At 54.5% G+C, this 57,516-nt stretch carries 52 protein-coding genes and 1 tRNA gene (2 of these 53 cut by a window edge); 41 read left to right on the forward strand and 12 right to left on the reverse strand.

Going from position 1 to position 57,516, the window contains the following annotated elements; genetic code table 11:
• Positions 1-1,776 carry the 3' portion of a Lon protease family protein gene (locus ACWWD9_RS05650; RefSeq protein WP_455867985.1) on the forward strand. 408 nt of this gene lie to the left of the window's left edge, so 1,776 of the gene's 2,184 nt are visible here — the last part of the coding sequence; the start codon falls outside the window, past its left edge; its stop codon occupies positions 1,774-1,776.
• Positions 1,773-2,171 carry an RNA-binding S4 domain-containing protein gene (locus tag ACWWD9_RS05655; RefSeq protein ID WP_015830377.1) on the forward strand — a complete coding sequence of 133 codons (399 nt, stop codon included), beginning with the start codon at positions 1,773-1,775 and terminating at the stop codon, positions 2,169-2,171. The genes ACWWD9_RS05650 and ACWWD9_RS05655 overlap by 4 nt, the downstream gene beginning before the upstream one ends.
• A gap of 61 nt (positions 2,172-2,232) precedes the next feature.
• On the opposite strand, the gene ACWWD9_RS05660 is transcribed toward ACWWD9_RS05655, so the two are convergent.
• Both ACWWD9_RS05660 and ACWWD9_RS05665 read right to left on the reverse strand, forming a co-directional pair.
• Positions 2,233-3,369: a PA0069 family radical SAM protein gene (locus ACWWD9_RS05660; protein WP_455867986.1), complete on the reverse strand. Its 1,137-nt coding sequence runs from the start codon at positions 3,367-3,369 to the stop codon at positions 2,233-2,235.
• Positions 3,344-4,042 (reverse strand): SDR family oxidoreductase, encoded by a 699-nt coding sequence (locus ACWWD9_RS05665; RefSeq protein ID WP_455867987.1) that lies wholly within the window; start codon positions 4,040-4,042, stop codon positions 3,344-3,346. Before ACWWD9_RS05665 ends, ACWWD9_RS05660 begins: the two co-directional genes overlap by 26 nt.
• Before the next feature lie 401 nt (positions 4,043-4,443).
• Between ACWWD9_RS05665 and ACWWD9_RS05670 the strand changes: the two genes are divergently transcribed.
• The 3 genes from ACWWD9_RS05670 (at position 4,444) to ACWWD9_RS05680 (ending at position 8,397) form a co-directional block, all read left to right on the forward strand.
• Positions 4,444-5,610: a nucleotide sugar dehydrogenase gene (locus tag ACWWD9_RS05670; protein WP_455867988.1), complete on the forward strand. Its 1,167-nt coding sequence runs from the start codon at positions 4,444-4,446 to the stop codon at positions 5,608-5,610.
• Between the two features lie 231 nt (positions 5,611-5,841).
• A complete protein-coding gene (locus tag ACWWD9_RS05675; protein ID WP_455867989.1) occupies positions 5,842-7,776 on the forward strand; it encodes a polysaccharide biosynthesis protein in 1,935 nt (644 codons plus the stop codon).
• A gap of 69 nt (positions 7,777-7,845) precedes the next feature.
• Positions 7,846-8,397: a hypoxanthine-guanine phosphoribosyltransferase gene (locus ACWWD9_RS05680; RefSeq protein ID WP_013442498.1), complete on the forward strand. Its 552-nt coding sequence runs from the start codon at positions 7,846-7,848 to the stop codon at positions 8,395-8,397.
• Positions 8,398-8,671: 274 nt separating this feature from the next.
• On the opposite strand, the gene ACWWD9_RS05685 is transcribed toward ACWWD9_RS05680, so the two are convergent.
• Positions 8,672-8,756, reverse strand: a tRNA-Leu gene (locus ACWWD9_RS05685).
• A 77-nt stretch (positions 8,757-8,833) separates the two neighbouring features.
• On the opposite strand from ACWWD9_RS05685, the gene rnr reads away from it, so the two are divergent.
• From rnr to der, 13 genes are all read left to right on the forward strand, one after another.
• Positions 8,834-11,278 (forward strand): ribonuclease R, encoded by a 2,445-nt coding sequence (gene rnr, locus ACWWD9_RS05690; protein WP_455867990.1) that lies wholly within the window; start codon positions 8,834-8,836, stop codon positions 11,276-11,278.
• 6 nt (positions 11,279-11,284) lie between these two features.
• Positions 11,285-12,034, forward strand: a complete 750-nt coding sequence (rlmB, locus tag ACWWD9_RS05695) for a 23S rRNA (guanosine(2251)-2'-O)-methyltransferase RlmB (protein ID WP_013442496.1) — start codon at positions 11,285-11,287, stop codon at positions 12,032-12,034.
• A 126-nt stretch (positions 12,035-12,160) separates the two neighbouring features.
• Entirely contained in the window at positions 12,161-12,586 is a 426-nt protein-coding gene (gene ndk / locus ACWWD9_RS05700; protein ID WP_013442495.1) for a nucleoside-diphosphate kinase, read from the forward strand.
• Between the two features lie 6 nt (positions 12,587-12,592).
• Positions 12,593-13,696, forward strand: a complete 1,104-nt coding sequence (gene rlmN, locus ACWWD9_RS05705) for a 23S rRNA (adenine(2503)-C(2))-methyltransferase RlmN (protein WP_455867991.1) — start codon at positions 12,593-12,595, stop codon at positions 13,694-13,696.
• Positions 13,693-14,448: a type IV pilus biogenesis/stability protein PilW gene (gene pilW / locus ACWWD9_RS05710; RefSeq protein ID WP_015830368.1), complete on the forward strand. Its 756-nt coding sequence runs from the start codon at positions 13,693-13,695 to the stop codon at positions 14,446-14,448. Before rlmN ends, pilW begins: the two co-directional genes overlap by 4 nt.
• Entirely contained in the window at positions 14,445-15,455 is a 1,011-nt protein-coding gene (locus ACWWD9_RS05715; protein ID WP_455867992.1) for a helix-turn-helix domain-containing protein, read from the forward strand. Before pilW ends, ACWWD9_RS05715 begins: the two co-directional genes overlap by 4 nt.
• A gap of 2 nt (positions 15,456-15,457) precedes the next feature.
• Complete coding sequence (ispG, locus tag ACWWD9_RS05720; RefSeq protein ID WP_013442491.1) at positions 15,458-16,744, forward strand: flavodoxin-dependent (E)-4-hydroxy-3-methylbut-2-enyl-diphosphate synthase; 1,287 nt, start codon at positions 15,458-15,460, stop codon at positions 16,742-16,744.
• Positions 16,745-16,759: 15 nt separating this feature from the next.
• A complete protein-coding gene (gene hisS / locus ACWWD9_RS05725) occupies positions 16,760-18,016 on the forward strand; it encodes a histidine--tRNA ligase (RefSeq protein ID WP_455867993.1) in 1,257 nt (418 codons plus the stop codon).
• 4 nt (positions 18,017-18,020) lie between these two features.
• Positions 18,021-18,857, forward strand: coding sequence for an ATP-binding cassette domain-containing protein (locus tag ACWWD9_RS05730; RefSeq protein ID WP_013442489.1), 837 nt, complete (start codon positions 18,021-18,023; stop codon positions 18,855-18,857).
• The gene (locus ACWWD9_RS05735) at positions 18,854-19,672 is read left to right on the forward strand and encodes an ATP-binding cassette domain-containing protein (protein WP_455867994.1); all 819 of its coding nucleotides are present in this window, start codon (positions 18,854-18,856) and stop codon (positions 19,670-19,672) included. The genes ACWWD9_RS05730 and ACWWD9_RS05735 overlap by 4 nt, the downstream gene beginning before the upstream one ends.
• A gap of 44 nt (positions 19,673-19,716) precedes the next feature.
• Positions 19,717-20,343 (forward strand): tetratricopeptide repeat protein, encoded by a 627-nt coding sequence (locus ACWWD9_RS05740; protein ID WP_013442487.1) that lies wholly within the window; start codon positions 19,717-19,719, stop codon positions 20,341-20,343.
• A gap of 3 nt (positions 20,344-20,346) precedes the next feature.
• Positions 20,347-21,513: an outer membrane protein assembly factor BamB gene (bamB, locus tag ACWWD9_RS05745; protein ID WP_455867995.1), complete on the forward strand. Its 1,167-nt coding sequence runs from the start codon at positions 20,347-20,349 to the stop codon at positions 21,511-21,513.
• Between the two features lie 3 nt (positions 21,514-21,516).
• On the forward strand, positions 21,517-23,088 hold the full coding sequence (gene der, locus ACWWD9_RS05750) for a ribosome biogenesis GTPase Der (protein WP_013442485.1): 1,572 nt from the start codon (positions 21,517-21,519) through the stop codon (positions 23,086-23,088).
• A 24-nt stretch (positions 23,089-23,112) separates the two neighbouring features.
• Here the strand turns inward: der and ACWWD9_RS05755 are convergent, their stop codons facing one another.
• Positions 23,113-23,919: an outer membrane protein assembly factor BamD gene (locus tag ACWWD9_RS05755; protein ID WP_015830362.1), complete on the reverse strand. Its 807-nt coding sequence runs from the start codon at positions 23,917-23,919 to the stop codon at positions 23,113-23,115.
• A 40-nt stretch (positions 23,920-23,959) separates the two neighbouring features.
• On the opposite strand from ACWWD9_RS05755, the gene rluD reads away from it, so the two are divergent.
• Both rluD and pgeF read left to right on the forward strand, forming a co-directional pair.
• Entirely contained in the window at positions 23,960-25,024 is a 1,065-nt protein-coding gene (gene rluD / locus ACWWD9_RS05760) for a 23S rRNA pseudouridine(1911/1915/1917) synthase RluD (RefSeq protein WP_455867996.1), read from the forward strand.
• On the forward strand, positions 25,011-25,751 hold the full coding sequence (pgeF, locus tag ACWWD9_RS05765; protein ID WP_455868141.1) for a peptidoglycan editing factor PgeF: 741 nt from the start codon (positions 25,011-25,013) through the stop codon (positions 25,749-25,751). The genes rluD and pgeF overlap by 14 nt, the downstream gene beginning before the upstream one ends.
• Positions 25,752-25,770: 19 nt before the next feature.
• Here pgeF and ACWWD9_RS05770 read toward each other — a convergent pair whose 3' ends face one another.
• The 3 genes from ACWWD9_RS05770 to ACWWD9_RS05780 form a co-directional block, all read right to left on the reverse strand.
• The gene (locus tag ACWWD9_RS05770) at positions 25,771-27,885 is read right to left on the reverse strand and encodes a TonB-dependent receptor domain-containing protein (protein WP_455867997.1); all 2,115 of its coding nucleotides are present in this window, start codon (positions 27,883-27,885) and stop codon (positions 25,771-25,773) included.
• 194 nt (positions 27,886-28,079) lie between these two features.
• On the reverse strand, positions 28,080-28,760 hold the full coding sequence (locus ACWWD9_RS05775; RefSeq protein WP_455867998.1) for a PEP-CTERM sorting domain-containing protein: 681 nt from the start codon (positions 28,758-28,760) through the stop codon (positions 28,080-28,082).
• A 127-nt stretch (positions 28,761-28,887) separates the two neighbouring features.
• On the reverse strand, positions 28,888-29,115 hold the full coding sequence (locus ACWWD9_RS05780) for a hypothetical protein (protein ID WP_455867999.1): 228 nt from the start codon (positions 29,113-29,115) through the stop codon (positions 28,888-28,890).
• 131 nt (positions 29,116-29,246) lie between these two features.
• On the opposite strand from ACWWD9_RS05780, the gene ACWWD9_RS05785 reads away from it, so the two are divergent.
• Positions 29,247-30,041 (forward strand): ZIP family metal transporter, encoded by a 795-nt coding sequence (locus ACWWD9_RS05785; protein ID WP_013442478.1) that lies wholly within the window; start codon positions 29,247-29,249, stop codon positions 30,039-30,041.
• Here ACWWD9_RS05785 and ACWWD9_RS05790 read toward each other — a convergent pair.
• A complete protein-coding gene (locus ACWWD9_RS05790) occupies positions 29,985-30,221 on the reverse strand; it encodes a hypothetical protein (protein ID WP_455868000.1) in 237 nt (78 codons plus the stop codon). The genes ACWWD9_RS05785 and ACWWD9_RS05790 overlap by 57 nt on opposite strands.
• A 60-nt stretch (positions 30,222-30,281) precedes the next feature.
• Between ACWWD9_RS05790 and rimO the strand changes: the two genes are divergently transcribed.
• Positions 30,282-31,607 (forward strand): 30S ribosomal protein S12 methylthiotransferase RimO, encoded by a 1,326-nt coding sequence (gene rimO / locus ACWWD9_RS05795; protein ID WP_013442477.1) that lies wholly within the window; start codon positions 30,282-30,284, stop codon positions 31,605-31,607.
• A gap of 34 nt (positions 31,608-31,641) precedes the next feature.
• Here the strand turns inward: rimO and ACWWD9_RS05800 are convergent, their stop codons facing one another.
• The 3 genes from ACWWD9_RS05800 to ACWWD9_RS05810 all read right to left on the reverse strand — a co-directional run bounded on the left by ACWWD9_RS05800 (position 31,642) and on the right by ACWWD9_RS05810 (position 35,020).
• The gene (locus ACWWD9_RS05800; RefSeq protein WP_015830353.1) at positions 31,642-31,983 is read right to left on the reverse strand and encodes a hypothetical protein; all 342 of its coding nucleotides are present in this window, start codon (positions 31,981-31,983) and stop codon (positions 31,642-31,644) included.
• Positions 31,984-32,031: 48 nt separating this feature from the next.
• Positions 32,032-34,071: a putative bifunctional diguanylate cyclase/phosphodiesterase gene (locus tag ACWWD9_RS05805; RefSeq protein ID WP_455868142.1), complete on the reverse strand. Its 2,040-nt coding sequence runs from the start codon at positions 34,069-34,071 to the stop codon at positions 32,032-32,034.
• A gap of 313 nt (positions 34,072-34,384) precedes the next feature.
• Positions 34,385-35,020, reverse strand: a complete 636-nt coding sequence (locus ACWWD9_RS05810) for a TetR family transcriptional regulator (RefSeq protein ID WP_159355456.1) — start codon at positions 35,018-35,020, stop codon at positions 34,385-34,387.
• A 120-nt stretch (positions 35,021-35,140) separates the two neighbouring features.
• Here ACWWD9_RS05810 and ACWWD9_RS05815 point away from each other — a divergent pair, with 120 nt between their 5' ends.
• The 3 genes from ACWWD9_RS05815 to ACWWD9_RS05825 are packed head-to-tail and all read left to right on the forward strand — an operon-like array spanning position 35,141 to position 40,893.
• Positions 35,141-36,355 (forward strand): efflux RND transporter periplasmic adaptor subunit, encoded by a 1,215-nt coding sequence (locus ACWWD9_RS05815; RefSeq protein WP_455868001.1) that lies wholly within the window; start codon positions 35,141-35,143, stop codon positions 36,353-36,355.
• A gap of 12 nt (positions 36,356-36,367) precedes the next feature.
• Entirely contained in the window at positions 36,368-39,481 is a 3,114-nt protein-coding gene (locus tag ACWWD9_RS05820) for an efflux RND transporter permease subunit (protein WP_455868002.1), read from the forward strand.
• Positions 39,478-40,893, forward strand: a complete 1,416-nt coding sequence (locus ACWWD9_RS05825) for an efflux transporter outer membrane subunit (RefSeq protein WP_013442471.1) — start codon at positions 39,478-39,480, stop codon at positions 40,891-40,893. Before ACWWD9_RS05820 ends, ACWWD9_RS05825 begins: the two co-directional genes overlap by 4 nt.
• A 12-nt stretch (positions 40,894-40,905) precedes the next feature.
• Here the strand turns inward: ACWWD9_RS05825 and ACWWD9_RS05830 are convergent, their stop codons facing one another.
• Entirely contained in the window at positions 40,906-42,564 is a 1,659-nt protein-coding gene (locus ACWWD9_RS05830) for a hypothetical protein (RefSeq protein ID WP_455868003.1), read from the reverse strand.
• Positions 42,565-42,838: 274 nt separating this feature from the next.
• Here ACWWD9_RS05830 and gltX point away from each other — a divergent pair, with 274 nt between their 5' ends.
• The 16 genes from gltX to ACWWD9_RS05910 form a co-directional block, all read left to right on the forward strand.
• Positions 42,839-44,248 (forward strand): glutamate--tRNA ligase, encoded by a 1,410-nt coding sequence (gene gltX / locus ACWWD9_RS05835; protein ID WP_455868004.1) that lies wholly within the window; start codon positions 42,839-42,841, stop codon positions 44,246-44,248.
• 237 nt (positions 44,249-44,485) lie between these two features.
• Positions 44,486-44,728: an RNA chaperone Hfq gene (gene hfq / locus ACWWD9_RS05840; protein WP_013442468.1), complete on the forward strand. Its 243-nt coding sequence runs from the start codon at positions 44,486-44,488 to the stop codon at positions 44,726-44,728.
• A 24-nt stretch (positions 44,729-44,752) separates the two neighbouring features.
• Positions 44,753-45,892, forward strand: coding sequence for a GTPase HflX (hflX, locus tag ACWWD9_RS05845; RefSeq protein WP_013442467.1), 1,140 nt, complete (start codon positions 44,753-44,755; stop codon positions 45,890-45,892).
• 27 nt (positions 45,893-45,919) lie between these two features.
• The gene (gene hflK / locus ACWWD9_RS05850) at positions 45,920-47,104 is read left to right on the forward strand and encodes an FtsH protease activity modulator HflK (protein WP_455868005.1); all 1,185 of its coding nucleotides are present in this window, start codon (positions 45,920-45,922) and stop codon (positions 47,102-47,104) included.
• Between the two features lie 15 nt (positions 47,105-47,119).
• On the forward strand, positions 47,120-47,992 hold the full coding sequence (gene hflC / locus ACWWD9_RS05855) for a protease modulator HflC (RefSeq protein WP_013442465.1): 873 nt from the start codon (positions 47,120-47,122) through the stop codon (positions 47,990-47,992).
• Positions 47,993-47,995: 3 nt separating this feature from the next.
• Entirely contained in the window at positions 47,996-48,184 is a 189-nt protein-coding gene (locus tag ACWWD9_RS05860; protein WP_455868006.1) for a DUF2065 domain-containing protein, read from the forward strand.
• A 186-nt stretch (positions 48,185-48,370) separates the two neighbouring features.
• Positions 48,371-49,531, forward strand: coding sequence for an ATP phosphoribosyltransferase regulatory subunit (locus tag ACWWD9_RS05865; RefSeq protein WP_455868007.1), 1,161 nt, complete (start codon positions 48,371-48,373; stop codon positions 49,529-49,531).
• A 71-nt stretch (positions 49,532-49,602) separates the two neighbouring features.
• On the forward strand, positions 49,603-50,919 hold the full coding sequence (locus ACWWD9_RS05870; RefSeq protein ID WP_190274900.1) for an adenylosuccinate synthase: 1,317 nt from the start codon (positions 49,603-49,605) through the stop codon (positions 50,917-50,919).
• Positions 50,920-50,921: 2 nt separating this feature from the next.
• A complete protein-coding gene (locus ACWWD9_RS05875) occupies positions 50,922-51,470 on the forward strand; it encodes a flavoprotein (protein WP_013442461.1) in 549 nt (182 codons plus the stop codon).
• Entirely contained in the window at positions 51,446-52,846 is a 1,401-nt protein-coding gene (locus tag ACWWD9_RS05880) for a DUF6513 domain-containing protein (protein ID WP_013442460.1), read from the forward strand. The genes ACWWD9_RS05875 and ACWWD9_RS05880 overlap by 25 nt, the downstream gene beginning before the upstream one ends.
• A gap of 44 nt (positions 52,847-52,890) precedes the next feature.
• Positions 52,891-53,466: a DUF447 domain-containing protein gene (locus ACWWD9_RS05885; protein WP_041362735.1), complete on the forward strand. Its 576-nt coding sequence runs from the start codon at positions 52,891-52,893 to the stop codon at positions 53,464-53,466.
• Positions 53,463-54,167, forward strand: coding sequence for a (5-formylfuran-3-yl)methyl phosphate synthase (locus ACWWD9_RS05890; protein ID WP_455868008.1), 705 nt, complete (start codon positions 53,463-53,465; stop codon positions 54,165-54,167). The genes ACWWD9_RS05885 and ACWWD9_RS05890 overlap by 4 nt, the downstream gene beginning before the upstream one ends.
• Before the next feature lie 83 nt (positions 54,168-54,250).
• On the forward strand, positions 54,251-55,321 hold the full coding sequence (locus tag ACWWD9_RS05895) for an OmpA family protein (protein WP_013442457.1): 1,071 nt from the start codon (positions 54,251-54,253) through the stop codon (positions 55,319-55,321).
• Between the two features lie 56 nt (positions 55,322-55,377).
• Positions 55,378-56,709 carry a TRZ/ATZ family hydrolase gene (locus ACWWD9_RS05900; protein ID WP_455868009.1) on the forward strand — a complete coding sequence of 444 codons (1,332 nt, stop codon included), beginning with the start codon at positions 55,378-55,380 and terminating at the stop codon, positions 56,707-56,709.
• Complete coding sequence (gene ubiG, locus ACWWD9_RS05905; RefSeq protein WP_455868010.1) at positions 56,676-57,395, forward strand: bifunctional 2-polyprenyl-6-hydroxyphenol methylase/3-demethylubiquinol 3-O-methyltransferase UbiG; 720 nt, start codon at positions 56,676-56,678, stop codon at positions 57,393-57,395. The genes ACWWD9_RS05900 and ubiG overlap by 34 nt, the downstream gene beginning before the upstream one ends.
• Before the next feature lie 2 nt (positions 57,396-57,397).
• Positions 57,398-57,516 carry the beginning of an HAD family hydrolase gene (locus ACWWD9_RS05910; protein WP_455868011.1) on the forward strand. Its footprint extends 532 nt past the window's final position, so the window shows 119 of its 651 coding nt (coding positions 1-119); the start codon lies at positions 57,398-57,400; its stop codon lies off the right edge, out of view.

The raw sequence follows: 57,516 nt of genomic DNA on the forward strand, positions 1-57,516 counted from the left end.
GATGCCGCGGCCAATACAGGCGATAAATCGCTGCAGGATAGAGCGGAGCAAGATAAAACGCAGCAGGATAAAGCCCGTCAGGATGCCGCTGCCTGGATAGACCAGCAGCAGGCGGCGCTGCGCGAGGTGCTGGCAGATGTGGAGCACGACACAGCGCTGATTGAACAATACCTGCAAAGCCTCAAGCACGACACCCTGGAAAATCTTGATGTGTTCGTGCCTGCACAAAGCACGGAAAACGAAGGCCTGCTGGAAAGCTTTTTGCATCGCTACCGCGTCAACCTGCTGGTGGATAACCGCCAGCTGCAAATGGCACCGGTGATTTATGACAGCGACCCGACTTTCCACTCCCTGTTTGGCGGCTTTGATGCGGGCATGGATAGCACGACTACGCCTGACTTCCTGCGTCTGCGCGCTGGCAACCTGTTACGTGCCCATGGTGGCATGCTGATGCTGCACCTGCGTGACCTGGCTTCTGACCAGCAGAGTGGCAGCCAGATCGTGGAAAAGCTGTTCCGCTTTTTACGGAATGGTCAGGTGCTGATCGAGGAATCCAATGGCAGCAGTGGGCAAGGCGGCTCGGGGCATTTCTGTCCGCAACCACTGGCGGCTGATGTCAAACTGGTCCTGATTGCCACGCCGGAAGAGTATTACGAATTGCATGACGAAATGCCTGGCCTGGCACGTTATTTCCCGGTCAAGGTGGATTTTGTCGATAGCTTTGCGGCAACGCCGGACGCTTACGCTGCCATGGCCCGATTCATTGCCTATCAGGCACGCGAGCTGCGTTTGCCGCCATTCAGTGCAAACGCTGTGGCGGCGCTGATACGCGCCATGCACCGCCGTGTGGAGGATCAGGCGCGCATCAGTACCCAATATGCCGCTCTTAGTACCTTGATGCAGGAAAGCGCGTCTTTCATGCGCAAGGCGCCATCCGCCGCTAGCGCCCATGGCATTGTCCAGCCTGAGCATGTACGCGCCGCGCAACAAGCCCGCCTGGCTCGGCACCAGATACCAGAGCAGCAGCTACGCGATTCGATTGCCGAAGGCGAACTCATGTTGCGCTTGCACGGTGGTGCGGTAGGGCAGATCAACGGCCTTAGCCATATTGATCTGGGCGATGCCAGCTTCGGCTCGCCGATTCGTATCTCGGCACGCTGCTTTGCTGGCGCGCAAGGCCTGATCAACATTGACCGCGAGGTCAAGATGAGCGGCCCTAACCATGACAAGGGCGTATTCATTCTGCAAAGCTGGCTGTCTGCCAGTTTTCCGATGCTGACGCCTCTCTCGCTGGCAGCATCCATGGTGTTTGAGCAGGAATACCATGGGGTGGAAGGGGATTCGGCATCTTGCGCCGAGTTATTCGTGTTGCTGTCGGCCCTGTCCGGCTTGCCGATTTCGCAAGGCATTGCGGTTACCGGGGCGCTGAACCAGCATGGTGAAGTCACGGCGATTGGTGGCGTCAACGAGAAGATTGAAGGCTACTTCCGGGTATGTCAGCGGGTAGGTCTTGATGGTAGCCAGGGGGTGATTATTCCCAAGGCCAACATGCGTCATCTGATCCTGGATGAAGAGGTGATTGCCGCGGTGGAGCAGGGAAATTTTCATTTGTACGCCATTGAGCATGTGCTGGAAGGCATGGCCTTGCTGACGGGCATGGAGGCGGGCGCCGAGCTTCACGAGGGTGAATATCCAGCGGGCAGCATCATGGGGCGCGTTCAGCAGAGTCTGGAGGCCTTCCGTCAATATTATTTCAATAACACGCCCGCCAGATGAGCATGCAGGAAGACAACAAGTGCCGTCTCGACAAGTGGCTGTGGGCAGCGCGCTTTTTCAAGACACGCAGCCTGGCGACTGATGCCATTGATGGCGGCAAGGTGCATGTGGATGGGGATCGCGCCAAGCCAGCCAAAGAGGTGCGGGTAGGGCAGCGCATTTACATCCGCCGCAAAGAGCTGGAAATGGAAGTGGAGGTCATGGCCTTGTCCAATCAACGCCGTGGCGCCCCCGAGGCCGCCTTGCTGTATCAGGAAACCCCGGAAAGTGCGCGTAAGCGTGAAGATGCGGCGGTCACGCGCGAAGCCGACCACGGCAAGCGCGAGCGCGGTGCCGGGCGGCCCACCAAACGCCAGTTGCGCGATATCAAGCGATTTACTGGCGGAAGCTGGTAAGCCTGCGATCTACCTGGTGAGCGTCTTTTGCGCTAGCTCACCAAGTTCTTCTCTTACTCCCTTACTCAAACAGATCGCGTTGCGGTGTCAGCTTTTTGGCTGTGCGAGCAGTCGTCGCGGCGGGCGGCCGGAAAATGCTGGTATTCAAAGGGCTGCGCTCCTGCATGAATCCCAGTTTGCTCGCGGCCAGGCGGAAGCGCTGCGCTAGCAGATCGGCAAATATGCCTTGTCCGCGCATGCGCTGATGAAACTGGGCATCGTAGGCTTTGCCCCCACGAGATTGCCGGATGATGCTCATGACATGCGCCGCCTTCAGCGGAAAGTGGTGTTGCAACCATTCTTCAAAAAGCGGCGCCACTTCCAATGGCAGCCGCAGCAATACATAACCGGCATAGCGCGCACCTGCTGCATGGGCATGTTCCAGAATATGTTCCATCTCCGCATCATTCAGCGCGGGAATCATGGGCGCTGTCATGACGCCGCAGGGAATACCGGCTTCGGACAGTCTTTCCAGTGTTTGCAGCCGACGTTCTGGCGCGGCGGCGCGCGGCTCCATGACCCGGCTGAGATGGCGATCCAGGGTGGTAATTGACATGAAGACGCGCGCCAGATTCTGTGCTGCCATCGGCGCCAGCAGATCAATGTCTCGCTCCACCATGGCGGATTTGGTGACGATGGTGAGGGGATGCTGGTGTTCGGCCAACACTTCAATGATCTGGCGTGTGATGCGCTGCTGCCGTTCCAGCGGTTGGTAGGGGTCGGTATTGGTCCCCATGGCGATCGGCTGACACACATAGCCTGGCTTCGCCAGCGCCTGGCGTAACAGGGCAGCGGCATCAGGCTTCACCAATATGCGGCTCTCAAAATCCAGCCCGGCTGAAAACCCGAGGTAGGTATGGCTGGGGCGCGCATAGCAATAGATGCAGCCATGCTCACAGCCACGGTAGGGGTTGATGGAACGGTCAAACGGGATATCGGGCGAGTCGTTGTAATGCAGGATACTGCGGCTGCTGTCGTGGATGATCTCGGTGATCAGACGCGGCGTGTCGGCGTCTTCCAGTGCCCAGCCGTCATCAAAGGCTTCGCGCTGCAATTGCTCGAAACGCCCGTTATGGTTGCTGGTGCTGCCGCGGCCCTTGAAGATCAAGGGCCGGGCAGGTAGCTGATCTTCTTCACCAGGGGATGGCTTGTCCGTCATACGCAATGAATTGCCCGCTCTGCTTGGGGGTCAGTTTGGCGATGACCTGGCGCATGCCGCTGACACTCTGCTCGGCATTGATCAGGCCGTTGGGGCCTCCCATGTCGGTTTGCACCCACCCTGGATGCAGCACGAGCACACTGATACCCTGATTGCCCAGATCAATCGCCAGGCTCTTGCTTACGCTATTCAGCGCCGTTTTGCTAGAGCGGTAAATATAGTGGCCGCCACTGCCATTGTCGGCAATGCTGCCCATTTTGCTGGTGATGTTGATGATTTTTTTCTCGCTGCTTTTTGCCACGTGTGAAGCAAATGCCTGCGCCATTTTCAGGGGTGACATGCTGTTGACGCGGAATGCCGTCAGCCAGGCTTCATAATCGGCATTGCTCAGGCGGCTGCCTGCATGGTCGGGATAGATCCCGGCGTTGTTGATGAGTACATCAATTGGCGTGTCGGCGAGTGTCTCGGCCAGCTTGTCTATCTGATTGAAATCCGCGACATCCAGCTTGTGCAGGGTGATGCGGTCCAGGTGCGCGGTATGCAAGGCTTTGAGTGCATGGCTGTCTTCAGGGCTGCGGCAGCATGCGTGCACCTGCCAGCCGGCTTCGGCATATTGGCGGGTAAATTCCAGGCCCAGGCCACGATTGGCACCTGTAACAAGTAAAGTTGGCATTGGGTATGGTCTCCATGGACTATTGCGGTGAGTTACTTGGAATTATATAACTTGAGGCATCATAAATAATCTCGATTTACGGGTAAGACTGTCGGCAATCATGAACAGTTGCAGAGGGGGGTATTCCAGGCGAGAGCGTAACCTGCTCACCCAAGGCGAGGTGCCGGCCGGGAGCCAACTAAAATTGTGACGAGGCAGCACAGCAGATTACAATGAGGCATGCGCCAGGCATCTCATGAGAAACACTAAACACGTCAATCAGAATAAACAAACAATGGCGAAAATCTCTGACCAGTCACTCGCATGTCATGCGGCTTTCAGCCTCGGCTGTCACGATTTTTGCTTGGCAGAATATGTCATTGATGACCTTAAATAAATTCCACAGACTCAGGAGTCACTAGATGAAGATAGCAATTGCCGGTACCGGCTACGTAGGACTTTCCATGGCGGTGTTGCTGGCCCAGAAAAACGAAGTGGTCGCGCTCGACATCGTGCAGGAGAAGGTGGAGATGCTGAACCGCAAGCAATCGCCGATTGCCGATGCCGAGATTGAAGAGTATCTCGCCACCAAGACCCTGAACTTCAAGGCCACCATGGACAAGCAGGCGGCTTATGAAGGTGCTGACTATGTCATCATCGCCACGCCGACCGATTACGACCCCGAGACCAACTACTTCAATACCGGCTCGGTAGAGGCCGTGATTCGCGACGTCAAGACCTACGCCCCGAACGCCGTGATGATCATCAAGTCCACCATTCCGGTCGGCTTTACTGTTGGTGCCCGTGAAAAATACCAGACCAACAACCTGATCTTCTCGCCGGAATTCCTGCGGGAAGGCAAAGCGCTTTACGACAATCTCTATCCTTCCCGTATTGTGGTGGGCGAGAAGTCCGCCCGTGCCGAAACCTTTGCCCGGCTGCTGCAAGAAGGCGCGCTGAAAGAGAATATCCCGCTGCTGTTTACCGATAGCTCGGAGGCCGAAGCCATCAAGCTGTTTGCCAACACCTATCTCGCCATGCGCGTGGCTTATTTCAACGAGCTGGACAGCTATGCCCTGACCCATGGCCTGGACACCAAGCAGATTATCGAAGGCGTGGGCCTGGATCCGCGTATTGGCAGCCACTACAACAATCCTTCGTTTGGCTATGGTGGCTACTGCCTGCCCAAGGACACCAAGCAATTGCTGGCGAACTTCAACAATGTGCCGCAAACACTGATCAACGCTATTGTGCAGTCCAACACCACCCGCAAAGACTTTGTGGCGGACAGCATCATCAAGCGCAAACCGAATGTTGTTGGTATCTATCGCCTCATCATGAAGAGCGGTTCAGATAACTTCCGCGCCTCCAGCATCCAGGGCATCATGAAGCGAATCAAGGCCAAGGGCATTGAGGTGATTGTGTATGAGCCTGTGCTCACTGAACCCGAGTTCTTCCGCTCCAAGGTGGTGAATGATCTGGAAGCCTTCAAGCAAAAGGCCGATGTGATCGTGTCCAACCGCATGGCCAAGGAACTGGCGGATGTGGCAGACAAGGTGTTTACGCGCGATTTGTTTGGTAGCGATTGAGCATCTGTGGCATGACGGATCACCGACTATAAGCTGTCAGCCTGGCCTTGCCTAACGTCCGCTGTGATGCAGGATATGGCCAGTCTGCTTGCTTTGTCGCAAGCGCAAACAATCCTCACCTTGCCAAGATGCGGTCTATCAAACCGCCTGATAATGTAAAACGCCTAAAATTATCTCTATTAATCGCTTAAGGTTAAGTAGAATTGCAATACCTTTTTAGTGCGGTACGGTATGCCAGGTTTTAAAAATAAATTGCGCGACCATTGGTCGCAATATCGGCGCATGGCGAATCCACGTACGGCGGCTGCGGTTTTGCATGATCTGACGGTGGCTGTTGCTGCATGGTATTTCGCTTTTGCATTGCGTTTTAACTTTCAGATTCCCTCCGCATTCCAGGAATCCATGCTGCAGGCCATGCTGTGGATAGTGCCTTTGCAGTTCGTGTTTTTTATCAATTTTGGGCTGTATCGCGGTGTCTGGCGCTTTGCCAGCCTGCCTGATCTCAAGCGTATTCTATTCGCTGTCGCGACGGCCGCTGCGACGGTGGTGGCGGTCATTTTCATGACCAAGCCACATGGCGTGATTCCTCGTTCAGTGCTGATCCTCGACCCTATGTTGCTGGTATTGGGCATGGGAGGGAGCCGCTTTCTGTATCGCTACTGGAAAGAGCATCGCCTGTATGGGGCCTTTCATTCTCAGGGGCAGCCCGTTCTGCTGCTGGGGGCGGGTACGTCGGCCATCAATCTGCTCAAGGATCTGACGCGCAGCCAGGAGTGGCGCGTGGTCGGCATGCTGGATGACGATGAGGCCATGCATGGGCGCCAGCTGCTGGGCGTGAAGGTGCTGGGGAATATTGATGACATAGGCTATTTTTCACGTCGCTACCAGGTGGAGCATGTGATTGTGGCCATGCCTTCCGCCTCGCATCAGCAGAGAAGGGCCGCCGTGGAAAAAGCCAATGCGCATGCATTGACCATCCTGACGGTGCCTTCGGTGGAAGACTTGATGAATGGCAAGGTCAGCATTTCGCAAATACGACGGGTTGAAGTGGAAGATCTGCTGGGGCGGGAGCCTGTGCAACTCGACACCGAAGGCATGCATGCTCTCCTGCAGGCTCAGGTGGTCATGGTGAGCGGTGCTGGCGGCTCGATAGGTTCGGAGCTGTGCCGTCAGATACTGGCATTCAAGCCAGCCAAGCTGATCTGTCTTGATATCTCGGAGTTCGCTTTATATAAGCTTGAGCAGGAGTTCTCAGCGATGAGCAACCGGTCTGCCGATATTGAGTATGTGGTGGGCGATGTAAAGAACGCGGAACGTCTTCGTCATCTGTTACAGCAGACCAAGCCTGCTGTCATCTTTCACGCAGCCGCCTACAAGCATGTGCCCATGATGGAAACCGGCAATGTGTCGGAAGCCCTGCATAACAATGTGCTCGGGACTTACACCCTTGCCAGCCTTGCGAAAGAGGCCGGTGTTGCCAAGTTTGTGCTGATTTCGACCGATAAAGCCGTGAATCCGACTAACGTGATGGGCGCCAGCAAACGGCTGGCGGAAATGGTGTGCCAGGGTTTGCAGGAAAATCATGGCACCCGTTTTGTTATTGTCCGCTTTGGTAATGTATTGGGCAGCAGCGGCAGTGTTATTCCCAAATTCCGGGAACAGATTGCCAAGGGTGGCCCTGTCACCGTGACTCATCCGGATATCACCCGTTATTTCATGTCTATTCCCGAGGCTACCCAGCTCGTCATGCAGGCGGGCTTGATGGGTAAGGGCAGCGAGATTTTTGTGCTGGATATGGGTGAGTCGGTGAAGATTGCTGATCTGGCGCGCGATATGATCAAACTGTCTGGCCTGCAGGACGATGAAATCGAAATCGTCTTCACCGGCCTGCGTCCTGGGGAGAAGTTATATGAAGAGCTGCTCGCCGATGATGAACATACCTTGCCGACGCCTCACGAAAAACTGCGCATTGCCATTGCCCGCTCGGCTGACTTGACTTGGGTACACGCCTTGCTCAAATGGATAGCCACTACCTTGAATGCGGATGAGGCGACGATCAAGCAGGAGCTGAAGCTGTGGGTGCAGGAATATCAGCATCAAGACACCACTAAGGTTGCCACTGAAACCAAACGCACCCTCGCACCGCAGTCGTCTACCCTTCATTAAGGGGGCATGGCTAAGCATTTATGCGGATATGTGGTATTTTGTCGAAAAGTAATCAACAAAGGGGCATGTGTGGCAAATCGATCCGTTAATCCAGAGCAAATTCTTCAACAGTCAGAGATTATCTACACTGAAGAAGATGTCAGGAATGCGATTGCGGTGCTTGCCAAGAAGATATCGGCACGCATCGCCGGTACCGAGCCGCTGGTCATGTGCGTGATGGGTGGGGCCGTTGTATTTTCCGGTCAGCTCCTGCCCCAGCTTGGTTTCCCGCTTGAGTTCGATTATGTGCAAGCCAGCCGATATCACGAAAAAACCGAAGGCGAGCAACTGGTGTGGACTGTTGAGCCACGCGATAATGTACGTGGCAAAACCGTATTGCTGCTGGATGATATTCTTGATGAGGGGCAAACCCTGGCGGCCATACGTGAGAAATGCCTGGCCCACGGCGCTGCCGAAGTGGTGATTGCTGTGCTGGTCGAAAAAGATCTCGAGCGCGTCAAACCCATTCAGGCCGATTATGTTGGCTTATCCGTACCCAATCGCTATGTTTTCGGCTGTGGGATGGATGTATATGGCTGGTGGCGTAACCTGCCTGCCATTTATGCACTGAACGTTAACTAAAACGTTCTCAAGCTTGATGTGTTTGTCGACCGCTGGAACTCTCTGGCGGGTTTATCTTCTGCAGGCGGGTTGATGTTACGCCGTGGTTTTCAACATGCAGCAGACTCAGCAAATCCCCAGGATGTCATGATTCGGCAATATCAAGCCGGGCGGTCTTCTGTATAATCAATTCGAGATTGAAACTAGAGCATTGATAAAGCACTTATGCCCATCGTTGAGGCCAAAAACAAAAACGCACCGACATCTAAAATGTACAGTGCGTTTTGTTTGTATCTGGTGCCCAGAAGAGGACTCGAACCTCCACACCCGAAGGCACATGGACCTGAACCATGCGCGTCTACCAATTCCGCCATCTGGGCTTTCTTAGATGCTTGTGCATCGAAAGAGCCGAGATTTTATATCAACAAAAAAGTTTGTCAAATGGAATATTTAAAGAATGAAAAAGAAATCGCGTAACGCCAGTATAAGCCAAGTGCGTAAAGCCGATCCTTATGCCAAGCGCGAAGCCGAGAATTATGCCAACCCCTTGCCCAGTCGGGAATTCATCCTCGATGTGATGACCGAGCAGGGGGTGCCCGTGAGTGTTGAGCAGTTATATGGACTGGTCGGCATTTCGGAAGAAGAGCGGGAGATTTTTAATCGCCGCCTGAATGCGATGGAGCGCGATGGTCAAATCATGCGCAATCGCAAGGGTGCGCTGTGTATTGCCGAGAAGCTGAATCTGATTGCTGGCCGTGTGGTCGGGCATGCTGATGGGTTTGGCTTTCTGGTGCCTGACCATGGCGGGGATGATCTGTTTTTGAGTCCGCGTGAAATGTCGCAAGTCATGCACGGTGACCGTGTCATGGTGCGTCCCGCCGGATTTGACCGCCGCGGACGCCCCGAGGGCAAGATTGTGGAAGTGCTGGAGCGTTCGACCAAAAAGCTGGTGGGGCGTTTGATTCGCGAGCAGGGTGTGACTTTTGTCGCCGCCGAAGACAAGCGGGTGAATCAGGATATTCTGGTGCCGCCCGGACAGGACATGAATGCCGGTGCAGGCCAAGTGGTGATGGTGGAGCTGATTGAGCAGCCGTCCGCTTATGCCAAGCCTATCGGCAAGGTGGTAGAAGTATTGGGCAACTATGCGGACTCCGGCATGGAGATCGAAATCGCCTTGCGCAAGCATCAATTGCCATATGAGTTTTCGGCGGAAGCGGAAAAACAGGCGGCCAAGTATCCCAAACAGGTACGCCCAGCGGATTACAAGGGCCGTATCGATTTACGTGACATGCCATTGATCACCATTGATGGCGAAACCGCGCGGGATTTTGATGATGCCGTCTACTGCGAGCCGCAAGGCAAAGGCTGGCGTCTGGTAGTGGCGATTGCCGATGTCAGTTTTTACGTGAAGCCTGGCGATGCACTGGACAAGGATGCGTACGACAGGGGCAATTCGGTCTACTTCCCGCGCCGCGTGATCCCTATGTTGCCGGAAGCACTTTCCAATGGCCTGTGTTCGCTTAACCCGGATGTGGAGCGCTTGTGCATGGTCTGCGATATGCAGATTGATGCCCTGGGCAAGATCAAGCGCTATGAGTTCTACCCATCCGTGATGCGCTCCAAGGCTCGCATGACCTACACCAAGGTGTTTGACATCATCAGCCACCCGGATGGCGAGCTGGCAAAAGAGTATGCATGGCTGGTTCCGCACATTGACCATCTGTACAGTCTTTACAAGATATTGCTCAAAGCCAGAGAAAAGCGCGGTGCGATTGAGTTTGAAAGCACCGAAACCCTCATGATTTTCAACGATAACGGCAAGATAGACCGCATTGAAGCTGTGACGCGCAATGAGGCGCATCGGTTGATTGAAGAGTGCATGCTGGCGGCCAATGTCTGCTCCGCTGACTTTTTGATACAGCACGAGCAGCCTGGCCTCTATCGTATTCACGAAGGGCCTACCCCGGAAAAACTGGAAGCCCTGCGTACGTTCCTGGGCGAATTCGGCTTTGGTGTAGGCGGTGGAGATACCCCGCATGCCAAGGATTACGGCAAGGTCATCTCCCGCATCAAGGGGCGCCCGGATGAGCAGCTCTTGCAAACCGTTCTCCTGCGTTCCATGCAACAGGCGGTTTACAGCCCGGATAATGTCGGCCACTTTGGCTTGGCATATGAGGCTTACACCCACTTTACCTCGCCCATTCGCCGTTACCCTGACTTGCTGGTGCATCGCGCCATCAAGGCCGTGCTGAATGGCGAGCGCTACAAGGCGGGAGACTGGCAGGCCCTGGGCCAGCATTGTTCCATGACCGAGCGGCGCGCGGATGATGCCACCCGTGATGTGCAGGCCTGGCTCAAGTGCTATTACATGCAGGATAAAATCGGCGAGGAGTTTGCCGGTACCGTGGCTGGCGTCACCAGTTTTGGGTTGTTCGTCGCGCTGGACGGTATTTTTGTCGAAGGCCTGTTGCATGTGACCGAGCTCGGCAACGATTACTTCATCTACGACAAGACCCGCCACGAAATGGCAGGGGAGCGTACGGGCGTGAAATACCGCCTTGGTGATCGCCTGCGCGTCAAGATAAGCCGGGTGGACCTGGAAGTCAGTCGCATCGACTTTGTGCTGGCCTCATCGGACAAGGCAAAAAATACCGTGGCGGATGAAGCCTTTGCGCAGGAGGGTGGGGCAGATGGTGATACAATTCGGCTCGCCAAGCCGCGCCGCTCTGCCGATAGAAAGCCTGCAGCCAGCGCTGGTGCCCGGCCTCGCACGGCAGCCAAGCCGTCGCGCAGCAAGTCAGCAGCCAAACCTGCTGCCAAGCCCAGAAAGAGCAGCGCATCCAAGCCTGGCGCAAAATCAGGCGCCAAGGTGTCCTCCCGTAAAACCAGTAAAAGGTCATAAGTTGTAATGAGTGATAGCCGTATATTGTTTGGATTTCACGCCGTATTGAGCCGCCTGCGTCAGCATGGGGCCAGCGTGCAGGAAATCCTGATCGACAAAGATCGTGTGGACGCCCGCATGAAGGACCTGATCAACCTGGCGGAAGGTGCTTCTGTGCGTCTGATGCAGGTAGAGCGCTCCCGTCTGGATGGGATGGCGGGCGCTAACGGTCGGCATCAGGGCGTGATTGCGCGCGTGGTGGATACGCCGATTCCGTACAAGGATATTCACGATATTCTGGAGTCGGATCTGACCGAACCCCCGTTTTTCCTGGTGCTGGATGGCGTGGAAGACCCTCATAACCTGGGTGCCTGCCTGCGCGTGGCGGATGCCATGGGTGTGCATGCGGTGATTGCCCCCAAGGATAGGGCGGCAGGTTTGAATGCGACCGTGCGTAAGGTTGCGTGCGGTGCCGCCGAGACGATTCCTTTCATCGCAGTGACCAATTTGGCGCGTACCCTGCGCGAGTTGCAGGAGGCAGGCGTATTTGTTGTTGGCGCTGCGGCCGATGCACCGGGCAATCTGTTCACCACCAAGCTGGACGGTCCATTGGCGCTGGTGCTGGGGGCTGAAGGTGCCGGTTTGCGCCGTCTCACCGCTGAAACCTGCGATACGCTGGTGAGCATTCCCATGTTCGGCTCGGTAGAAAGCTTGAATGTATCGGTGGCAAGTGGCATTTGCCTTTACGAGGCGAGACGCCAGCGTAACGCAGTTTAAGCTTGCTTATCCTGTAAACAAGAGTCTCCTGCCCGGCAAGGCTGGATTTTGCCGCGTGGGTTTATTTTAAACTGCTAAAATGCTATTTTAGTCGGTTTTTCGTAGTGTTAATTTTTTGGAGCTATCATGGCTGTTGAACGTACCCTTTCCATTATCAAACCCGATGCTGTTGCCAAGAATGTCATCGGCAAGATCTACACCCGCTTTGAAGATGCTGGCCTGAAGATTGTTGCTTCGCGCCTGGCACAACTGTCACAAGCTGAAGCTGAAGGCTTCTACGCTGTGCACAAAGAGCGTCCTTTCTTTGCTGACCTGGTCAAGTTCATGATCTCCGGTCCTGTGGTTATTCAAGTGCTGGAAGGCGAAAACGCTGTTCTGGCACACCGCGACCTGATGGGCGCAACTGATCCGAAGAAGGCCGCACCTGGCACCATCCGCGCTGACTTCGCTGAAAGCATCGATGCCAATGCCGTGCACGGCAGTGATTCCGTTGAGAATGCAGCGATTGAAATCGCTTACTTCTTCCCGGCTTCGCAAGTTCACAGCCGCTAAGTTGCAATGACCGTTAATCTGCTCAATTACAGCCAGCCTCAACTCGCCGAGTATTTTCACGGCCTGGGCGAAAAGCCTTTTCGCGCCAAACAGTTGATGCGCTGGATGCATCACTTCGGGGTGCATGATTTTGATCAGATGACGGATATTGCCAAATCGCTGCGCGACAAGCTGAAAGACCAGGCGGAAATCACCCCGCCTGGAATCAAGCTTGAGCAGATTTCTGAAGATGGCACCCGTAAATGGCTGATTGATGCCGGGACCGGGAACGGGGTGGAAACGGTATTCATCCCCGAAGCCGAGCGCGGTACGCTATGTGTCTCTTCACAAGTCGGTTGTGCGCTGGAATGTACGTTTTGCTCTACGGGGCGCCAGGGTTTCAATCGGAATTTGAGCGTGTCTGAAATCATCGGCCAGCTGTGGGTCGCCAACAAGGCGCTGGGGCGTGACCCCAAGGGCGATCGCATTATCAGTAATGTGGTGATGATGGGCATGGGCGAGCCGCTGGCCAATTTTGATAATGTGGTCACGGCCCTCAATATCATGCTGGATGACTCGGCTTATGGCCTGAGTCGTCGACGCGTCACCGTTTCCACCTCGGGCATGGTGCCTGCCATGGATCGTCTGCGTGAGGCATGCCCGGTGGCACTCGCCGTGTCACTGCATGCACCAAACGATGCCCTGCGTGATGAGATTGTGCCTATCAACAAGAAATACCCGATCAAGGAGCTGATGGCCGCTTGCCAGCGCTATCTTGAAAAAGCCCCGCGCGACTTTGTGACATTTGAATATGTGATGCTGGATGGGGTGAACGACAGCGTGGAGCACGCCCGTCAGTTGCTGGATATCGTGCGCGATGTGCCATGCAAATTCAACCTGATCCCATTCAACCCATTCCCCAATAGTGGCTACGATACTTCCAAGCCCGAGGCGATTCGTCGTTTCCGCGATGTCCTGATGCAGGCAGATTACGTCGTCACAACGCGCAAGACGCGGGGCGATGATATCGATGCCGCCTGTGGTCAGTTGGCTGGCAAGGTGCAGGACAAAACGCGGCGTACTGAACGCAACAAGGTCATGCAGGTTATATCGGTGGAGAAAACAGTTTGAAACGTTGGCTGATGGTGGTCTTGATCGGCCTGGCTGGATGCGCTGAGCAGCAAGCCCAGCCTTACAGTGCTGGCGAAACGAGTGCACGCGAGCGTGCCCGTGTCCATACGGAACTGGGTGCGGGGTATTTTGCGCAGAACCAGATGGCGATTGCGCTTGAAGAGTTTACCGAGGCTATTCGTATTGATGGCAGCTATGCCATGGCCTATAACGGTCTGGGGCTGGTCTATGGCGCATTGCGGGAAGATGCCAAGGCCGACAGCAACTTCAAGCGCGCCTTGCAGATTGAGCCTAATAATTCGGAGTCGCGCAACAATTACGGCTCCTTCCTGTGCTCGCGTAACCGCATTGATGAGTCCATCGTGCAATTTACCGAGGCGGTTAAAAACCCGCTGTATGCCACGCCAGGGGTGGCCTATATGAATGCCGGGATTTGCGCGCTGAAGAAAAAGGACGAAAAGTCTGCAGAGGGCTATCTTGAGAAAGCCTTGCAGGCGCAGCCTCTGTTACAAACCGCCGCCTATCAGTTGGCGACTATCCAGTTTAATCGTGGCCAGGTGGGTATTGCGCGCAATACCCTGAAAAATGCCCTGGTCAACAATCCTGGGCCAGATACTTTATGGCTGGGTATTCGCATCGAACGCATCCTGGGTGATCGCGATGCAGAAGCAAGCTATGCCTTGTTGCTGCGTAAAAAATACCCGAATTCCGAACAAACCAAGGCACTTCTTTCAGGGCAACAAGCGCAATGACGGAAACCACACCAGTAACACCTGATACGCAGGAAGCCGCAAGTACTGCGTCTTCTCATGCATCCTCCATCGGCGCCATCTTGCGTGCAGCGCGTGAGCAAAAGGGCTTGTCTGTCATCGACATTCATGCGCGCCTGCGCATCAGTGAGCGCCAGATACATGCGCTGGAGACCGATGACTTTTCCTTGCTGCCCGAGCCTACCATTGCACGTGGCTTCATACGCAATTACGCCAAGTTTCTAGAGATTGATGCCGAGCCTCTGCTGGCAGCTTACCGTGCGCAAATGCCTTCGGAAGAGCAAAAGAATATCAGTATCCCATCGGCCAACATCCCCATTACCCAGTCGCGCACCACGGACTGGAAAAAGTACATCTATGCCAGCGTGCTGGTGCTGCTGGGGGCAGGTGTCTGGCTGTTGTATGACGAGAATTTGATACCGAGTATTCCTGATCTGCATCTGGGTAGCAGCAGTAGCGAAGTGAGCCCTGCTCAGGGGGAAAGCCTGCCACAAGCAGCGCTGCCAGCGGCCGAACGTGAGTCCGCCGCTACACAGGCGCCTGCGCAAGGCGAGGCCTTTGCGCTTCCTCCCGAGCAAACAAGTGATCAGGCAAGTGCTGTCCCCGCGGTAGAGCCACAGGCCGCTCCTGCGGCTGCCGTTCCTTCTACACCATCTGCTACAGCGCCTGCTGCGCAACCATTGCCAGCTACGCCCGCTGCAACAGCCGCTCCCGCGAGCACGAATGCTGACAGCACGGCTTCTTCCGTAGCCTTGCACAAGGTCCGCCTGGTGTTTACCGAAGATAGCTGGGTCAGCATTGTGGATCGCCATGGCAAAGAAATTTTCAATAAAACCAAGCGTGCCGGGAGCGAAGACGCCGTGGAGGGTGAACCTCCCTTGAAGGTGACCATCGGTAACGCTGCCGGTAGCCAATTGATTTATGACGATAAACCGGTGGATACCGCGCCATACAACCGGCTTAACGTCGTCCGCATCACACTGGAGTAATCGTGAGTCAGCAACAAGCCTTGAAACGCCGCCCCTGCAATCTGGTGATGGTGGGACATGTTCCCTTGGGCGGCGGCGCCCCGGTAGTCGTGCAATCCATGACCAATACCGATACCGCTGATGCGGCTGCGACTGTCCAGCAAGTATTTGAGCTGTGGCAGGCAGGTTCCGAGCTGGTACGTATTACCGTCAATTCCCCTGAAGCTGCCGCACAAGTAAGCACCATTCGCCGCGAACTGGATGCCATGGGCTGCAATGTCCCGCTCGTAGGCGACTTTCACTACAACGGACACAAACTGCTGGCGCAATATCCTGATTGTGCTGAAGCGTTGGCCAAATACCGTATCAATCCAGGCAATGTGGGCAAAGGCAGCAAGCGCGATGAGCAGTTTGCCGCCATGATAGAAGCGGCCATCCATTACCAGAAGCCCGTGCGCATCGGGGTGAACTGGGGCAGTCTGGATCAGGAAAAAATGGCACGAATGATGGACGAAAACGCACAGCGTGCGGAGCCCTTGTCGGCCGATGCCCTTATGCGCGAAGCCCTTATTCAATCAGCCCTGGAAAGCGCTGCCCAGGCCGAGGCGCTGGGTCTGCCATCCAATTTCATTACCATTTCCTGCAAGGTCAGTGATGTACAGGATCTGGTCACCGTATACCGTGATCTTGCTTCCCGTTGCACTTATCCCTTGCACCTTGGATTGACCGAAGCCGGCATGGGATCCAAAGGCATCGTGGCCTCTACAGCGGCGCTGGCATTATTGCTGCAGGAGGGCATAGGCGACACTATCCGTGTATCCCTCACGCCTGAGCCGGGAGAGGCCCGCACCAAGGAAGTGGTCGTGGCGCAAGAAATTTTGCAGGTGATGGGAATCCGTTCTTTTACGCCGCTGGTAACAGCTTGCCCTGGCTGTGGTCGCACTACCTCTACGTTCTTCCAGGAACTCGCCCAAAAAATCCAGCGCTATCTGCGTGAACAAATGCCGATATGGCGCAGTCAGTACCCGGGTGTGGAAACCATGAGCGTGGCAGTGATGGGGTGTGTCGTTAACGGCCCTGGAGAATCCAAGCTGGCGAATATTGGTATCAGCCTGCCGGGGACGGGGGAAGTGCCTGTGGCGCCTGTCTTTGTGGATGGCCAGAAAACCGTCACCCTCAAGGGCGATGCGATAGCGGAAGAGTTTCAGACGATAGTGGAAGACTACGTCCAAAAGAATTACGCCGAAGGCGGCAAGCTGCGTCAGTCGCTGCCATTGCAGCAAAAGACCATTCCGCTCAAGGCAATATAAAAAGCAATTAATAACATGGCTGATAAATTTCAAAGCATCAAAGGTTTTTACGACATCCTGCCTGAGCAAACTGCGCTCTGGCAAAAGCTGGAAGACACCGCCCGGCAAGTGCTTGGGCAATATGGCTATCGCAATATACGCATGCCGATTGTCGAGCCTACCGATCTGTTCATTCGCAGCGTGGGCGAGCATACCGATATCGTGGAAAAAGAGATGTATTCCTGGGTTGATGCGCTGAATGGTGACAAGCTGACCCTGCGGCCAGAAGGTACGGCAGGCTGCGTGCGGGCCGTGGTAGAGCACAGCCTGACCTACAATGGTCCGCAGCGCTTGTGGTATATGGGCCCGATGTTCCGTCATGAAAATGTACAAAAAGGCCGCCAGCGCCAGTTTCATCAGATAGGCGTGGAAGCATTCGGTTATGCCCAGCCCGAAGTTGATGCCGAGCAGATCATGCTGCTGGCCCGCTTGTGGCGAGCACTTGGCTTGACTGACGTTGAGCTGCAACTGAACACCATAGGCGATGCTGCCGAGCGGGCGGAATACCGTCAGGTACTCATCGCTTATTTTGAGCAGCACGCCGACCTGCTGGATGAGGATGCCAAGCGTCGCCTGCATACCAATCCCTTGCGTATTCTGGATAGCAAGAATCCCCGCATTCAAGCCATGATAGAAGGCGCTCCGCGCTTGCTGGATACCCTGGGTGGTGAAAGCCGGGCTCACTTTGATGCGGTATGTGCCCTGTTAAAGGCAGCGAATATTCCTTTTGTGCTGAATACGCGTCTGGTGCGTGGTCTGGATTATTACAACCGTACCGTGTTTGAGTGGGTGACAACCCGTCTCGGCAGCCAGGGCACTATTGCCGGTGGCGGCCGCTACGACACCCTGGTCGAGCGCCTGGGTGGCGATGCTACGCCGGCGTGCGGCTTTGGCATTGGCCTGGAGCGTGTGTTCTTGCTGATGCAGGAATATGGTATCGAGGCCACTCAGGGCTTGGACGGGTATCTGGTTAACCTGGGTGAGCAAGCCGAGCGGCTGGCACCTCAGGTAGCTGAACAATTGCGTGACGCTGGTATTTCCGTGGCCTTGCACACTGGCGGCGGCAGCTTCAAGTCGCAAATGAAAAAAGCCGACCGCAGCGGTGCGCGTTTCGCATTGATCCTTGGCGATGATGAAGCCCAGGCTGGCCAGATCACCCTCAAGCCCATGCTGGGTGGGGGCGAGCAACAACGACTCGATTTGCTACAGGCGATACAACATTTGAAGGAGTGAGCCCATGACTGCCTTGCTGCGCATGGAAGAACTGACGGTTGTCCCGGTTAAATCGCCCCAGCGCAAGCTGGTTAATCAGGTATCTTTTGTGCTGGAGTCAGGCAAAACCACTTGCGTGGTAGGCGAGTCGGGCAGCGGCAAAAGCCTCACAGCGCTGTCGGTGATGGGCCTCCTCTCCGAGCAACTACAGCGCATCCATGGTCGTGTCATTTTTCAGGGGCGTGATCTCGCCTCCCTGAGTTCCGAAGAAATGCGCGGCATACGCGGCAAGCAAATTGGCATGATTTTTCAGGAGCCGATGACCTCGCTGAATCCTGTGCTGAAGGTGGGCTATCAGATAGGCGAGAGCCTGACCGAACATCTTGGCCTGCGTGGAAAAGCCTTGCGGGCAAAGGTTGGTAGCCTGCTTGAGCAGGTCGGCATACCGGCAGAGCGTGCAGACAGTTATCCCGATGAGCTTTCTGGCGGACAACGCCAGCGTGTGATGATTGCCATGAGTATTGCCTGCGAGCCAGCGATGCTGATTGCCGATGAACCGACGACCGCGCTGGATGTGACCGTGCAGGCACAGATTCTCAAATTGCTGGACGAACTCAAGACCCGCATGAACATGGGCATGCTGTTCATTACCCATGATTTTGGCGTGGTGGCGGATATTGCTGACGATGTGGTGGTCATGTTCCGTGGCGAGATCGTCGAGTCCGGCCCGGTGGCAGAGGTGCTCGGCAATCCGCAGCATCCTTATACCAAGGCCTTGCTGGATTGCGTGCCCGATGCCGATGGCAAAAAGCCGTTGAAGCCGATTGATTATGCCTGGCTAACAAATGGAGCCCACCCATGAGTGAACCGATTCTGGTTGCCCATCATCTGGTCAAGACATATCCCCAGCGTGGCGGATTGTTTGGCCTGGGTCAGCAAAAGGTAAAGGCACTGGATGATGTCAGCATACAGCTGAATGCCGGTGAAACGCTGGCAGTCGTTGGCGAGTCGGGTAGTGGCAAGTCCACCCTGGCCCGTTGTCTGTTACAATTGCTGCCCCTGGATAGTGGCGAAGTGCAATTTCAAGGCCATGACCTGGCCAAATTGTCCGGCAAGGACTTGCGCGCGATACGCCGCGATCTGCAAATGGTGTTTCAGGATCCGTTTGCCTCGTTGAATCCGCGCATGCGCGTCGGGGAAATTATTGCTGAAGGCTTGCTGATTCATGATCTTGGCACCGCATCCGAGCGGCAACGCAAGGTCGTACAGATGGTGAAGCGGGTGGGCCTTAGCGAGGCCGATTTGCAGAAATACCCGCATGAGTTTTCCGGTGGACAGCGTCAGCGTATAGGTATCGCCCGTGCTTTGGTGCTTGAGCCCAAGGTGGTGGTCTGCGATGAACCGGTTTCGGCGCTGGATGTTTCCATTCAAGCGCAGATATTGCTGCTGTTGCGCGAACTGCAGCAGGAAATGCAGCTGAGCTACCTTTTCATCACACATGATTTGCGTGTGGTGCGTCATATTGCGGATCAGGTAGCGGTCATGTACAAGGGGAGGGTGGTGGAGCAGGGGGATGTTGACTCCCTGTATCATTCGCCCCAGCAGGAATATACCCGGAATCTGCTAAATGCGATTCCAGGGCGTCGGCCGTTGGCGGGTTTGGCCGCGGCAGGCTAATCAGGTGCAAGTTGATAATTAACCTTGAATTTTAGGATGGCGTAATGGCATACGATTTGGAAGAACAAGAACAGTTGGACGCGCTGAAAAGCTGGTGGAAAACCAACGGTAAATATGTTCAGGCACTGCTGATTGCAGTCGTGATCGGTCTGGCAGGCTATAAGGGCTGGAATTATTACCTTAATCAGCAGGCGATCAAGGCTTCTGCCAAGTATCAGGCCATGACCCAACTGGATATCAAGGATACCCAGGCGATTCAGGCCGCGGCCGGTGAACTCATGGATAACTTTTCCACGACGCCTTATGCCGCACGTGCTGCAATTGCGGCGGCCAAGGTGAGCTACACCAGTAAAGACCTGGCAAGTGCCAAGCGTCAACTGGCTTGGGCAGCCGAGCATGCCAAGGAAGACCAGGTGGCTGCTGTTGCCATGCTGCAATTGGCAGGTATCCAGTTTGAAGAAAAAGACCATGAAGCTGCGTTGAAGACGCTGGCACAAAAACACGACGCCGCGTTCGACGGTTTGTTTGCCGATCTGAAGGGTGACATTCTGCTGGCACAAGGCAAAAAGGCCGAAGCCAAGCAGGCCTATGAAGAAGCATTGCTCAAACTGGACGAGCAAGGCCGCTATCGCCGCTTTACTGAGCATAAACTGGAATCCTTGGGGAGCTAAACCTTGCGTCAGATTTCATTAGCCGTGCTGATTGCACTGGCGATCAGCGGTTGCTCCACCATCACTGACATGAAGACCGATATTTCGGAGCGCATGTTTGGCCGTGAGTTGAGTGACCCACCTGCTGAACTGGTCGATTTCAAAGCCAGCATGACGCCGAAAGTCATGTGGCGTGCCAGTCTTGGCGCTGCCGATGATTACGACTTCACCCCGGCCTCGATCAACGGTCAGGTGTTTGCCGCCAATGCCGCTGGCGATATCTTCAAGTTTGATGCCATCAAGGGTACCCAGGTGTGGAAGGTTAACGCTGGTCAGCGCTTATCCGGTGGTGTTGGCGTAGGCGCTGATCTGGTACTGGTTGGTACGGCCTCTGGCTATGTTGTCGCCTATGATCAGGCAGGCAAGATGCTATGGAAATCCAAGGTGAGCAGCGAAGTACTGAGCGCCCCGCAAGTGAATAATGGGGTGGTCGTCGTCCGTTGCGGCGATAGCCGTATTTTCGGTCTTAACGCGGTAGATGGTGCTCGCAAGTGGGTATATGAGCGCGCTACCCCGGCATTGAGCCTGCGCAGCAGCGCGGGCGTTGCCGTGGATGGTGGCGCGGCTTATGCTGGCTTTGCCGGTGGCAAGCTGATTGCCCTGCGCGTGGAAGATGGCAAGGTCATCTGGGAGGCCTCTGTTGCCCAACCCAAGGGTACAACAGAAATCGAGCGTATCGCAGACATTACCAGCCTGCCGGTGGTGGATGGTCCTTTGGTCTATGCAGTGGCATACCAGGGCAAGATCGCCGCAGTTGACCGTGCGACTGGCCGTGTGAGCTGGGGTCGCGATATTTCCAGCTATACCGGTCTAAATTCTGAAGATGCGCGCGTGTATGTTTCCCATGCGACCGGCTCGGTCTACGCGCTGGAATATTCCAGCGGCAAGACGTTCTGGCGTCAGGGCGACCTCAAAAATCGTCAGCTCAGCGCACCGTTGCCCATGGGCGGCGTGGTGGCGGTGGGCGATGTTCAAGGCTATGTGCATTTCCTCGGGCGGGAAGATGGCGCTTTTGAAGGCCGTATCCGCACCGAAGATAGCCCCGTCATGCCACAAATGCTGGCGCTGGGCACTAACGGTATTCTGGTCCAAACCCGCAAGGGCGGGCTTTACGCAATCTCACTGAAATAATCCATGCTACCCACCATCGTACTGGTCGGCCGTCCCAATGTCGGCAAATCCACGCTTTTTAACCGGCTGACCAAGAGCCGGGATGCGCTGGTGGCCGACCTGCCCGGCCTGACCCGCGATCGCCACTATGGACGTGGCATCGGTGGCGACAAGCCATTTCTGGTGGTGGATACCGGCGGTTTTGAGCCGCTGGTGGATAGCGGTATTCTGAAAGAAATGGCCAAGCAAACCTTGCTGGCGATTGATGAAGCCGATGTCGTGATCTTCATGGTGGATGGCCGTAATGGTCTGGCACCCCAAGATAAGGTGATCGCAGACCGTCTGCGCAAAAGCCAGCGCCCGGTACTGCTTGCGGTTAACAAGACCGAAGGCATGCAACGCGCCATTGTCAGTGCAGAATTCCACGAGCTGGGCCTGGGCGATCCACTGTCCATCTCTTCTGCTCATGGCGAAGGGGTGCGTGACCTGGTGGAGCTGGCGCTGGCGGATTTCCCCGAGCCAGAACCTGAAGAAGAGAACGATGGCAGCCGCACGCCCAAGGTGGCGATTGTCGGTCGGCCGAATGTGGGAAAATCCACGCTGGTCAATGCCTTGCTGGGGCAGGAGCGCGTGATCGCGTTTGACCAGCCGGGTACTACGCGCGATTCCATCCATATTGATCTCGAGCGCAACGGCAAGCATTACACGATTATCGATACCGCTGGTGTGCGCAAGCGCGGCAAGGTATTTGAGGCAATCGAAAAATTCTCGGTCATCAAAACCATACAGGCGATTGAAGAAGCCAATGTGGCAATTCTGGTGGTGGATGCCCAGGAAGGCATTACCGAGCAGGATGCCCATGTGGCGGCGTATATTCTTGAAGCCGGCCGGGCTCTGGTGGTTGCCATTAACAAATGGGACGGCCTGAAAGAGGATGAGCGCGACTGGATCAAACGCGAAATCGACCGCAAGCTGCAGTTTCTGGATTTTGCCAAATTCCACTACATCTCCGCTTTGCGCAAGAAGGGGCTGCCGGAGTTATTTACTTCGGTCGATGGCGCCTACAAGGCGGCCATGGCCAAGCTTTCCACACCGCAACTGACCCGCGTGCTGGAAGATGCCATCATTCAGCATCAGCCACCTATCAGCAAAGGCATACGCCCCAAGCTGCGTTATGCCCACCAGGGTGGCAGCAATCCGCCGATTGTGGTGATTCACGGTAACCACGTGGATGGCGTGAAGGATAGCTACAAGCGATATCTTGAAGGTGTGTTCCGCAAGGCGTTCCAACTGACCGGTACGCCATTGCGCGTGCAATTCAATCAGGGTGCCAATCCGTTTGCCGAGCCAGAGGACAAGCGCAAGGCGGGCGAGGGTATCGTCAGCATGCGCCGTCGCAAAACGGCTCAGCGCGCTGAGCTTAATGCCAAAAGCCGTGCTGAAAAGGAAGCCTTGGCGCAGCCCGCAGGTACCAAGCTCAATGCAGGTGTGAAACCTAAAGCCCCGATCAAGCCCAAGGCGCCAGCCAAACCCAGAAATGCAACAGGCGCCAAAAAGGCGCCTGCAGCGAGTAAAGGGCGCGCCAGCAAGAAGTAATGCCGGCGCTGCCTTAACGTTGAATCAAGAAGCGTAGAGCCCTTCCCAGAATTTCCACCATACACGTTCTTCTGGAACACCCTTTTTCAGCATTTTGCTGTCCGGATAGTTGGTTTGCAGCACGCGCAGGGTGTCCTGCTTCAGATCAGTCATGCCCATCAGATCGTATGCGCTGATCATGATGACCAGTGCTTCTTCAACGGAGGGTGAGTCAGGGTAGGTTTCCAGTACGAACTTGCAGCGATTGACCGAAGCCAGATAGGCCTGACGTTTCATGTAGTAGCGCGCCACATGCAGTTCACTGTTGGCCAGCATGTCCACCAGATAGGTCATGCGCAGGGTGGCATCCTTGACGTAGCGGCTGTTGGGGTAGCGGGTGACCAGTTCCTTGAGTGCAAGGAAGGATTCGCGCAATGACTTGGGGTCGCGGTCACTGATCTGTTGCTTGGTGAGCTTTTCAATCACGCCACGCTCGTTAAAGGTGGCTAGACCCTTCATGTAGTAGGCATAGTCGATGTTGGGGTGATCTGGATGCAGCTTGATGAAGCGATCAGCGGCAGCAATGGTGGAAATCGGATCGTTGCGCTTGTAGTAGGCGTAGATCTTGTCCATTTGAGCCTGAGTAGCAAAGCGGCCATGCGGGTAGCGAGATTCCAGCGTTTCAAAATATTTGATGGCTTTTTCGTAATCGCGTGAGCGCATCTTTTCGTCGGCTTCGGTGTAAATGCGTTGCGCCGACCAGCCTTTGGTCTCGTCTAACTCAGTTGGTGCGCCGAAGATCGCGCAACCAGACAGCCAGAGTACCGCAATAAACGCTAAACTATGCTTCATTTAAAAATATCCAGATTAAAAGTCTTGTAGATTATAACCGATGACCCAAACCACTCCTATCACTCTCATTATTCCACAAGACCTTGGCGGCTTGCGACTGGATCAGGCACTGCAAAAGCTGTTGCCCGAGCATTCGCGTTCGCGTTTGCAGCAATGGATCAAGGACGGCCTGGTCACGCTGGAGCCTGCGCAGGCCGTGACAGCCAAGACCAAAGTCTGGGGCGGTGAGCGCCTGCAGGTGCAAGTGCAGCCCTCGCCTGACGAACATGCGTTTGAGGCCGAGGATATTCCGCTGGATGTGCAGTATGAAGATGATCATATTCTGGTCATCAACAAACCTGCGGGCCTGGTGGTGCACCCGGCGGCGGGTAACTGGAGTGGCACGTTGCTGAACGCCTTGCTGCATCATGCACCGGTGGTAAAAGACCTGCCCAGGGCGGGGATTGTGCACCGGCTCGATAAAGATACCAGCGGCTTGCTGGTCGTGGCCAAGACACTTACTGCGCAGACCAGCCTGGTACGGCAGTTGCAGGCACGTACCGTCAAGCGCGAATACCGCGCCATTGTCTGGGGGCAGGTGTGGCAAAACGGACGCATCGACCAGCCGATAGGCCGCCATCCCCATGCGCGAACCAAAATGGCGATCAACCGCAATGGCAAGCCTGCGGTAACCCGCTATGAAGTGCTGGAGCGTTTTGCGGTTCACACCTATCTGCGCTGTAACCTGGAAACCGGCCGTACCCACCAGATTCGCGTTCACATGCAGCATTTGAAGGCGCCATTGGTGGGCGACCCCGTCTATGGTTTGGGAGGCATCGTGCCTCTACGCATGATGCCGCAGCATTTGCGCGATACCGTCCTCAACTTTGGCCGTCAGGCTTTGCATGCGGTTAAGCTGGGGCTGATCCATCCAGCCAGTGGCGAATTCATGGAGTGGCAGGTGGAATTGCCTGCCGATATGAAGTCTCTGCTGGAAGCCATGCGTCTGGTGCCAGTGGACGAAGTCGATCTTCCATTCGAATTTGAGGGTGATATGGATGACGATGATCTGGACGACGCGTATCCCGAGGATGAATTGCTGGACGACGATGATGAAATTGACTGATGCGTGCCTGATTGTGCCGGATTGGCCAGCACCGCCCAATGTGCATGTGGTGCAAACCACGCGTCTGGGCGGCGTGAGTCAGGCGCCGTATGACAGTCTCAACCTGGGAACGCATGTCGGGGATAATCCCCTGCATGTGGCGGCTAACCGGCAGCGACTGAGTGATATGCTGCCATCCGAGCCGATATGGATGGAGCAGGTGCATGGCACCATCGTGCAGGATGCAGCCTTGGCTTCTTGCGTGCCACAGGCTGATGCTGCGGTGGCGCGGCATGTGGATACCGTATGCACCGTCATGACCGCTGATTGCCTGCCCGTGCTGTTGTGCGATCAAGCCGGTACGGTGGTGGCTGCCGCGCATGCGGGCTGGCGTGGACTCAGTCAGGGTGTCATTGAGCGCACGGTCGAAGCCATGCACACACCATCGGAAAATCTGCTGGCATGGCTGGGCCCCGCGATTGGCCGTGATGCTTTTGAAGTGGGGGATGATGTCTATCAGATATTTGTAAACCACGATGCCCAGGCGGCGGAAGCATTTGCAGCCACGGAGAATGGCAAATGGTTGGCGGATATTTATCTGCTGGCCCGGCAACGCCTTGCCGCACTGGGTGTGACGCGAGTCTATGGTGGCGAATATTGCACATTCCATGATGCCAGCCGTTTTTTCTCCTATCGCCGTGATGGCGCATGCGGCCGCATGGCTAGCATGATCTGGCTGGGCCGATAATCGCCAGTGTCGGGAAAGTCTAGTAGGTAAACTCCGCGACAATCCGGATATTTCGCCCCGGTGCGACATTGCCGATGGTTCCACCAAAGGCGCCATCCAGCCTGTACTCTTTGTTAGCCAGATTCTCGCCGATCAGGCGAAACCCCATGTGGGATGTCGGGGCCCAATGTATACCGGCATTAAACACTTCGTAACCATCTTGCGTGCCAAACTCCAGAGGAATGGAGCCCCCGCCTGCTGTGACCACGGTGCGCTGCGCAACCCGACGATAGCTGATATTGGCGTCCACCCTGGCATGCAGGTTTGCCCCTAACGTTATATTTAACGCATTCCCCGGTACGGTATACAGGGGGACATATTCTTTACCATCAAACAGTGCGCCGCTGATTCGGGAATACGATACGCGGCCATACAGTTTTCCCGCTGACATCGTGCTTTCGAATTCAACGCCATTGCGACGTTCCCAGCCATCCTGAACAATCTCCCCGGCATCGTTCTGGCGCAAAGACGTCAGCAGGTGGCTGGTGCGTATATGGAAAAAATTGAGCTTGGACGTGAGCTGGATATTGCTACCGAATAATCTTGGTGTCTGGTAACTGATGCCTGCTTCAGTGGATTCCGAGGTCTGAGGGCGATAAAGATCGCCACAAATCTGCGAGGCCGGGCCATTGGATGTGAATGCCCTCAGGCAACGGCTGAATACGCCTTGCGTGAAATATTCATCCACCAATGGCGGACGAAACCCTTGTCCATAATTGCTGTACAGGGTGAGTTGCTGGTTCGATGCCTGAGGTAACAAGGCATAGGCCAGACCCAGACTGTAGCTTTCCTGGCGAAATTTGATAGTGGATGCCTGATCGTACTGTTCAAGCAAAGCCAAGGTGCCGCCCGCGGCCTCGACTTGGTAAAAGTCTTTGCGGAATCCGGGCATGATGCTCAAGCGTCCCAGGCTCAGTTTCGGTTGCAAATAATAGGCAACGTAGGATTTGGTACCCGGTGGTGCCGAGGCATTGAAGCCATTGGGGTAAAAGCTTTGGCTGTAAGCCGTATTGTCATAATAGCGGCTCACTTCACGCTCGTTTTTGTTGTACTGCAGGCCCAGCAACAGTTCCAGACTCCAATCCTTGTTTTCAATCATGCGTGAACGGTTGCTGATATCGAGATTGGTTGTCTCGTAACGATAGTAGTCATTCAGGTTGCCGCGGCAAAGAATGGGAGTGCAGAGCGGGTTGATACTCGACATGCCGGGCCGGATCAAATCATGCAGGTCCGTATAACCTTTGCCCAATATCGCCTTGAAATCTACCCAGCGGTTATCAGGTCGATATTGCAGGGTTTCTGACCAGGTCAGATCTTCAATGCTGCGGATGACATTGCCGAAAGTGCCTGGCTGACCGCCAGTGGCATCATAGGGCTGCAGGCCGCTGTCTTCAAAGCTGACCACGGAGGTGGTCAATTGCACGCTTTCGCTAGGGAATACACTGACTTTCAGCAGTTTGGAGATCGAGCTGATCGCAGAGCTTTCCAGCCTGACGCCCCCTGGCTGCATGATGTCGTTGGACTGGCGATTGGAGTAGTTGAAGAGAATATCAATCCGGTCATCTGGCCGTCCATACACCATGTAGGAGCGTGAATATTCGTCGTTATTGTTGGCATAGCCGAATTTGGCGCGTGCACCATAGCGTTGGCCGGGTTGCAGCAGGTCGGCGGCATCTTTGGTGGTGGCAATGATGGTCCCGCCCAGTGAACCTGAGCCACTGGTAATTTGCGGCCCGCGCTGTACTTCTACGCTTTTTAGCAGTTCAGGTTCCAGAAAAGTACCGCCCATGCGGTATTTCTCAAATCCCTTGGGAATGCCATCCACCTTTACGGCCACATCCTCATTGTCGGCATAGCCGCGGATGTTGAATGACATCCCGCTAGGGCGTGGCCCGCCATTGATCGCCACACTGGGTACATCGCGTATGGCATCGAACAGGGTGGCTGGTTGCAGGCGTTCGAGATCTTCGGTGGTGATGGTGGTAATGGCGCGTGTTGTGTCGATGCGCTCATCTTCAAGCTTACGGGCACTTACGCTGACTTCGGGCAAGGTTTGCTCAGGTACAGGGGCGGCCTTTGTCTTGCTATTAACCATAGTATCTGCTGTCGTGTTTTCGGTATTCAAAAGTTCAGCGTGAGCAGGGGCAGATAGCGCGTTAAGTGCGACAAGGAAAATAATCATTAGCCGTCGCGCGTCAGGCAGACGGATTCCGGCGGGCGGAATTAGCATGAGAGGAGCTCGAATCAGGACTGAAAAGCCCCGACCAGGAGTTTGGCCGGGGCGCAGGCTTATGCCAGGTTGTAGCGGTTTTTACTGCGACGTCGACCCATGAAGCCGATCAAGCCCAAGCCGGCGGCCATCATGCCGTAGGTTTCAGGCTCAGGAACGGGCGAGGTGGCAATCGGCGCAGATGGACGAGCAACGGTGGCCAGTGCCAGTTGATCCAGGCTCATGCTGGAAGTGGTTGAGTTGAAGGCAAAGGTATACAGCGAAGAAGCTGCTACGTTGCTCCATAGCCAGTATTGCTCTTGTTCTGCCGTAGCGCCGCCCATGACGGTGCCTTGGTCTTCATGAAATGCCAGGGTGGAGGTGGCGGCAACGCCATTCAGTGTCGCTGTGGTATTGGCCAGTGTACCCAGGGTGCCTATACGCAGATACACATCAAAAAAGCCGGATGTTGCGCTGCTGACCAAGGTGGAAACGAAGCTGGTAGCGCTTGCAAAGCTGTAGATATTACCGCCACTGGTGACGAAGGAAGTGCCGCTGGTTTCTTTGACCGTGCCGCCAGAACCATAGTCAGCGGAGTTGTCGGTTGTACCGCCAAAGTTGTCCCATGCTGCAAAATCGGTCAGGGTTGCGCTGCCCCAGGGTGCGGCAGAATCCCAGACATTGGTAGTAGCGAAGGCGGAGCCGCTGAACGCAGCCCCGAGCAACAGGGTAAGTGCGGATAGTTTTGTAGATAACGTCATGATAGTCCTCGTGAATATGCCGTTGACCCTTCCTCTCGAAGGCGCTGTTAGGCGATTGGCTCAACATTACAAATCCACGGTCCCACACCGTCGGATGAATACAACAACCGGCCCAGGCCGGGGTAAATCAGGATTCCAGCAGCGTTGCACTTTCAGATGGTTGGGCCGCTGCCATGCCTGTGGGTTGAAAGTCCACCACAAAGCGATATTGCTTGCCGCAGTCGATGATGACTTCTTTCTGGCCCCGACGCAGGATGCGCATTTCCACTTTAAGATTGCCAAAGCCATCGTGCCCGACCAGCTCATCGAAGAGCGACAGCAGACATTTTTTTGCGGAGGATGGAGTAGTGGACATCGTGCAGTGCTTCCCGGTTATCGTAATTTTTCATAATGATAATGATTATCATTTGAAAGATCAAGCCTCAGATGTGCTTTGTCCGATTTCCGCATCGTGAGCATCGGGGTTATCCCGTATAATGCGCAGCTATGTCGACATTATCAGCCATCATTTTTACCAACCTGGCCGGTGGCGTACTCAGTATTCTGTGTGCAGCACTTTTTGTTTTAAAAGCCCGTCCAGCCTGGATTCCCATGCTGGTCAGCTATGCTATTGGTGCATTGCTGGGCGCCGCCTTTCTTGAAATATTGCCACACGCGCTGAATGAAGCTTCCAGTGTGGAAGCGATGGCAATGACAGTGCTGTTTGGCATCCTGTTGTTTTTCATACTGGAAAAGCTGGTGTTGTGGCGGCATTGCCATGGCAATGAATGCGAGGCTCACAGCGGTCATGAGGCGGTGTCATCCTCGCATGGCCACGACCACGGGCATGATCATGGCCGTAGCGGCATGATGATCATGGTCGGTGATACCTTCCATAATTTTGTGGATGGCATTTTGATTGCCGCGGCGTTTATGGTGGACATGAAGCTCGGCATGGTGACGGCCCTGGCGATTATCGCCCATGAGATTCCGCAGGAAGTAGGGGATTTCCTGATTCTGTTGCATTCGGGATATACCAAGCGTCAGGCCATTCTGCTGAATCTGCTTTCCAGCCTGGCAACATTGGGTGGCGGTTTGCTCGCCTATTTTGCCTTGCAAACAGTACAAAGCTGGATTCCCTATATTCTGGGCTTGGCGGCTGCCAGCATGATTTATGTTGCGGTGGCCGACTTGATCCCTGGTCTGCACAAGCGCACAGAACTCAAGGCGACGGTTCAGCAGGTGCTATTGATCATGCTTGGCATTGCCTCTATCTGGCTGACCAAGTTTTTCCTGGAGTAGGGCGGCTTTTTCCTGTGCCTGTTTGCGGCGCCTGCGTTGCGGCGTACCAAATAGCCACAGCAGTAGCGCGCATGGCAGCAAGCCATAAAACATAAAGGTCAGGATGCCAGCCACCAGGCTGGGTTCGGTGGCTGCCATCAGTACAGTAACGTACAGCCAGGCGATGGCAACAATATACATAAGGGCTTTTTCAAAAACTCAGGTGATATGAGTGCCCAGATTTTAATTGAGAATATACGTATGAACCAATCCATTCCAAAAGTAGGCTTTGTTTCCCTGGGCTGCCCCAAGGCATCTTCGGATTCTGAGCGCATTCTCACGCAACTGCGCGCTGAGGGCTACAGCATTTCTGGCTCCTATCAGGATTCAGACCTGGTGGTCGTCAATACCTGTGGCTTTATTGATAGCGCAGTGCAAGAGTCACTCGATGCGATTGGTGAGGCGCTGGCAGAAAATGGCAAAGTCATTGTGACTGGCTGCCTGGGGGCGAAGGCGGATGTGGTGCAAAACGCGCATCCCAGCGTGCTTGCCGTCACCGGGCCACATGCGCTGGAAGAAGTGATGACTGCTGTGCATGCCAATCTACCCAAGCCGCATGATCCCTATACCGATCTGGTGCCGCCACAAGGCGTGCGCTTGACGCCCAAGCATTACGCTTACCTGAAGATATCGGAAGGCTGCAACCATCGCTGCAGCTTCTGCATCATTCCTTCCATGCGTGGCGATCTGGTGAGCCGCCCGATAGGGGAAGTGATGCAGGAAGCGGAAAATCTGGTCAATGCTGGTGTTTCAGAACTGCTGGTGATTTCGCAAGACACCAGCGCGTATGGTGTGGATGTCAAATACCGTACCGGCTTCTGGAATGGTCGCCCGATCAAGACACGCATGACCGAGTTGGCACGTGGTCTGGGTGATCTTGGCGTATGGGTGCGCATGCATTATGTCTACCCTTATCCGCATGTCGATGAAATTATCCCGCTGATGGCCGATGGCTTGATCCTGCCTTATCTGGATGTGCCGTTCCAGCATGCCAGTCCACGCATCCTCAAGGCAATGAAACGTCCGGCAAGCAGCGAAAACAACCTCGCGCGTATCAAGGCATGGCGCGACATCTGCCCGGATATCACTATTCGCAGCACCTTTATTACCGGCTTTCCTGGCGAGACTGAAGAAGACTTCCAGATGCTGCTGGATTTCCTGCAGGAAGCAGAGCTGGACCGCGTTGGCTGTTTTGCCTATTCCGCTGTGGATGGCGCTGCCGCAAATGCTTTGCCAGATGCGGTGCCTGAAGAGCTGAAGCAGGAACGTCTGGCGCGTTTCATGGAAGTGCAGGAAGCGATCAGCGCAGAGAAATTACAACGTCGGGTAGGGCGCCTGGAAACCGTGCTGGTGGATGAAGTCAATGGCGATGAGGCGATTGCCCGTACCATGTCCGATGCGCCCGAAATCGATGGTGTGGTGTATCTGGCCGATGCGGAAGGCTTGAATCCTGGCGATCTGGTGGAGGTGCAAATCACCGATGCTGATGGACACGATCTCTGGGGTGGCCCACCGGGGTCAATTTGAGGACCAGGTAATTCTTGATCAGTGAAGACTATGGTCAGGGATTACCGAATAAATCCGGCATGATGGGCTGCGGGCGCTCGGAGTCTGCCCGCTCTTCCAGAAAGTCCAGTGTGTAGGGGCAGCGCGCTGGTTGCTTGATTGCCTTGCGTTTTTTGCCGGTTTTTTCGGTATTGACGTAGGGGGTTTGACTCACCCGAATGTAGCCTGCAGCGAGCAGTTTTTGCGTGGTGGTTTCGAACAGGCTGAGAGGATTGTCGATATTTTGCAAGGTGATGTTGTTTTTGCTCACCTTGAGCACGTTATACATCACGAATTTGCTGGATGTCTGCTTGCCGTAGATTTCACCCTTGCAAATCTGGCCAGTCTGAAAATCCATAATCGTTCCTGAAGTGCTGTTGAACGCATGATAACGGCATTACAGGGCCTACACAAGCTTGTCTTGCGCCAGTAACAGCTTCCCCGCCTGGTCAAAAGGCAATGGCTGACTGAACAGAAAGCCCTGCATTTCATCACAACCGATACTGAGCAGGAAATCGCGTTGCCGTTCGGTTTCAACGCCCTCTGCTACCAGGTTAATACCCAGGTTATGGCCCAGTGCCACAATCGCTTTCAGAATGGCCTGGTTTGCCGTGTCACTTTCCAGCCCCATGACAAAGCTGCGATCTATCTTGAGATTATCAATCGGGAAGTGCTTGAGGTAACCCAGACTGGAATAACCCGTCCCAAAGTCATCGATGGCAAGCTTTATCCCCAGACCTTTCAAGTCGTTCAACACCTTGATGAACTGGGGTGAAGTGTCTGCCAGCGTGCCCTCGGTGATTTCCAGTTCGAGCAGCGAGGGCTTAAGCCCCGTCTCTTGCAGCACGCGCGAAATATTCCCGACAAGGTTACTCTGCTGAAACTGCCGGGGAGAGACGTTCACCGAGACTGGTACGTCATATCCGGAAAGCTGTGACAAGGCGATGCTTTCCATGCAGGCTTTTTCTAATACCCATGAGCCGATCTGCTCGATCAGGCTGCTTTCTTCCGCAATCGGAATAAAGCGATTTGGCGAGATGAGCCCTTGCCGAGGATTGTGCCAGCGTATGAGCGCTTCAACGCCGGTAATGCGCTGCGTACGCAAATTGAGCTTGGGCTGGTAATGCAGGTGAAATTCGTTGTGCCCCAGCGCGTTGCGCATCTGATACTCCATCTCCAGTCGCTCGACCAGAATGGAGTTCAACTCGCGCGTATAGAACTGGAAATTATTCTTGCCTTCCTGCTTGGCCTTGTACATCGCCGTATCTGCATTTTTGAGCAGTGTTTCGCTGGTCTTGCCGTCGTCCGGGTACAGGCTGATGCCGATGCTGCTGGTGACGGTAAAGTCCTTGCCTTCAATGCTGCAGGGCTCGGAGGTCAGGGCCAGCACGCGTTGCAGTGTCTGGCTGAGGGCATCCATGCCGTGAATATTGGAGAGCAGCAGGACAAACTCATCCCCACCTGGCCGGGCAACCGTATCACTGTCTCGTATGCAGCTTTCGAGGCGGCGGGCCATGGCGATCAAGAGCTGATCTCCGATAAAGTGTCCCATGCTGTCGTTGATGTCTTTGAATTTGTCCAGATCCACAAAGACAACGGCAAGCTTGGATGCCGTGCGGTCAGCATAGCTGATGGCCTGTAAAAGCCTGTCCTGCATCAGGGTGCGGTTGGGCAGGCCGGTCAGGTCATCATGCGTGGCCTGATATTCGATCAGGGCGTTATAGCTTTTGCGCTCGGTAATGTCTTCTACCGTGCCTTCAAAATAGAGCAGCTTGCCTTCGTCGTTACGAACGGCGCGGGCATTTTCCGAAATCCAGATGGTGCTGCCGTCGCGGCGATAGATTTGCGACTCGAAATTGACTACCCGGTCTTCAAGTTGCATCAGCGTGAGAAATGCCTGGCGACTTTCGGGTTGCACATAGAGCTGCTGGGCAATATTGTTCAGGCTTTGAATGAGTTCTTCCGGACTCTCGTAGCCATAAATTCGCGCGAGAGCGGGGTTGGCATTGATGTACTGCCCGTCTTGACTGGTCTGGAAAATACCTTCGATTGAATTCTCGAAGATGTTGCGATAACGGCGTTCCGCTTCCTGCAGGGCTTGTTCGTTCAGCTTGCGTTGTGTGATGTCCTGGATAAAGCCTTCCAGTGCCTCGACTTGCCCTTGTGGATTGAAAATTCCGGTTCCGCGCTCATTCACCCAGCGGATTTGACCGTCTATGGTCATGATCCGGTATTCAATTTCAAAACGCTCACGCCGGGATAATGCATCATCGACAGTGCTTCTGATGCGAGCGCGATCCTCAGGCAGAGTTAGTTCTTCAAAGCTGGTGCGACCGTTATGCAGCAGTTCGTCGGGGCGATAGCCTGTCAGATCAAGGCAGCCATCGCTGATGAAAAGCATCGTCCAATGCGCATCGACCAGACAGCAATACGCCATGCCCTCCATGTTTTTCAACAGGGAGTCCAGTATGTGCTCCCGGTGCTGGAGCCAGTTGCGTATAAATGCACTCACGCTGGTAGTATAGTCTTCGACTTTACTATGATGAGCTAAGCTGAGTCGCATGGTCTTGGTTAGTCATGAGCTTGATGTTTGCAGAAATGCCAATAAGTCTTAATAACAGCATAGCTTTTAGCAAGGATCAGGCCAGAAAGCAGGGCACTGATATGAGGCGTTCTTGTTCTTTAGAGCTGGCCTGTCGTCCCTGATATGCCATATTTCGGTGCGAACAAATACATGTTTGCACCCTAAAGATGCTTGTTTATGCGTTTTTGTTCTTTCGACGCAACTTGACGTGCGTGCGTATGAAATCGGTTGTTTGTTGGCGTCGCTCGCTACCTTCAGGATCTTTAATCCACATATGGAGCAGACCACTGAAAAAGAGGTAAGTGTCCATCGCGTATTCTTCAGGCGTGCAACTCGTATCCAGCAAGTCGAGTTCCTGGGCTCGCTGATAAGCACGCTCGATGTTACGTGAGATATTGGAACAATTATTGGCTATCTGTTGTAAAACTTCTGCGAATTCATCAACATACTCACATTTGATCATCATGATCTCGTAAGTCTGTCGTGTCTCGCTACTGTCATTTAGCACTTGTATGGTTTCGGTCAGGAAACGTTCTATATTAAGCAAAGGGTCTTCTGCACCCTCAGCGGCTTTAAGCAAAGTGTCATCCATGCGGTCTATCAGGGGGAGGAACACACGCTCACGCAATGCCAGAAGGATTTCGGTTTTACTGTCAAAGTGCCAGTAAATCGCCCCGCGCGTCAGGCCTGCCTGAGCAGCAATTTGCTCCATGCTGGTTCTGCTGACACCTCGAACTAGAAACACCTCGCGTGCCGCATCAATAATGCGTTGGCGGGTGATAGCAGCATCTTCTTTGGTTTTGCGTACCATATGACTTAAGCTTATAACCTTATATAAAATGGGGTTTACATACAATCATGTTTGTATATAATATACATACATTCACGTATGTAAGTCAAGAATCTTTGTATATTAGACATGGAGTTACAGATGGCAGCCATCAATTTTGATCGGGGAAATAAAGGTATCGGCAGTAAGTTCCAGGCATCCTTACTGCTGGCACTTATGGCTGGAGTAGCAGTCAGCGCATGTAGCAAGGGCGACCAGAATGCTGCTCAACATCAAGGTGGCGCCATGCCAGTCACGGTAATGGAAATGCAGCCGACCACCGTTCCCATTACGGCAGAAGCTGTAGCTCAGACCGAGGGGGCCAAAGAGGTTGAAGTGCGTCCTCGTGTGGGCGGTATCCTGCTCAAGCGTTTGTATCAGGAGGGCGAGTCTGTAAAAGCAGGTCAGCCTATGTTCCTGATTGATCCTGTGCCTTATCAGATAGCTCTGCAGCAAGCGCGTGCAGAACTGGCGCAACAGAAAGCCAAGATTGAACAGACACGCCGCGAAGAGGCGCGCTTGCAGAACTTGTTGTCTACCCAGTCGGTAAGTCAGCGCGAGTACGACAATGCCGTATCTGATAACGCAGTGGCCAATGCCAACCTCCTGGCGGCTGAAGCTGCTGTTCGCCAGGCTGAATTGAATCTTTCCTACACCACGGTAACCGCACCGGTAAGTGGTGTTTCTGGCCGTTTCCAGTTTTCTGAGGGCGCGCTGGTTGAGGCCAACTCAAGTCTGCTGACTACGCTGGTTCAATTATCCCCTATCTGGGTGCGCTTCAGTTTTTCTGATAACGAATTGGCTCAGCTCGGCGGTCGCTTGACTGAGAAAAACGTGAAGCAGGTGAGCGTCGTATTGCCGGATGGCAGTGAGTATCAACAGAAGGGCAAGCTTAACTTTGCTGCCAGCCAGATTGATCCTACCTTGGGTACCCAGCAATTGCGTGCCACCTTTGATAATGAAGATCAGCGCCTGCTGCCTGGTCAGTTCGTTCGTGCACGTGTAACCACCGGTCAGCGCGACGGCGTATTTATCGTGCCTCAGGTTGCTGTTGTGAATGTGCAGCAAGGCAAGATCGTCTTTGTGATCAATGAAAAGAACGAAGCTACACCACGTCCCATCGTGACGGGTGGCTGGCAAGGGCAGGGCTGGATTGTGCTCAAAGGACTTAATGCGGGGGACAAGGTCGCTATTGATAACATTATCAAGCTGCGTCCAGGCGCCCCAGTAAGCCCTCATCCACAAGAGGCAGCACCGGCAGGTGCGCCAGGCGATACTCCTGCGCCTGAGGCTCAACAAAAACCCAAGCAATCCTAAGCGGGAGACGTCATGACCAGATTTTTCATCACGCGCCCGATCTTTGCGTCGGTGCTCTCCATCATTATTGTGCTGGCTGGTTTTGCGGCAGCGATGAAGCTGCCGATTGCCCAGTATCCGCAAATTGCGCCGCCTACCGTTATCGTGACGGCGACGTATCCTGGCGCCAGTGCCGAGACCTTGTCCAAGACAGTTGCTGCGCCTATCGAGGAACAATTGAGTGGCGTGGAGGGCCTGCTGTACTTTCAGTCCAGCGCCGACTCCAGCGGCACGCTGACCATTACTGCGACGTTTGAAACCGGTACGGAAGTGGATCAGGCGACTTTCAACGTCAGTAATCGTGTAAATATCGCTTTGCCGCGTTTGCCGGAAGACGTTCGTAGAACCGGCGTTGTCGTGCAGAAGCGTTCCAATGATATTTTGATGGCGTTGATGCTGATTTCGCCCAGCAAAAAATACGACCCACTGTTCCTCAGCAACTATGCCACCCTCAATGTGGTGGATGAGCTGAAGCGCATCAAGGGTGTTGGTGACGTTACCATTTTCGGTTCCCAGGATTACTCCATGCGCATCTGGCTCAAGCCTGATCGCATGGCCCAGCTCGGCGTGACTACGACCGATATTTCAACCGCGATACAGGCCCAAAATGCCCAGTACGCCGCTGGCAAGATCGGTCAGGAGCCGGTCGTTGGCCAGCAACAGCTTGTGTATACCGTGACCGCCAAAGGTCGTCTCGTTGAGCCGGAACAGTTTGCTGACATTATTGTGCGATCCAATGGCCCGCGCGGCACTTTGCGCCTGAAAGATGTGGCGACTATTGAGTTGGGCGCCCAGATGTACAACGTACGCACCTCGCTGGATGGCCAGCCCGGTGTCGGTATTCCGGTGTTCCTGCAGACCGGTGCCAATGCGCTGGATACAGCCAATGCCATCAAGGCGAGAATGGAAGAGCTGAAGCAGCGCTTCCCTGAAGGCGTGGACTATGCCATTCCTTATGACACCAGCGATTTCGTGAAAGCATCTATTGAAGAAGTCGTGAAGACGCTCGGTGAAGCCATGGTATTGGTGGTGCTGGTGGTGTTCCTGTTCCTGCAAAACTGGCGCGCGACGCTGATTCCTATCATTGCCGTGCCGATTTCGCTGGTAGGTACCTTTGCCGGTTTGTGGATATTCGGCTTCTCGATCAATACCTTGACCCTGTTTGCCATGGTGCTTTCCATTGGTATCGTGGTGGATGATGCGATTGTGGTGCTGGAGAATATTGAGCGCTTGATGAGCGAAGAAAAACTCTCGCCAGTCAATGCTGCCATCAAATCCATGCAGCAGGTATCGGGCGCGGTGGTTGCTATCGTGCTGGTGCTGTGTGCGGTATTCGTGCCTGTTGCGTTCATGGGGGGTATTGCCGGTGAGCTTTATCGCCAGTTTGCGGTAACTGTGGCAGTTGCCGTCGTGATCTCGGGCATTGTGGCGCTGACGCTGACGCCAGCCTTGTGCTCACTGATATTGAAGTCTGTGCATGAAGAGTCACGCTTCTTCCGTCCGTTCAATCGCGGTTTTGAAAAGCTGACCCACTTCTACACAGGTACGGTGAATCTGACCCTGCGCCATACCATCATCGGTGCCATTGTATTTGCAGGTATCGTGGCTGGTGCAGCTTTCCTCCTGTACAAAGTGCCTGGCAGCTTTGTGCCGCCGGAAGACCAGGGCTATGTGATTGCAGCAACTATTTTGCCTGATGGCGCGACCCTGACGCGTACCAGCAACACCACGGAAGCGGTGCGTGCTGCGATTGCCAAGGATCCTGCCGTGCGCAGTGAGTTCGCCATCAATGGTTTTGACCTGATCGGTGGCGGTAACAAGACCAGCTCCGGCACCATGTTTGTCCGTCTCAAGGATTGGGATGCCCGTACCACGACTGCAGATGAGATCGTAGGTAAACTGATTGGTATCGGCATGATGCAGCCTGATGGTCTGGCGATTGCTTTCAATCCGCCTGCTATTCGTGGTTTGGGTAACTCGGGCAGCATGGAGCTTTACATTCAGAGCCGTGGCGATTCAGACCCATTGCATCTGTCTGCCGTGGTGAACAATCTGATTGATGACCTGAAAAAAGAACCAAGGCTTGCCGGCATCAATACTTTCTTCCGCCCTACGGTTCCTCAGTTGTTTGTTGAGGTGGATGAAGCCAAGGCAATCAGCCAGGGTGTGCCGATTTCGGATGTTTACGCCACATTGCAAAGCACCATGGGTTCGCTTTACGTGAACGACTTTAACCGCAGTGGACGTACTTATCGCGTGCAATTGCAGGCAGAGGCCGCTTACCGCATGAAGCCTGAAGACCTTGGTCGCGTATATGTACGCTCCAATGATGGCAAGATGGTGCCTTTGTCAGCCTTGAGCACTACCCGAGAAATCGTGGGCGCAGAACAGCTGGAACGTTATAACGGCTTGCTGGCGGCGAAAGTGCTGGCGGGTGGTGCACCGGGCGTGAGTTCGGGCGATGCCATCAAGCTGGTGGAAAAAATTGCGGCACAAAGCCTGCCTGATGGCTACCAGATGACATGGACCGGTCAGGCGTATCAGGAAAAACGGACTGGCTCGGCTGCTATCTATGCATTCAGTTTCGCCATCATCATGGTGTTCCTGATTCTGGCCGCGCAGTTTGAAACCTGGGCCTTGCCTCTGGCTGTGATCATGGCCGTGCCATTTGCTCTGGCAGGTGCCTTGCTGGCCGTGCTGGTACGCGGCATGCCTAATGACATCTACTTCCAGATCGGTCTGGTGACGCTGGTAGGTCTGGCCGCGAAAAATGCGATTCTGATCGTGGAATTCGCCAGCCAGAAACTGGAAGAGGGCTTGCCTGTGGCACAGGCCGCTGTTGAAGCTGCCCGCTTGCGGTTCCGTCCTATCGTGATGACATCCATGGCCTTTGTGCTGGGGATTGTGCCTCTGGTATTTGCCAGCGGTGCCGGTGCGGCTGCGCGGCGCTCCATGGGGACGGGCGTATTTGGCGGCATGCTGCTGGCCACCTTTGTTGCTACGGTATTTATCCCCTTGTTTTTTACATGGTTGACAGGAACGCAGAAGAGAAACACGTCTGCACAAGAACAGAAGGAAATTGCATGATGCCACGCTTGAAACTGACCTATATCGCTGTATTGGCCGCCATACTGCTGCCAGGCTGCGCCATGATGGGCCCTGACTATCAGCGGCCCGAGATGCCCGTGCCAGCCAAGTTTGCCGAGCAGGCCGATGCGACCAATCAAGCTGAAATCTCCCGCACCTGGTGGCAGCTGTATAACGATCCGGTATTGAATGACCTGGTGGCCAAGGCTCTGGCCAACAATACCGACATCAAGCTGGCGGTAGCCCGGGTGGAAGAGGCGGATGCCTACCTGCGTGAAGTAGGCGCGGCGCTTTTCCCGCAGATTGACCTGAATTCCAGCGCTACGCGGTCGCGCATTACCCAGCTGGGTGCAACCCCACTGCCTTCAGGCGTGGATCCCATACGCGAAAACTACAATATTCGCCTTGGTACATCCTTTGAGCTGGACTTCTGGGGCAAGCTGCGTCGTGCCAAGGAATCTGCACGTGCGCAAGCGATGGCAACCCACTACGCTCGCGATACGGTAGATTTGTCCTTGCAGGGCCTGGTGGCCAGCAATTATTTATTGTTGCGCAGCCTGGAGTCGCAGATTGCCTTGTCACAAGACAGTCTGCACAGTCGCCAGGAAAGCCTGGCATTGACGCAACGTCGTCTGGAGGGGGGCGTGTCCTCTGCGCTGGATGTGCATCAGGCGCAAGTATCGACCTCCAATCTGACCGCGCAGCTGGCTGACCTGGTGCGGCAACGTGCCATCGTGGAGCATCAACTCGCCGTGCTGACTGGCGATCTGGCCTTGACTATTCCTGCCGCGGATTTCAATCAATTGCCTACACCGCCTGTTCCACCGGTCGGACTGCCGTCCAGCCTGCTGGAATCACGGCCGGATGTCCGTCAGGCCGAGCAGAACATGATCGCGGCAAATGCCAACATTGGCGTAGCCAAGGCGGCCCTGTTTCCTACTATTTCGTTAACAGCGAATTATGGTGGCGAAAGTGCCGAGCTGGGCGATATCCTGAAATCCGCCGCCCGTATCTGGACTGGTGGTCTCAGTCTGAATCTGCCTATCTTTGATGCAGGCCGGTTGAATTCGCGTGTCGATCAGGCCACGGCGCAGCAAAAGCAAACTCTGGCATCTTACGAGAGTGCCATTCAAACGGCGTTCAAGGAAGTGAACGATGCTTTGGTCAACCTGCGTCAGCAGTCTGAACGCGAGGCCGCGCTGGAAGCGAGCAAGGAGTCTTCCAAGAAGGCATTGGATATCGCAGAAAACCGCTACAAGGCAGGGTACTCTGGCTACCTCGATGTGCTGGATTCGCAACGGGTTTATAACGATGCAGCGTTGGCCTATGTGCAGAGCCGCCAAGCGAGACTGACTGCCAGTGTCGATTTGTTCAAGGCGCTGGGTGGTGGCTGGAAAGCCGGTGACAAGTAAACCTGCTTTTACTTAAGCCTGAGTCAGGCTACTGCAGCCTACACGTAACCAGTCGTGACGTCCTTCCAGTACGGTTTCCAGCCGCTGGAAGGATTTTTCATTCAGGCTGCGGATACGGTAGCTGACATCTGGCAGAAAGCGACTGCGTGGTACCAGCAGCGTAGGTTCCCCTGCCAGGCCTTCCTCAGGTGGCAGGTAGAGGCTGGAAAACTCTGGCAGGCTCTCGGACAAGGCACCGTTAGTGAGGACTGGGTTAGTCTCCTGCATATTGCTGAGTGCCACCCAGCGAGCATTGCGCGAGATAATCTCGACGCCAATATGTTTCTTGCCAGAAGCCAGCACGCTGACATTTTTGATAATGCCAATGATGCCGGCGTCTTTTTGATCCTCCATCAACAGGATCACAATCATCCCGGGGGACAGCGAGCTCTCGCTGTCTTTCTCCAATGTTGCCCCATAGCCTCTGGGGCTCATGTCGGTCACCGTCCAGCGCAGGTTTTTCAGGCTGGGCTCAGGCGCCGAAAATGTGGTGCTTCGTCTCACGCTGTGCTTGGCCAGCCGTTCTTCCAGTGGAGCGGCATTCTCGGTCAGGTAGGCGTTCTGCAATGCCAGCTTGTCGGCCTTGGTGCGCAGATGCATGCAGATGGCATCCAGCCCCAATATGACCCGGGTGCCCAGCAGGGTCGACTGACGCTCTTCCTTGCGGCGCTGGCGGCGATAGCCATTTTTTGACCAGTCAAACTGAAGCTGCTGCAACAGAGAGCTCAAATGCGGATTGTTGGCAAACTCTGAAAGCCCGAGCTTGGCCATGGCTTGCGGCAGATTCTGGCTATGGCTGAGCAATTCAATCCTCATCGACAGATCATCTGTGGACCAGTAGCGATACTCAGGAGAGGGTTCTAGCGTGCGCATGCGGCGTGCACCGCGGTCTTTGCGCAAATCGATGAAATAAAAATGATGCTGTTCTTCGTAATGATCTACCACTTGTACATTACGCAGCAGCTTGGTCAGTAGTTGCCACGTCAGTTCAATTTGTATCCGGTTCATGCCAGATTGGTTGATGGAATCCAGCATGCATATCTGGGCAAACATGGTTGCCAGCGATTTTTCCGGGCAATCTGCATAAATGGACAAGGGCGTGGATGTCAGCCCAAGACGCTCTGCAAGCCGGTATACCTGAAACATTTGATGCCAGGCAGCGGCAGGAACGGCCTGTTGCTGAAAGTAGCGCAGTTTGATCATGCAGAGGCCGGCATGCAATGCGCGGCCACACATCAGGCTGATCTGGTAGGGTGAGGATTCGGGTGGAGGCGTGTTATTCGGTGGTAATTTGAGTTGCTGGAGTTCGATCAGCTGAACATAACTCAGGAAAATCTGGCGCTGATAATAATAGCCGCCTTCGGCAATCCGGCTTTCCAGTTCAGGGCGCAGCTTGTCGAATCGCGCATACTGATCCAGCAGTTTTTCCAGCCGCGGATGGTTGGCTTCATCAATATGCAGCAATGCCAGCTGTGCTGCCCGGTCTGTTTCGTTATATCCGGAAAGAAAACGCGTGCTGGCTTCCAGGGCGGCAATATCATCCAGCGCGTGCAGTTCGCTCAGAAACTGACGATGCCCTGCGTCTGTAGTGGCTTCTTTTTTTGTGATCAGTCTTCTAATGATGGACTTCATTCACTGTGCCTACCCTGAGTTATAGCCGCCCAATATGGATTTTTTATGCCATTCGGGTTTTATTGTAGCCACAATTGCACTCAAATAATACCAAGGCGAGATTTATTTGCGGCGCTTATGCCGAGGGAATGGAAATGTCGCTATTCAAGGATCTAAGTCCCTGCCTTATCTTGCTAATCAAGGCGGAATATTAGCCTCTACCAAGTACATATAAGGGGAATTGAAAAGGGCAGGCATGATAAAATCGCTCTTTTCATTTGATTGATCGTTTTCCATGACAGTACGTACCCGTTTCGCTCCCAGTCCTACCGGTTTCCTGCATATCGGCGGTGCCCGTACCGCCTTGTTTTCGTGGGCATATGCCCGAAAGCATGGCGGCAGTTTTATCCTCCGGATTGAAGACACCGATGTGGCTCGTTCAACCCCGGAAGCCGTGCAAGCCATTCTGGATGGCATGACCTGGCTGGGACTGAGCTGGGATGAAGGTCCGTTCTACCAGATGCAGCGTATGGACCGCTACAAGGAAGTGATTCAGCAGTTGCTGGGCAGCGGTGACGCGTATTACTGCTATTGCAGCAAGGAAGAGCTGGATGCATTGCGTGAGCAACAGATGCAGCAGGGTATCAAGCCGCGCTACGATGGCCGCTGGCGCCCTGAAGCGGGCAAGGTATTGCCTGAGCCTCCTGCAGGCGTGCCGCCTGTCGTGCGTTTCAAAAATCCGCAAACAGGCGCTGTGGTCTGGAATGATCTGGTCAAGGGAGAAATCCGTATTTCCAATGAAGAGTTGGATGACTTGATCATTGCCCGCGCTGACGGTACCCCGACCTATAACTTCTGTGTGGTGGTGGACGACTGGGAGATGGGTATTACCCAGGTGATTCGTGGCGATGACCATGTCAACAATACGCCGCGGCAGATCAATATGCTGCAGGCCCTGGGCGCGCAGATTCCCCAATATGCCCACTTGTCGATGATTCTGGGCGACGATGGACAAAAATTGTCCAAACGCCATGGGGCAGTCAGTGTCATGCAGTACCATGAAGATGGGTATTTGCCTGAGGCGGTCTTGAACTATCTGGCCCGTTTGGGCTGGTCGCACGGCGATGATGAAGTATTCAGCATGGCGCAGTTTTGTGCATGGTTTGACCTTGACCACATCACGCCATCTGCCGCCCAGTTCAATACGGAAAAGCTTAACTGGCTGAATGCGCATTACATCAAGCAGGCGGATATCAGCTTGCTCGCAGCCGATATTCAACAGCGCCTGATAGCGCTGGGCGTTGATACGGCAAATGGACCTGACTTGGCGGGCGTCATTGCCTTGTACCGTGAGCGCAGCAATACGCTGAATGACCTCGCAAGCAGCATTGCCTATTTTTACCGCAAGCCTGAGACGGATGCGGCAGCGGCTGAAAAGCATTTAACAGTTGATGTGTTGCCTGTGCTCGCCGGCATGGCAGCAAAGCTTGAGAATATTGCGTGGACCACGGAAAGTATTCATGACGTGATTCAGGCGACGGTATCGGACAACGGCCTCAAGTTTCCCAAGATTGCCATGCCTTTGCGGGTGATGGTAACCGGAGGGGCACAGTCGCCAAGTATCGATGCTGTCATGGCGCTGCTGGGTAAGGATGAAACACTGTCCCGTATCCGGGAAAGTCTCACCACAAGCGGCAAATTTTAAATTTTTGAGAACAATTTGACTGCCTCGCAGTCGTAAGGCCATGGTCGGCAAAGTAGATAAAGTTTAGCGAATTTTCTACAGCCTACTTGTAGGTGTGAAAAACATCCCCAACTAGACATACGGGAATCTGGAATTCATCCCAGCTTTCACTAGATTAGCTAATTTTTTTCACGTAGAGTTTGCTTGAATAATTAAACTCCCGCCGACTACAAAATTAAAAGGAAAAGGAGCAAAAAAATGAACGCTAAAGGGCAAATGCTACAAGATCCATTCTTGAATACCTTGCGCAAGGAACATGTGCCTGTCTCGATTTATCTGGTTAACGGCATCAAGCTGCAAGGCCAGGTAGACTCATTTGATCAGTATGTCATCCTGCTCAAAAACACAGTAACCCAGATGGTATACAAACACGCCATCTCGACTATTGTTCCCGCCCGCGCAGTCAGCATTCCATCAGCCCACGCTACTCCCGCCGAGTAACAGGAAGCGCAGTGACCTTTAGCAATGTTTGATCGCCCCAGCGGCGGAGATGCCGCAGTTCTCGTCAGTGTTGATTTTGGCGATTCAGGATATGAAGAAAGTTTGCAGGAACTAAGGCAGCTTGCCATCAGTGCTGGCATGGATATCCGGGCCACCATTGAAGGCAAGCGTCCCAAGCCGGATGCCAAGTATTTCGTTGGGTCTGGCAAGGCAGACGAGCTGGCTGAATCCCTGAAATCACATGAGGCACAGGTAGCCGTCTTCAACCACGACTTGAGTCCATCCCAGCAACGCAATCTTGAACGCTTGCTCGAAAGCCGGGTAGTGGATCGCACTGGCTTGATTCTGGATATTTTTGCCCAGCGCGCCCAAAGCCACGAAGGTAAGCTGCAAGTCGAGCTTGCCCAGCTAGAGCATTTATCCACCCGACTTGTGCGTGGCTGGACACACTTGGAGCGCCAAAAAGGCGGTATCGGTGTGCGCGGAGGTCCAGGGGAAACGCAACTTGAACTGGACAGGCGCATGTTGCGCATACGCGTGAAGCAATTGCGCGAAAAGCTTGCCAAGCTGAAGCAGCAGCGCGGTATGCAACGCCGCTCGCGCAAGCGCTCGCTGGTCATGTCAGTTTCCCTGGTTGGGTATACCAATGCGGGCAAATCCACCTTGTTCAATCGGCTCACGCAATCTGGTGTGTATGCAGCAGATCAATTGTTTGCCACGCTGGATACCACCTCGCGCAAGCTATATATTCCTGATGGTGGTCCGGTGGTGCTTTCGGATACCGTAGGGTTTATCAAACACTTGCCGCATGCCCTGGTGGAAGCGTTTGGTGCCACCCTGGAAGAAGCAGTGCAGGCGGATTTGCTGCTGCATGTGGTTGATGCTGCAAGTCCGGTGCGAGATGACCAGATTGCGCAAGTGAATAAGGTGCTGGAAGAAATTGGTGCCGAGCATGTACACCAGGTGCTGGTGCTGAATCAGATTGACCGGGCAGGGCTGGAGCCGGGATTGGAGCGGGATGAGTATGGTAGAATTTGCCGCATTCGTATTTCTGCCAAGACCGGTGAAGGACTGGAACTGGTACGCCAGTGTTTGCGCGAACATCAGCAAATGCTGTTTGCGCATCAGCTGGAAACCAGCTCGCCGGATGTAGTCCCCACATAAACGATTTTTTGATTTTCGGAGTAACTCATGGCTAACGATCCCGGTTGGGGCAACCGCAATAATGACGGCCCGCCCGATTTGGACGAGGTATTGCGCCAGTTCAGCCGCAAGCTGAATGGCCTGTTTGGCAGATCCCCCAAGGGCGGTCAGTCGCCACAATCCGAAGGCAGTGGTATTCCTGTGCTACCTATCGTGTGCTTGATTGCCGTGATCTGGTTTGCCACCGGCTTTTATATCGTCGACCAAGGCTCGCGCGGCGTGGTATTGCGCTTCGGCAAGCATGTGGAAACCACCTTGCCCGGCCCGCGCTGGCACATGCCTTACCCGGTTGAAAGTGTGGACGTCATCAACATGGAGCAGGTGCGCACCATTGAGGTGGGTTACCGTTCCGCTGAAGGTGGTTCAGGCCGTAGCAAGGAATTGCGCGAATCTCTGATGCTGACCGATGACGAGAACATTATTGATCTGCAGTTTGCCGTGCAGTACAACCTGAAGAATGTGGAAGAGGCGCTGTTCAACAACCGCTCTGCGGAAGAGTCCGTGCGCGGCATTGCCGAGACTGCAATTCGTGAAATTGTCGGCAAGAGCAAAATGGACTTTGCCTTGTATGAGGGCCGCGAAGAAGTGGCTGTTGAAGCCAAGAAGCTGATGCAGGAAATCCTGGATCGCTACAACACCGGTATCAATGTCGTGAATGTCACCATGCAGAACGCGCAACCTCCCGAGCAGGTGCAGGCTGCGTTTGATGATGCGGTGAAAGCTGGCCAGGATCTGGAACGTCAGAAAAATGAAGGTCAGGCGTATGCCAACGACATCATTCCAAAAGCGCGTGGTACGGCATCACGTCTCCTGGAAGAGGCGGCTGGTTACAAGCTGCGTGTTGAGAACGAAGCGCAAGGTAATGCCAGCCGGTTTGAGCAGGTATTAACCCAGTATCAACGCGCCCCTGAAGTGACACGCCAGCGTCTTTATCTGGATGCCCAGGAGCAGATTCTCTCCAATGTGAGCAAGGTGGTTGTTGATCAAAAGGGCGGTAACAGCCTGCTGTACCTGCCATTGGACAAGCTTCTTGCCAACACAGGGGGCACGCCGACGGCGGCGCCATCCTTGAATGCGCCAACGACAACACCAGCCAGCACCTTGCCTGAAATTGACCTGAATAATCTGCGTTCACGCGACAGCTTCCGTAGTCGTGATCGTGAAAGCCGATAAGGGGCGTCGAACAACATGAAAAACTTAAGCACAGTGTTAATCGGTCTTATCGCAGCTTTGCTGTTGATTAGCCTCTCCGCGTTTACGGTAGATCAGCGTGAGTACGCGCTGGTATTCCGTCTGGGTGAAATCGTGTCGGTCAAAAAAGAGCCTGGTCTGTATTTCAAGATGCCATTTGTCGAAAATGTGCGGTACTTCGACAAGCGCATTCTGACCCTTAACTGGGTGGAGCCGGACCGCTTTCTGACCAGCGAGAAAAAGAACGTGCTGGTGGATTCCTTCGTTAAATGGCGCATTGTTGACCCTGCCAAATACTACGTATCGGTGAAAGGGGATGAGCTGCAGGCCGAGCGTCGTCTCTCGCAGACAGTGAATGATGGTTTGCGTGCCGAGTTTGGTAAACGCACGATACACGATGTTGTTTCCGGTGAGCGTGGGCAGATCATGGAAATCCTGCGTCAGCGTGCAGATCGCGATGCCAAGGAATACGGCATTCAGGTGCTGGATGTGCGTTTGCGCCGTGTCGATTTGCCTCAGGAAGTCAGCGAATCTGTTTATCAGCGTATGGAAGCAGAACGTAAGCGCGTAGCTAACGAATTGCGCTCACAAGGTGCCGGGGCTGCCGAGAAAATCCGCGCCGATGCTGACCGTCAGCGTGAGGTCATCATTGCCGAGGCTTTCCGTGAGGCACAACGCATCAAGGGTGAAGGTGATGCCAAAGCTTCGGAAATCTACTCGCAGGCTTATGGCAAGAATCCCGAGTTCTATGCGTTTTACCGTAGCCTGGATGCCTATCGCAATAGCTTCAAGAGCAAGAACGATGTCATGGTCCTGGAACCAGACTCTGACTTCTTCAAGTACTTGCGCAGTCCTTCTCCCCGGAAATAAGGCTTGAACTCAACCTTGGTAACTGCGCTGGGCCTCATGCTGGTGCTGGAAGGGGTTCTGCCCCTGCTGGCCCCGCAAGCCTGGCGCGATACCTTCAAGCGCATGGTGGAGTTGAAAGACGGCCAGCTACGGTTTGTTGGCCTTGTCTCCATGAGTGTCGGCCTGTTGCTGTTGTTGTTTTTCAAGAATTAACGCCCAGACCTGCAAAGGTGGAGGCATCGTTTTCCCTTCATTCGAAGCTCTGGTCGTGCGCCCGAGTTTCGCAAGCAGCCGCGAGTGGTTTACAATATAGGCCTTCCTGTTGCGGGTATGGTCGTCCCACCACTCCAGTCACAGCATGTAATGTCCGTTAACACGCCTCAACACTAAAGAATCATTATGCGTAACTGGCTTTTACCAGAATACATAGAAGATGTGCTGCCTGCAGAAGCAGCGCGCATGGAGCATTTGCGTCGGCAATTGCTGGATCTGTTTGCCGTGCACGGTTACCAGTTTGTGATTCCTCCTTTGCTGGAATATCTGGAGTCGCTGATTACCGGCGTGGGGCATGATCTGGATCTTGCGACATTCAAGGTCGTGGATCAGCTGACCGGGCGCCTGATGGGTGTGCGTGCCGATACCACGCCGCAAGCAGCGCGTATTGATGCACACATGCTGAATAATCAGGGTGTGTCGCGCCTGTGCTACGCCGGTAGTGTGCTACGTACTACCCCCAGCGGCCTGGCCCAAACCCGGGAGCCTTTGCAGTTAGGCGCCGAGTTGTTCGGTCACGCTGGGGTGGAAAGCGATATTGAAGTGCAACGCCTGATGGTGAAAGCATTGAAGCTGGCTGGCGTGACGCAGTTGCATCTGGACTTCAGTCATGTGGGTATTTTTCGGCACCTGGTGCGACAGGCAGGCGTTAATTCAGAACTTGAGCAGGCCTTGTATGCTGCCTTGCAGAGCAAGGATCAGGCAGAGGTGCGAAATCTGACAGCGGGCCTTGACGCTACAACTTCTGCCGCCCTGTGCGTGCTGACTGAGCTGAATGGTGGCGCAGACGTTCTGGAACGTGCTGTGCAGGTCTTGCCAGCGACATCCGCGATTGCAGCGGCGCTGGCCGATTTGCGACAGGTTGCTCAGCAATTGCAGGATCTGGACGTCAATGTCTGCTTTGATCTTGCCGAATTACGCGGCTATCACTATCACAGTGGCATGGTCTTCGCGGCCTATGCCCAGGGCTACGCTGGCCCATTGGCGCTGGGTGGTCGTTATGATGAAGTAGGCTCTGCCTTTGGCCGCGCACGGCCTGCCACCGGCTTCAGCCTGGATCTGCGTGGTCTGGTCACGGCATTGCCACCCGCTGAAATCGCACAGGCCATTTTTGCACCGTACGATCACGATCCTGCGCTTACTGCAAAAGTGGATGCCTTGCGCGCAGAAGGGCAGATCGTTATCCAGGAGTTGCCTGGACACGAGTCTCATCGAAATGAATTGCAATGTGACCGTCAGCTGGTAAAGCAGGGCGATCACTGGGAAGTGCAGGCCATGCCGTCTTGATTTCCTGGGCCAGTTGGCTGAGGGGGCATGGAATGAATCTTAAAATTTAAATTATTTTGGCAGAACGCATGATGAACAAGAATGTAGTCGTTATTGGTACCCAGTGGGGCGACGAAGGCAAGGGCAAGATTGTGGATTGGTTGACCGATCACGCCCAGGGTGTGGTGCGCTTTCAGGGCGGTCACAATGCCGGGCATACCCTGGTGATCGGGCAGGGCGCCGCACAACGTGAATACAAGCTGAATCTGGTGCCCTCTGGCATCGTGCGTGAAGGCATCAAATGTTACATCGGCAATGGCGTGGTGCTGGATGTTGCCCACTTGCTTGAGGAAATCAAGGGTCTGGAATCGGTGGGCGTGGAAGTCCGCAACCGTCTGATGGTCAGCCCAGGCTGCCCGCTGATCATGGGCTATCACGTGGCGATGGATAAAGCGCGCGAAGCTGCGCGAAACATCAAGATCGGTACAACGGGCAAGGGCATTGGCCCTACTTACGAAGACAAGGTGGCACGTCGTGCGCTGCGCGTTTACGACTTGTTCTACCCAGAGCGTTTTGCCGAAAAGCTGCGCGAAGTGATGGAGTATCACAACTTTGTGTTGACCAAATACCTGGGCGTAGCTGCCGTGGATTACCAATCTGAGCTGGATCAGGCATTAAGCCGCGTTGATCAACTGAGCCCGATGGTGGGCGATGTATCCGCTGCCTTGTATGCTGCCAATCAGGCAGGTGACAAGCTCTTGTTCGAAGGTGCACAAGGGACTTTGCTGGATATTGATCATGGTACATATCCGTACGTAACTTCCTCCAACTGCGTGGCTGGTCAGGCCGCCGCTGGTACCGGTGTCGGTCCTCAGGTGCTTGATTATGTTCTGGGTATTACCAAAGCATACTGTACGCGCGTTGGTGGCGGGCCATTCCCCAGCGAGCTGGATATCGAAACGCTGGATACCCCAGGCTTCCAGATGTCGGACAAAGGCCGCGAAATCGGTACCGTCACCAAGCGCAAGCGTCGTTGTGGCTGGTTTGATGCAGCTGCCTTGCGCCGCTCTGCCCGTATCAATGGCCTGACGGGTTTGTGCATTACCAAGCTGGATGTGCTGGATGGTATTCCTGAACTGGAGATCTGCACCGGTTACAAGCTGGATGGCAAGGTGATTGATCTTCTGCCGGTGGGTGCGGATGACCTTGCGCGCTGCGAGCCCATCTATGAGCGCATGCCTGGCTGGACTGAAAACACATTTGGTATCAACACCTGGGAAGGGTTGCCGCTCAATGCGCGCAACTACTTGAAGCGCCTGGAAACCCTGTGCGAAGTGCCGGTGGCTATCGTATCCACCGGTCCCGAGCGCGATCAGACCATTGTCTTGCGCCATCCTTTCGGAGGCTAGGCTTGAAACCCATTCACGAGCAGCGCCTGGCGTGGGCCATTACCGGTTCCGGGCATTATCTGCGCGAGTGCATTGATATTCTCAATACGCTGGATCAGGTGGATTTGTTCCTGAGCAAGGCGGCAGCCGAGATATTGAAGCAATACGGTTACGAGCATAATGTTGGGCGTGTGTATCAGGATAAAACGGCCAGCTCGGTGCCGGTCGAACTGTTCTACCATGGCGCATACCACACGGTCGTTGTTGCGCCGGCCACCTCCAACACCGTGGCGAAAATGGTGTATGGCATTTCGGATAATCTGGTCACCAATATTTTTGCGCAGGCGGGCAAGTGCCGGGTGCCAAGTATTGTGTTTGCCTGCGATACTGCACCGGAGCTGGAGTCTGAAGCCCCGCGTGAGCATATGGTCAAGGTGTATCCACGCCGTATCGACCTCGAAAACATGGAAAAGCTGAAGACCTTTGACGACACCACAGTGGCGGGCGATATTCCCCAGTTGCAAGCAGCAATCCAGACGCGGTTGGCATGGCTGAGAGACTCCTCTTCCTGACCGGCAAGCTGGCTGAAAAAAGCCTGCACAAAGTGCTGGAAGCCATGCAGCCTACCGATTTCAAATACCGTGTCGCGCAGATTGGCGTTTCGGTCGCCGCATTGATGACCCCTGAGCTTATCGTGCGTCGCCTGCCGGATGCAGGGGATGCTGACCGGATGCTGATCCCCGGCTTGTGTCGCGGTGATCTGCGCATTCTGGAAGATAAATACGGCATTCCTGTGGAGCGCGGCCCGGAAGACCTGAAAGATTTGCCCCAGTTTTTTGGCCACGGCGGAAAAGCGCCTGATCTCTCACAGCATGCCGTGCGCATTTTTGCCGAGATTGTGGAAGCGCCTCAGTTGACGGTTGAGGGCATTGTGGCGCGCGCTGCTTATTTTCGCGATCAGGGCGCCGATGTTATTGATCTTGGCTGCCTGCCCAATACGCCTTTCCCGCATCTGGCAGATGCCATACAGGCACTGAAGTCCCAGGGATTTTCTGTCAGCGTTGACTCATTGAATCATGATGATTTGCTGTTGGCAGGCAAGGCAGGTGCGGATTATCTGTTAAGCCTGACCGAACACAGCTTGTGGATTGCCGATGAAGTGGGCTCTACCCCGGTGCTGATCCCCGCCAAGTCCGGCAGTTTGCCGTCGCTTTACCGGGCGGTAGAGGGCATGCTGAAAAAAGGTCGGCCCTTCATTGCTGATGCCATTCTCGACCCCATTCCGTTTGGCCTTACAGATTCTATTGTCCGCTATCAGCGCCTGCGCAAAAAATATCCCAACATCGACATCATGATGGGGGTAGGAAATCTGACAGAACTGACGGATGCCGATACCACAGGCATCAATGCCATCCTGTTTGGCATTATTACCGAGCTGAATATCAATGCCGTACTGGCTACCTCGGTCAGTCCCCACGCCACAAACGCCGTGGCTGAAGCCGATATCGCACGCCGTGTCATGTACGCTGCGCGCGAGGACAGGCGCTTGCCCCGGGATTACAGCAATGGCTTGCTGGGTTTGCATGATCGCCGTCCGTTTGGTTACACGGCTGAGGAAATCGCTGAGTTGGCCGCGCAAATCAAGGATCCGAGCTTTCGCATTCAGGTGAGTGAAGAGGGCATGCACATCTACAACCGTGATGGCTTGTTCACCGCCACTGATCCTTTTGCGCTGTATCCTGATCTGAAAGTCGATGACGACGCTTCCCATGCGTTTTATCTAGGCGTAGAGCTTGCCCGGGCGCAAATTGCCTGGCAGCTCAAAAAACGTTACAGCCAGGACGAAGAGCTGGAGTGGGGCGTCAATACGGTGCAAAAAGCCCCGGAAGCCAGAGTGGCGCACCGCGATGCCTCTCTGAAAGAAAAGCGCAGCAAGGACAAATCCTGAACGTCATGAATATCCAAGAGTATCAACAGGTGAAGTCGGGAGAGATGATCCATGAAACCATCGTCATCAGCACCGACGCCCAGGGCCTTCCGCATATTGCGCCTTTTGGCGTGAGGGAGCGGGACGGTTTTGTTCTGATCGCGCCTTTTCGTCCATCAACCAGTCTCGACAATCTGCTCGCCCGTCGCACGGCTGTCTTAAACTTGACCGATGATGTGCGTGTGTTTGCTGGCGCGCTGAGTGGTCATCGCGAATGGCCGGTAAGAAAGGCCACTCAGGTTGAAGGCTATGTGCTGGAAGCTGCGCTGTCTCACCGGGAGTTGGTGCTGGAAGAGGTGGTGGAAGACGCCGAGCGCCCATTGCTTTATTTTCGCGTGGTGCATGAAGAAGTACATGCTGCATTTCGTGGGTTTAACCGGGCCCAGGCGGCAGTGGTTGAGCTCGCGGTGCTGGTCAGTCGACTGCACATGCTGCCGCTGGAAAAAATCGAAGCCGAAATGCAGTATCTGAAAATCGCCATTGAAAAAACGGCGGGTCCGCGTGAGCATGAGGCCTGGCAATGGCTGGTAGAACGTGTGGCCCAGCACCTGGCCGTTGGTGATTCAAAGGAGCCGCAATGAGCCGGTTGTTGGCTAGCGTCAATAGTTTGCAAGAGACCGAATTGGTTTTATCTCTTGCCGATATTATTGATCTGAAAAATCCTGCGATGGGGGCGCTAGGGGCGTTACCCATTGAAGTGATTGAACAAATTGTCCGCTATGTTGATGGTCGCAAACCCATCAGTGCTACGATTGGTGATCTGGTTATGGAACCAAAACCAGTGCTTGCTGCCATACAGGCGGTCGCCGCCACTGGCGTGGATATTGTGAAGGTTGGCATGTTCGCAGGCGAGCAGTTGGCATGTATTGAAGCAATAAAGCCAATTGCCAGATCGGGAACCAAAGTGGTCGCCGTGTTATTTGCTGACAGTCAGCAAACGTTTCTGCCTCTGGAGGTATTTGCTGAGGCAGGGTTTTATGGCGTGATGCAGGATACGGCTATCAAGAATGGTTCCAGCCTTCTGGATCATCATGACCTGCCTCAATTGCGCGCCTTTGTGCAAGAGGCCAGGGCAAATGATCTGATCTGCGGGTTGGCAGGTTCTTTAAGGGTGTCGGATATTGAAACTCTGGCAGCCTTGAAGCCTGACTACCTTGGTTTCAGAAGTGCGTTATGTCAGAACGGAAATCGCACGAAGACAATATCTGCGACAAGTGCAGCTGCCGTTCAAGAGATGTTGTTTAATTGCAACATGGCCTTGAAAGGCGCGCTGGCTGTGTAGTTTATGCGGTTAAGCATTTGCAAGCACAGTTGGCTTTAAAGTATAGTAAGTCTTAAATCTACAGTCACCGGGAGTTAAACCATATGAAGAAAAATCTGATCAGCATTGCAGTTGCTGGCGTTTTGGGTCTTGCTGCATTGCATGCTAGCGCAGAAGAAGCTTATCAAGGTTCTTGGTACGCTCTGCCAGGTATCAACGTCATGAACGCTGACAATGACCTGAAGGCTGAGAATTCCAGCGTAGGTGGGTTCCTGAAATTCGGTAAAGAGCTGAGCGAGCACTGGGATGTGCAAGTTGGCCTGAGCCATAACCGTGCTGATGAAGACTCCAAGCAGTTTACAGGTGGCAAGTACAAGCAAACCCTGCTGGGTGTTGATGCTCTGTACCTGTTCAGCCGCGAAAAATTCCGTCCATTCCTGCTTGCTGGTCTGGGCGCTGCACGTAACAACGTTGACTACAAGCCTAGTTCCGCTGGTTACGATGACAGCAACACTTCCTGGATGGCCAATGCCGGTCTGGGTTTCCAATACCTGTTCACCGATCGTCTGGGCTTCCAGGCTGACCTGCGTCACGTTTGGAGCCGTGCTGAAGTTCAAGGCGACAAGGAAACTGTCGGCAACAACTACCTGAACCTGGGTCTGATCTGGAAATTTGGCGCTCCTGAAAAGGTAGCCGCTGTTGAGCCAACTCCAGTGGCTGCTCCAGAGCCAGCTCCTGCTCCAGCACCTGTTGCTGCTGAGCCAGAGCCAGTTGGTCCAGCTCCAGCTGCTTTCGACAAGGTGACTCTGCAATCTGAAGTGCTGTTCGGCTTCGACAAGGACAACCTGAAAGAAGAAGGCAAGAAGGTTCTGAACGCTGACGTGGTTGAAAAGATGAAGGCTCATCCTGAAGTTGAGCTGGTGCTGATCACTGGTCACACTGACCGTATCGGCGATGAAGCATACAACCAGAAGCTGTCTGAGCGTCGTGCCAATGCAGTTAAGAAATACCTGGTAAGCCAAGGCATTGAAGCTAGCCGTCTGCACGCAGTAGGCAAGGGCGAAGCTGAGCCAGTGGTTGATTGCCAAGGCGTACGTGGCAAGAAGGCAATTGCTTGCTTGCAACCTAACCGCCGTGTTGTGGTAGAAATCGAAGTACAACGCGCAGGTAACTAAACGTTATCTTCGTACTGAAAAGCCCCGCTTTGCGGGGCTTTTTTATGGGCTGAACAATGAATACAACTGAAGTAGCGCTGGCAATAGAGGCACGGTTGGTTATACCCGTCATTCCACAAGGCGTGGTGCTCGAGCACACAACGGTCCTGATTAATGATGACGGTAGTATCCATGCTATCTTGCCAACCGCAGAAGCCAGAGCGACCTTTCAAGCTACACGAGTGGTCCGGCTGGAACACCATGCGCTGATGCCTGGTTTGATCAATCTGCATACACACGCTGCCATGACCCTGATGCGTGGCATGGCGGATGATTTGCCCCTGATGGATTGGTTGCAACATCACATTTGGCCCGCAGAGCGCGCCGCTGTTACCCCGCGCTTTGTCAGAGATGGGACCTTGCTGGCGAGTGCTGAAATGCTGGCAGGTGGCGTTACCTGTTTCAATGATATGTATTTTTATCCGGATGCGGCGGCAGAGGCGGTTATTCAGGCTGGCATACGTGCGCATCTCGGACTGGTGGTGATGGATTTTCCATCGGCTTACGCTACGGATGCCGATGATTATCTGCTGAAAGGCCTGGAAGCGCGGGATGGCTGGCGTGGAACTTCACGCATTACCAGCAGCCTTGCGCCCCATGCGCCTTACACCATGAGTGACCGCAGCTTTGAGAAAGTGATGACCTATGCCGAGCAGCTGGGGCTGGGAATCCATACCCATCTGCATGAAACCCGTACCGAGCTTGATCAGAGCGTTGCGCAATACGGCATCAGGCCCATACAGCGCATGACAGATCTCGGTATACTGGGCCCCGGCCTGGTAGCTGCGCATGCCGTCCATCTGGATGAGGCGGAACGTACCCTGCTGAAAGAGTTCGGCTGCCATATAGCCCATTGCCCTGCATCAAATCTGAAACTGGGTAGTGGGATTGCCAATGTTCCTGCCATGCTTGAGACTGGCATTAATGTTGGCCTGGGGACGGACGGCGCCGCCAGCAATAACCGCTTGGACATGTTTGCAGAAATGCGGCTGGCAGCATTGCTGGCGAAAGGGGCCAGCGAGGATGCGGCTGTTGTACCTGCGACCACTGCCCTGGAAATGGCCACGATAAATGGTGCGCGCGCATTGGGGCTTGACGATAAAATCGGCTCTATCGAGCCGGGTAAGCTGGCTGACCTGGTGGCGATTGATATGGATAGCGCCATTTGCAATCCATGTTTTGATCCCGTTTCCCATCTGGTTTACGTGGCCGGGCGCGAGCACGTGACGCATACCTGGGTAGCTGGCGAACTCTGCTATCAGGAAGGTATCTATGCCCATGTTGAACCTGCAGAATTAAAGGAAATTACGACACAATGGTATCCAAAACTCAGTCCATTCCGGGTGTGAATGTAGACCCTGCAGAGCTGCAGAAATTTGCCACGCTGGCTCACCGCTGGTGGGACCCCAACAGCGAATTCAAGCCCTTGCATGACATTAATCCCCTGCGGTTGCAATTGATAGACGAGCTTGCCGGTTTGCAGGGTAAACGCGTGGTGGATGTTGGTTGCGGAGGTGGCATTCTCTCCGAATCCATGAGCGCGCGCGGCGCAGATGTCACCGGTATTGATCTTGGCGAGAAGGCGTTAAAAGTCGCGGAATTACATCGCCTTGAAAGCGGTGCAAGCGTGAATTATCGCCTGATCGAAGTCGAAGCGCTTGCCCAGGAGCAGCCTGCGTCATTCGACGTTGTCACCTGCATGGAAATGCTGGAGCACGTGCCTGACCCTGCCGCCGTGGTACGTGCATGCGCTACCCTAGTAAAGCCAGGCGGACATGTCTTTTTTTCCACGCTGAATCGCAATCCTAAATCGTATCTGTTTGCCGTCATCGGTGCCGAATACGTGCTGAACATGTTACCCAAGGGCACTCATGAGTACGCCAAATTCATCAAGCCATCCGAGCTGGCAGAGTGGGCGAGGGAGGCTGGGTTAACGGTTAGCGGCATGCGCGGGATGAGCTACAACCCGCTGCGCAAGCATTACTCGCTGGGAACGGATGTTTCAGTCAATTACATCATGCATACGGTGAAGTAAGCGTGGCTGACGTTATTCTGTTTGATCTCGATGGTACCCTGGTGGATACCGCACCAGACCTTGCCTATGCGCTTAACCTGCAACGCGAGCGGCACGGCCTGCCAGCTTTGCCGCTGGATGA

It is taken from the genome of Methylovorus sp. SPW-M1 (assembly GCF_053848825.1).

Bases quoted from the DNA above. Each gene is read 5' to 3' on its own strand.
- ACWWD9_RS05655 (WP_015830377.1), top strand. From the start codon at position 1,773: ATGAGCATGCAGGAAGACAACAAGTGCCGTCTCGACAAGTGGCTGTGG.
- ACWWD9_RS05660 (WP_455867986.1), bottom strand. From the start codon at position 3,369: ATGACGGACAAGCCATCCCCTGGTGAAGAAGATCAGCTACCTGCCCGG.
- ACWWD9_RS05665 (WP_455867987.1), bottom strand. From the start codon at position 4,042: ATGCCAACTTTACTTGTTACAGGTGCCAATCGTGGCCTGGGCCTGGAA.
- ACWWD9_RS05670 (WP_455867988.1), top strand. From the start codon at position 4,444: ATGAAGATAGCAATTGCCGGTACCGGCTACGTAGGACTTTCCATGGCG.
- ACWWD9_RS05675 (WP_455867989.1), top strand. From the start codon at position 5,842: ATGCCAGGTTTTAAAAATAAATTGCGCGACCATTGGTCGCAATATCGG.
- rnr (WP_455867990.1), top strand. From the start codon at position 8,834: ATGAAAAAGAAATCGCGTAACGCCAGTATAAGCCAAGTGCGTAAAGCC.
- rlmB (WP_013442496.1), top strand. From the start codon at position 11,285: ATGAGTGATAGCCGTATATTGTTTGGATTTCACGCCGTATTGAGCCGC.
- ndk (WP_013442495.1), top strand. From the start codon at position 12,161: ATGGCTGTTGAACGTACCCTTTCCATTATCAAACCCGATGCTGTTGCC.
- rlmN (WP_455867991.1), top strand. From the start codon at position 12,593: ATGACCGTTAATCTGCTCAATTACAGCCAGCCTCAACTCGCCGAGTAT.
- ACWWD9_RS05715 (WP_455867992.1), top strand. From the start codon at position 14,445: ATGACGGAAACCACACCAGTAACACCTGATACGCAGGAAGCCGCAAGT.
- hisS (WP_455867993.1), top strand. From the start codon at position 16,760: ATGGCTGATAAATTTCAAAGCATCAAAGGTTTTTACGACATCCTGCCT.
- ACWWD9_RS05730 (WP_013442489.1), top strand. From the start codon at position 18,021: ATGACTGCCTTGCTGCGCATGGAAGAACTGACGGTTGTCCCGGTTAAA.
- ACWWD9_RS05735 (WP_455867994.1), top strand. From the start codon at position 18,854: ATGAGTGAACCGATTCTGGTTGCCCATCATCTGGTCAAGACATATCCC.
- ACWWD9_RS05740 (WP_013442487.1), top strand. From the start codon at position 19,717: ATGGCATACGATTTGGAAGAACAAGAACAGTTGGACGCGCTGAAAAGC.
- der (WP_013442485.1), top strand. From the start codon at position 21,517: ATGCTACCCACCATCGTACTGGTCGGCCGTCCCAATGTCGGCAAATCC.
- ACWWD9_RS05755 (WP_015830362.1), bottom strand. From the start codon at position 23,919: ATGAAGCATAGTTTAGCGTTTATTGCGGTACTCTGGCTGTCTGGTTGC.
- rluD (WP_455867996.1), top strand. From the start codon at position 23,960: ATGACCCAAACCACTCCTATCACTCTCATTATTCCACAAGACCTTGGC.
- pgeF (WP_455868141.1), top strand. From the start codon at position 25,011: ATGAAATTGACTGATGCGTGCCTGATTGTGCCGGATTGGCCAGCACCG.
- ACWWD9_RS05770 (WP_455867997.1), bottom strand. From the start codon at position 27,885: ATGGTTAATAGCAAGACAAAGGCCGCCCCTGTACCTGAGCAAACCTTG.
- ACWWD9_RS05775 (WP_455867998.1), bottom strand. From the start codon at position 28,760: ATGACGTTATCTACAAAACTATCCGCACTTACCCTGTTGCTCGGGGCT.
- ACWWD9_RS05780 (WP_455867999.1), bottom strand. From the start codon at position 29,115: ATGTCCACTACTCCATCCTCCGCAAAAAAATGTCTGCTGTCGCTCTTC.
- ACWWD9_RS05785 (WP_013442478.1), top strand. From the start codon at position 29,247: ATGTCGACATTATCAGCCATCATTTTTACCAACCTGGCCGGTGGCGTA.
- ACWWD9_RS05790 (WP_455868000.1), bottom strand. From the start codon at position 30,221: ATGTATATTGTTGCCATCGCCTGGCTGTACGTTACTGTACTGATGGCA.
- rimO (WP_013442477.1), top strand. From the start codon at position 30,282: ATGAACCAATCCATTCCAAAAGTAGGCTTTGTTTCCCTGGGCTGCCCC.
- ACWWD9_RS05800 (WP_015830353.1), bottom strand. From the start codon at position 31,983: ATGGATTTTCAGACTGGCCAGATTTGCAAGGGTGAAATCTACGGCAAG.
- ACWWD9_RS05805 (WP_455868142.1), bottom strand. From the start codon at position 34,071: ATGGAGGGCATGGCGTATTGCTGTCTGGTCGATGCGCATTGGACGATG.
- ACWWD9_RS05810 (WP_159355456.1), bottom strand. From the start codon at position 35,020: ATGGTACGCAAAACCAAAGAAGATGCTGCTATCACCCGCCAACGCATT.
- ACWWD9_RS05815 (WP_455868001.1), top strand. From the start codon at position 35,141: ATGGCAGCCATCAATTTTGATCGGGGAAATAAAGGTATCGGCAGTAAG.
- ACWWD9_RS05820 (WP_455868002.1), top strand. From the start codon at position 36,368: ATGACCAGATTTTTCATCACGCGCCCGATCTTTGCGTCGGTGCTCTCC.
- ACWWD9_RS05825 (WP_013442471.1), top strand. From the start codon at position 39,478: ATGATGCCACGCTTGAAACTGACCTATATCGCTGTATTGGCCGCCATA.
- ACWWD9_RS05830 (WP_455868003.1), bottom strand. From the start codon at position 42,564: ATGAAGTCCATCATTAGAAGACTGATCACAAAAAAAGAAGCCACTACA.
- gltX (WP_455868004.1), top strand. From the start codon at position 42,839: ATGACAGTACGTACCCGTTTCGCTCCCAGTCCTACCGGTTTCCTGCAT.
- hfq (WP_013442468.1), top strand. From the start codon at position 44,486: ATGAACGCTAAAGGGCAAATGCTACAAGATCCATTCTTGAATACCTTG.
- hflX (WP_013442467.1), top strand. From the start codon at position 44,753: ATGTTTGATCGCCCCAGCGGCGGAGATGCCGCAGTTCTCGTCAGTGTT.
- hflK (WP_455868005.1), top strand. From the start codon at position 45,920: ATGGCTAACGATCCCGGTTGGGGCAACCGCAATAATGACGGCCCGCCC.
- hflC (WP_013442465.1), top strand. From the start codon at position 47,120: ATGAAAAACTTAAGCACAGTGTTAATCGGTCTTATCGCAGCTTTGCTG.
- ACWWD9_RS05865 (WP_455868007.1), top strand. From the start codon at position 48,371: ATGCGTAACTGGCTTTTACCAGAATACATAGAAGATGTGCTGCCTGCA.
- ACWWD9_RS05870 (WP_190274900.1), top strand. From the start codon at position 49,603: ATGAACAAGAATGTAGTCGTTATTGGTACCCAGTGGGGCGACGAAGGC.
- ACWWD9_RS05880 (WP_013442460.1), top strand. From the start codon at position 51,446: ATGGCTGAGAGACTCCTCTTCCTGACCGGCAAGCTGGCTGAAAAAAGC.
- ACWWD9_RS05885 (WP_041362735.1), top strand. From the start codon at position 52,891: ATGATCCATGAAACCATCGTCATCAGCACCGACGCCCAGGGCCTTCCG.
- ACWWD9_RS05890 (WP_455868008.1), top strand. From the start codon at position 53,463: ATGAGCCGGTTGTTGGCTAGCGTCAATAGTTTGCAAGAGACCGAATTG.
- ACWWD9_RS05895 (WP_013442457.1), top strand. From the start codon at position 54,251: ATGAAGAAAAATCTGATCAGCATTGCAGTTGCTGGCGTTTTGGGTCTT.
- ACWWD9_RS05900 (WP_455868009.1), top strand. From the start codon at position 55,378: ATGAATACAACTGAAGTAGCGCTGGCAATAGAGGCACGGTTGGTTATA.
- ubiG (WP_455868010.1), top strand. From the start codon at position 56,676: ATGGTATCCAAAACTCAGTCCATTCCGGGTGTGAATGTAGACCCTGCA.